Annotated in this window: 54 protein-coding genes, 1 tRNA gene and 1 pseudogene (2 of these 56 cut by a window edge); 34 read left to right on the plus strand and 22 right to left on the minus strand. The window is 63.9% G+C overall.

Annotation, left to right across the window (positions count from 1 at the left end; translation table 11 throughout):
* On the minus strand, positions 1-360 hold the beginning of the coding sequence (gene cyoB / locus SPHV1_RS14460; protein WP_054946742.1) for a cytochrome o ubiquinol oxidase subunit I. The gene continues 1,647 nt to the left of window position 1, outside the view; the window shows 360 of its 2,007 coding nt (coding positions 1-360); it begins with the start codon at positions 358-360; the stop codon falls past the left edge of the window.
* Positions 361-364: 4 nt separating this feature from the next.
* Positions 365-1,618: a ubiquinol oxidase subunit II gene (gene cyoA, locus SPHV1_RS14465; protein WP_054946743.1), complete on the minus strand. Its 1,254-nt coding sequence runs from the start codon at positions 1,616-1,618 to the stop codon at positions 365-367.
* Between the two features lie 191 nt (positions 1,619-1,809).
* On the opposite strand from cyoA, the gene SPHV1_RS14470 reads away from it, so the two are divergent.
* Positions 1,810-3,135 carry an MFS transporter gene (locus tag SPHV1_RS14470; RefSeq protein WP_054946744.1) on the plus strand — a complete coding sequence of 442 codons (1,326 nt, stop codon included), beginning with the start codon at positions 1,810-1,812 and terminating at the stop codon, positions 3,133-3,135.
* Between the two features lie 84 nt (positions 3,136-3,219).
* On the opposite strand, the gene cueR is transcribed toward SPHV1_RS14470, so the two are convergent.
* The 3 genes from cueR to fahA form a co-directional block, all read right to left on the minus strand.
* Positions 3,220-3,624, minus strand: a complete 405-nt coding sequence (cueR, locus tag SPHV1_RS14475; RefSeq protein WP_054946745.1) for a Cu(I)-responsive transcriptional regulator — start codon at positions 3,622-3,624, stop codon at positions 3,220-3,222.
* The gene (locus SPHV1_RS14480; protein WP_054946746.1) at positions 3,621-5,969 is read right to left on the minus strand and encodes a heavy metal translocating P-type ATPase; all 2,349 of its coding nucleotides are present in this window, start codon (positions 5,967-5,969) and stop codon (positions 3,621-3,623) included. The genes cueR and SPHV1_RS14480 overlap by 4 nt, the downstream gene beginning before the upstream one ends.
* Before the next feature lie 171 nt (positions 5,970-6,140).
* Positions 6,141-7,442 carry a fumarylacetoacetase gene (gene fahA, locus SPHV1_RS14485; RefSeq protein ID WP_054946747.1) on the minus strand — a complete coding sequence of 434 codons (1,302 nt, stop codon included), beginning with the start codon at positions 7,440-7,442 and terminating at the stop codon, positions 6,141-6,143.
* Between the two features lie 210 nt (positions 7,443-7,652).
* Here fahA and SPHV1_RS14490 point away from each other — a divergent pair, with 210 nt between their 5' ends.
* Positions 7,653-8,123 (plus strand): Lrp/AsnC family transcriptional regulator, encoded by a 471-nt coding sequence (locus SPHV1_RS14490; protein WP_197277730.1) that lies wholly within the window; start codon positions 7,653-7,655, stop codon positions 8,121-8,123.
* Positions 8,124-8,135: 12 nt separating this feature from the next.
* Here SPHV1_RS14490 and SPHV1_RS14495 read toward each other — a convergent pair whose 3' ends face one another.
* Positions 8,136-8,750 (minus strand): TetR/AcrR family transcriptional regulator, encoded by a 615-nt coding sequence (locus SPHV1_RS14495; protein WP_054946749.1) that lies wholly within the window; start codon positions 8,748-8,750, stop codon positions 8,136-8,138.
* A 66-nt stretch (positions 8,751-8,816) separates the two neighbouring features.
* Here SPHV1_RS14495 and SPHV1_RS14500 point away from each other — a divergent pair, with 66 nt between their 5' ends.
* The 3 genes from SPHV1_RS14500 to SPHV1_RS14510 are packed head-to-tail and all read left to right on the plus strand — an operon-like array spanning position 8,817 to position 12,992.
* Positions 8,817-10,277, plus strand: a complete 1,461-nt coding sequence (locus tag SPHV1_RS14500) for an efflux transporter outer membrane subunit (RefSeq protein WP_054946750.1) — start codon at positions 8,817-8,819, stop codon at positions 10,275-10,277.
* The gene (locus SPHV1_RS14505) at positions 10,270-11,430 is read left to right on the plus strand and encodes an HlyD family efflux transporter periplasmic adaptor subunit (protein WP_054946751.1); all 1,161 of its coding nucleotides are present in this window, start codon (positions 10,270-10,272) and stop codon (positions 11,428-11,430) included. The genes SPHV1_RS14500 and SPHV1_RS14505 overlap by 8 nt, the downstream gene beginning before the upstream one ends.
* Entirely contained in the window at positions 11,430-12,992 is a 1,563-nt protein-coding gene (locus SPHV1_RS14510; RefSeq protein ID WP_054946752.1) for a DHA2 family efflux MFS transporter permease subunit, read from the plus strand. Before SPHV1_RS14505 ends, SPHV1_RS14510 begins: the two co-directional genes overlap by 1 nt.
* A gap of 104 nt (positions 12,993-13,096) precedes the next feature.
* On the opposite strand, the gene cheB is transcribed toward SPHV1_RS14510, so the two are convergent.
* A complete protein-coding gene (gene cheB / locus SPHV1_RS14515; RefSeq protein ID WP_054946753.1) occupies positions 13,097-14,137 on the minus strand; it encodes a chemotaxis-specific protein-glutamate methyltransferase CheB in 1,041 nt (346 codons plus the stop codon).
* Positions 14,138-14,491: 354 nt separating this feature from the next.
* Between cheB and SPHV1_RS14520 the strand changes: the two genes are divergently transcribed.
* From SPHV1_RS14520 to SPHV1_RS14560, 9 genes are all read left to right on the plus strand, one after another.
* Positions 14,492-14,752 carry an STAS domain-containing protein gene (locus SPHV1_RS14520; protein WP_054946754.1) on the plus strand — a complete coding sequence of 87 codons (261 nt, stop codon included), beginning with the start codon at positions 14,492-14,494 and terminating at the stop codon, positions 14,750-14,752.
* Positions 14,749-16,965 carry a chemotaxis protein CheA gene (locus SPHV1_RS14525; RefSeq protein WP_054946755.1) on the plus strand — a complete coding sequence of 739 codons (2,217 nt, stop codon included), beginning with the start codon at positions 14,749-14,751 and terminating at the stop codon, positions 16,963-16,965. Before SPHV1_RS14520 ends, SPHV1_RS14525 begins: the two co-directional genes overlap by 4 nt.
* Positions 16,962-17,831 (plus strand): protein-glutamate O-methyltransferase CheR, encoded by an 870-nt coding sequence (locus SPHV1_RS14530; RefSeq protein WP_054946756.1) that lies wholly within the window; start codon positions 16,962-16,964, stop codon positions 17,829-17,831. Before SPHV1_RS14525 ends, SPHV1_RS14530 begins: the two co-directional genes overlap by 4 nt.
* A complete protein-coding gene (locus SPHV1_RS14535; RefSeq protein ID WP_054946757.1) occupies positions 17,828-18,853 on the plus strand; it encodes a chemotaxis response regulator protein-glutamate methylesterase in 1,026 nt (341 codons plus the stop codon). The genes SPHV1_RS14530 and SPHV1_RS14535 overlap by 4 nt, the downstream gene beginning before the upstream one ends.
* 5 nt (positions 18,854-18,858) lie before the next feature.
* A complete protein-coding gene (locus tag SPHV1_RS14540) occupies positions 18,859-19,410 on the plus strand; it encodes a chemotaxis protein CheD (RefSeq protein ID WP_054946758.1) in 552 nt (183 codons plus the stop codon).
* 16 nt (positions 19,411-19,426) lie between these two features.
* Positions 19,427-19,798 carry a response regulator gene (locus SPHV1_RS14545; protein ID WP_013833019.1) on the plus strand — a complete coding sequence of 124 codons (372 nt, stop codon included), beginning with the start codon at positions 19,427-19,429 and terminating at the stop codon, positions 19,796-19,798.
* A gap of 41 nt (positions 19,799-19,839) precedes the next feature.
* Entirely contained in the window at positions 19,840-20,280 is a 441-nt protein-coding gene (locus SPHV1_RS14550; RefSeq protein ID WP_054946759.1) for a chemotaxis protein CheW, read from the plus strand.
* 8 nt (positions 20,281-20,288) lie between these two features.
* Positions 20,289-20,612, plus strand: a complete 324-nt coding sequence (locus SPHV1_RS14555; RefSeq protein ID WP_054946760.1) for a hypothetical protein — start codon at positions 20,289-20,291, stop codon at positions 20,610-20,612.
* Between the two features lie 79 nt (positions 20,613-20,691).
* The gene (locus tag SPHV1_RS14560) at positions 20,692-21,294 is read left to right on the plus strand and encodes a DUF938 domain-containing protein (RefSeq protein ID WP_054946761.1); all 603 of its coding nucleotides are present in this window, start codon (positions 20,692-20,694) and stop codon (positions 21,292-21,294) included.
* Here SPHV1_RS14560 and SPHV1_RS14565 read toward each other — a convergent pair.
* The 6 genes from SPHV1_RS14565 to SPHV1_RS14585 all read right to left on the minus strand — a co-directional run bounded on the left by SPHV1_RS14565 (position 21,275) and on the right by SPHV1_RS14585 (position 28,853).
* On the minus strand, positions 21,275-22,633 hold the full coding sequence (locus SPHV1_RS14565) for an MATE family efflux transporter (RefSeq protein WP_082431019.1): 1,359 nt from the start codon (positions 22,631-22,633) through the stop codon (positions 21,275-21,277). The two genes, SPHV1_RS14560 and SPHV1_RS14565, sit on opposite strands and share 20 nt — an antisense overlap.
* Before the next feature lie 73 nt (positions 22,634-22,706).
* On the minus strand, positions 22,707-23,378 hold the full coding sequence (locus SPHV1_RS25030) for a hypothetical protein (protein ID WP_156367356.1): 672 nt from the start codon (positions 23,376-23,378) through the stop codon (positions 22,707-22,709).
* Between the two features lie 153 nt (positions 23,379-23,531).
* Positions 23,532-24,461: a 1-phosphofructokinase family hexose kinase gene (locus tag SPHV1_RS14575; RefSeq protein WP_054946763.1), complete on the minus strand. Its 930-nt coding sequence runs from the start codon at positions 24,459-24,461 to the stop codon at positions 23,532-23,534.
* Between the two features lie 125 nt (positions 24,462-24,586).
* Complete coding sequence (locus SPHV1_RS14580; protein ID WP_054946764.1) at positions 24,587-26,659, minus strand: bifunctional diguanylate cyclase/phosphodiesterase; 2,073 nt, start codon at positions 26,657-26,659, stop codon at positions 24,587-24,589.
* Positions 26,660-26,947: 288 nt separating this feature from the next.
* On the minus strand, positions 26,948-27,121 hold the full coding sequence (locus SPHV1_RS25490) for a hypothetical protein (protein WP_173364728.1): 174 nt from the start codon (positions 27,119-27,121) through the stop codon (positions 26,948-26,950).
* 139 nt (positions 27,122-27,260) lie between these two features.
* Positions 27,261-28,853: an isocitrate lyase gene (locus SPHV1_RS14585; RefSeq protein WP_054946765.1), complete on the minus strand. Its 1,593-nt coding sequence runs from the start codon at positions 28,851-28,853 to the stop codon at positions 27,261-27,263.
* A gap of 150 nt (positions 28,854-29,003) precedes the next feature.
* Here SPHV1_RS14585 and SPHV1_RS14590 point away from each other — a divergent pair, with 150 nt between their 5' ends.
* The 7 genes from SPHV1_RS14590 (at position 29,004) to SPHV1_RS25495 (ending at position 37,141) form a co-directional block, all read left to right on the plus strand.
* The gene (locus SPHV1_RS14590) at positions 29,004-30,401 is read left to right on the plus strand and encodes a short-chain fatty acyl-CoA regulator family protein (protein ID WP_054946766.1); all 1,398 of its coding nucleotides are present in this window, start codon (positions 29,004-29,006) and stop codon (positions 30,399-30,401) included.
* A gap of 16 nt (positions 30,402-30,417) precedes the next feature.
* Positions 30,418-31,185 carry a TonB family protein gene (locus tag SPHV1_RS14595; RefSeq protein WP_054946767.1) on the plus strand — a complete coding sequence of 256 codons (768 nt, stop codon included), beginning with the start codon at positions 30,418-30,420 and terminating at the stop codon, positions 31,183-31,185.
* A 129-nt stretch (positions 31,186-31,314) separates the two neighbouring features.
* On the plus strand, positions 31,315-32,127 hold the full coding sequence (locus tag SPHV1_RS14600) for a class I mannose-6-phosphate isomerase (RefSeq protein WP_054946768.1): 813 nt from the start codon (positions 31,315-31,317) through the stop codon (positions 32,125-32,127).
* A gap of 24 nt (positions 32,128-32,151) precedes the next feature.
* Entirely contained in the window at positions 32,152-32,592 is a 441-nt protein-coding gene (locus SPHV1_RS14605) for a DUF2721 domain-containing protein (protein WP_054946769.1), read from the plus strand.
* Between the two features lie 99 nt (positions 32,593-32,691).
* A complete protein-coding gene (gene asnB / locus SPHV1_RS14610; protein ID WP_054946770.1) occupies positions 32,692-34,611 on the plus strand; it encodes an asparagine synthase (glutamine-hydrolyzing) in 1,920 nt (639 codons plus the stop codon).
* A complete protein-coding gene (locus SPHV1_RS14615; RefSeq protein WP_054946771.1) occupies positions 34,601-36,205 on the plus strand; it encodes an FAD-dependent oxidoreductase in 1,605 nt (534 codons plus the stop codon). Before asnB ends, SPHV1_RS14615 begins: the two co-directional genes overlap by 11 nt.
* Before the next feature lie 255 nt (positions 36,206-36,460).
* Positions 36,461-37,141 carry a hypothetical protein gene (locus SPHV1_RS25495; protein ID WP_176167930.1) on the plus strand — a complete coding sequence of 227 codons (681 nt, stop codon included), beginning with the start codon at positions 36,461-36,463 and terminating at the stop codon, positions 37,139-37,141.
* Between the two features lie 96 nt (positions 37,142-37,237).
* On the opposite strand, the gene SPHV1_RS14625 is transcribed toward SPHV1_RS25495, so the two are convergent.
* Positions 37,238-38,998 (minus strand): fatty acyl-AMP ligase, encoded by a 1,761-nt coding sequence (locus SPHV1_RS14625; protein ID WP_054946773.1) that lies wholly within the window; start codon positions 38,996-38,998, stop codon positions 37,238-37,240.
* Positions 38,999-39,147: 149 nt separating this feature from the next.
* On the opposite strand from SPHV1_RS14625, the gene SPHV1_RS14630 reads away from it, so the two are divergent.
* From SPHV1_RS14630 to SPHV1_RS14640, 3 genes are all read left to right on the plus strand, one after another.
* A complete protein-coding gene (locus SPHV1_RS14630; protein ID WP_054946774.1) occupies positions 39,148-39,702 on the plus strand; it encodes a regulatory protein RecX in 555 nt (184 codons plus the stop codon).
* Positions 39,693-40,184: a DUF192 domain-containing protein gene (locus tag SPHV1_RS14635; protein WP_054946775.1), complete on the plus strand. Its 492-nt coding sequence runs from the start codon at positions 39,693-39,695 to the stop codon at positions 40,182-40,184. The genes SPHV1_RS14630 and SPHV1_RS14635 overlap by 10 nt, the downstream gene beginning before the upstream one ends.
* Positions 40,185-40,304: 120 nt before the next feature.
* The gene (locus tag SPHV1_RS14640; RefSeq protein WP_054946776.1) at positions 40,305-41,051 is read left to right on the plus strand and encodes an SDR family NAD(P)-dependent oxidoreductase; all 747 of its coding nucleotides are present in this window, start codon (positions 40,305-40,307) and stop codon (positions 41,049-41,051) included.
* 100 nt (positions 41,052-41,151) lie between these two features.
* On the opposite strand, the gene SPHV1_RS14645 is transcribed toward SPHV1_RS14640, so the two are convergent.
* On the minus strand, positions 41,152-41,481 hold the full coding sequence (locus SPHV1_RS14645) for a glycine zipper 2TM domain-containing protein (protein ID WP_054946777.1): 330 nt from the start codon (positions 41,479-41,481) through the stop codon (positions 41,152-41,154).
* Positions 41,482-41,759: 278 nt separating this feature from the next.
* Between SPHV1_RS14645 and SPHV1_RS14650 the strand changes: the two genes are divergently transcribed.
* Both SPHV1_RS14650 and SPHV1_RS25815 read left to right on the plus strand, forming a co-directional pair.
* Positions 41,760-42,167: an NADH:ubiquinone oxidoreductase subunit NDUFA12 gene (locus SPHV1_RS14650; RefSeq protein ID WP_054946778.1), complete on the plus strand. Its 408-nt coding sequence runs from the start codon at positions 41,760-41,762 to the stop codon at positions 42,165-42,167.
* Between the two features lie 252 nt (positions 42,168-42,419).
* Positions 42,420-42,602, plus strand: a pseudogene (locus SPHV1_RS25815) (DUF2155 domain-containing protein); the annotation flags it as partial.
* A gap of 35 nt (positions 42,603-42,637) precedes the next feature.
* Here SPHV1_RS25815 and aat read toward each other — a convergent pair.
* Positions 42,638-43,426: a leucyl/phenylalanyl-tRNA--protein transferase gene (gene aat, locus SPHV1_RS14660; RefSeq protein WP_054946805.1), complete on the minus strand. Its 789-nt coding sequence runs from the start codon at positions 43,424-43,426 to the stop codon at positions 42,638-42,640.
* 154 nt (positions 43,427-43,580) lie between these two features.
* Between aat and SPHV1_RS14665 the strand changes: the two genes are divergently transcribed.
* The 4 genes from SPHV1_RS14665 (at position 43,581) to nusG (ending at position 46,278) form a co-directional block, all read left to right on the plus strand.
* A tRNA-Trp gene (locus SPHV1_RS14665) sits at positions 43,581-43,656 on the plus strand.
* A 222-nt stretch (positions 43,657-43,878) separates the two neighbouring features.
* Positions 43,879-45,390, plus strand: a complete 1,512-nt coding sequence (locus SPHV1_RS14670) for a hypothetical protein (protein ID WP_054946780.1) — start codon at positions 43,879-43,881, stop codon at positions 45,388-45,390.
* Between the two features lie 127 nt (positions 45,391-45,517).
* A complete protein-coding gene (gene secE / locus SPHV1_RS14675) occupies positions 45,518-45,712 on the plus strand; it encodes a preprotein translocase subunit SecE (RefSeq protein ID WP_007011721.1) in 195 nt (64 codons plus the stop codon).
* A gap of 29 nt (positions 45,713-45,741) precedes the next feature.
* A complete protein-coding gene (gene nusG, locus SPHV1_RS14680) occupies positions 45,742-46,278 on the plus strand; it encodes a transcription termination/antitermination protein NusG (protein WP_054946781.1) in 537 nt (178 codons plus the stop codon).
* A 21-nt stretch (positions 46,279-46,299) separates the two neighbouring features.
* Here nusG and SPHV1_RS14685 read toward each other — a convergent pair whose 3' ends face one another.
* Complete coding sequence (locus tag SPHV1_RS14685) at positions 46,300-46,995, minus strand: GNAT family N-acetyltransferase (protein WP_054946782.1); 696 nt, start codon at positions 46,993-46,995, stop codon at positions 46,300-46,302.
* Positions 46,992-47,507, minus strand: a complete 516-nt coding sequence (locus tag SPHV1_RS14690; protein WP_054946783.1) for a MarR family winged helix-turn-helix transcriptional regulator — start codon at positions 47,505-47,507, stop codon at positions 46,992-46,994. Before SPHV1_RS14690 ends, SPHV1_RS14685 begins: the two co-directional genes overlap by 4 nt.
* Before the next feature lie 167 nt (positions 47,508-47,674).
* On the opposite strand from SPHV1_RS14690, the gene SPHV1_RS14695 reads away from it, so the two are divergent.
* The 3 genes from SPHV1_RS14695 (at position 47,675) to rplA (ending at position 50,600) form a co-directional block, all read left to right on the plus strand.
* Positions 47,675-48,751 carry an acyltransferase gene (locus SPHV1_RS14695; protein WP_054946784.1) on the plus strand — a complete coding sequence of 359 codons (1,077 nt, stop codon included), beginning with the start codon at positions 47,675-47,677 and terminating at the stop codon, positions 48,749-48,751.
* Positions 48,752-49,462: 711 nt separating this feature from the next.
* Positions 49,463-49,894 carry a 50S ribosomal protein L11 gene (gene rplK / locus SPHV1_RS14705; RefSeq protein ID WP_054946786.1) on the plus strand — a complete coding sequence of 144 codons (432 nt, stop codon included), beginning with the start codon at positions 49,463-49,465 and terminating at the stop codon, positions 49,892-49,894.
* A gap of 4 nt (positions 49,895-49,898) precedes the next feature.
* Positions 49,899-50,600, plus strand: a complete 702-nt coding sequence (gene rplA / locus SPHV1_RS14710) for a 50S ribosomal protein L1 (protein ID WP_054946787.1) — start codon at positions 49,899-49,901, stop codon at positions 50,598-50,600.
* Positions 50,601-50,684: 84 nt separating this feature from the next.
* On the opposite strand, the gene SPHV1_RS14715 is transcribed toward rplA, so the two are convergent.
* From SPHV1_RS14715 to rimO, 4 genes are all read right to left on the minus strand, one after another.
* On the minus strand, positions 50,685-51,281 hold the full coding sequence (locus SPHV1_RS14715; protein WP_054946788.1) for a hypothetical protein: 597 nt from the start codon (positions 51,279-51,281) through the stop codon (positions 50,685-50,687).
* The gene (locus SPHV1_RS14720; RefSeq protein ID WP_054946789.1) at positions 51,271-52,032 is read right to left on the minus strand and encodes a molybdopterin-binding protein; all 762 of its coding nucleotides are present in this window, start codon (positions 52,030-52,032) and stop codon (positions 51,271-51,273) included. The genes SPHV1_RS14715 and SPHV1_RS14720 overlap by 11 nt, the downstream gene beginning before the upstream one ends.
* A gap of 47 nt (positions 52,033-52,079) precedes the next feature.
* Complete coding sequence (locus SPHV1_RS14725) at positions 52,080-53,552, minus strand: NAD(P)/FAD-dependent oxidoreductase (RefSeq protein WP_082431021.1); 1,473 nt, start codon at positions 53,550-53,552, stop codon at positions 52,080-52,082.
* A 215-nt stretch (positions 53,553-53,767) separates the two neighbouring features.
* Positions 53,768-55,150 carry a 30S ribosomal protein S12 methylthiotransferase RimO gene (gene rimO, locus SPHV1_RS14730; RefSeq protein ID WP_054946790.1) on the minus strand — a complete coding sequence of 461 codons (1,383 nt, stop codon included), beginning with the start codon at positions 55,148-55,150 and terminating at the stop codon, positions 53,768-53,770.
* Between the two features lie 171 nt (positions 55,151-55,321).
* On the opposite strand from rimO, the gene SPHV1_RS14735 reads away from it, so the two are divergent.
* Positions 55,322-55,582: the 5' portion of a DUF1761 domain-containing protein gene (locus SPHV1_RS14735; protein WP_054946791.1), read on the plus strand. Its footprint extends 132 nt past the window's final position; the window shows 261 of its 393 coding nt (coding positions 1-261); it begins with the start codon at positions 55,322-55,324; its stop codon lies beyond the right edge, outside the window.

Consider the following 55,582-nt stretch of genomic DNA (forward strand, 5'->3'; position numbering starts at 1 on the left):
CATGATCACGCCGTGGGCGGTAAAGATCTGGTCGTAGTGATGGGCGTTGAGGTAGCCCTCGTTGCCGTTGAAGGCGATCGACTGCTGAATGCGCATCATGACCGCGTCGGCAAAGCCGCGCAGGAACATGACGAGTCCCAGCACCATGTACATGATGCCGATCTTCTTGTGGTCCACGCTGGTGAACCACTCCTTCCAGAGATAGCCCCAGAGCTTGAAATAGGTCAGCCCGGCGAGCAGCGCCGCGCCGCCCAGGGCGACGACGACGAAAGTCGCCAGGACGATCGGTTCGGTGGGAATGGCATCCCACCACAGGCGGCCCAGCAACAGGCTCCAGTGCGAATGATCTACGGCTTCCATGTCGTCAGTTCCGGGAAATCAGGAGGGGGCGCGCCGGCGCGTCGTCGTTCTGGTCGAAAGCGACGGACTGCGGGGCGGAAAGGCCGGCGCCGGTCAGCGAACGCAAGCTGGCGGGGGCCTTCACGGTATTCTCAGGGGCCTTGCCGGGCTCCTGCTTGCACAGGGCGCGGACCCAGGCCAGTTCGCGCCTGGCGGCGGCGTCGGGATTGGCGTTCGCTTCTGCGGAGGCCCGGCGACCATACTTGTCGTAGGCGAGCATCTCGACATTGCGGATGCCGGCTTTGCCAAGGCCGCCGCGCGCGTCAATCGCCATCATCTCGCTCATGCACATCTTGCCCGGCTCCACGCACATGTCGAGGATGGCGCCATAGAGGTCTGCATCGACCGAGGCATAGCGGGCGACCGGGTTCTTCTCGCTCGGCTTTTCGAGCTGGAGGTAAGTCGCGCGGTCGAGTGTGCCGGCACTGTCCTTGCCCCCGGCCTTGACGCCGTCGGCCCACCTGGTGAAGTCCGCGCCGGTAACCGAGTGCGTGGCGAAGCGCATGTTCGAAAAGCCCGCGCCCGAGTAGTTGGCCGAGAGGCCGACGAAGTCGCCAGTCTCGTTCATCACCGCGTGCAGGCGCGTTTCCATACCCGGCATCGCGTAGATCTGGCCGGCCATGGCCGGAACGTAGAACGAGTTCATCACGCTCGACGAGGTGATCTTGAACTGTAGCGGGCGGTTGGTCGGCACGACCAGTTCGTTGACGGTTGCGATGCCCTGCTGGGGGTAGATGAACAGCCATTTCCAGTCGAGCGCGACGACTTCGACTTCGAGCGGCTCGGCATCGTGCGCAACAGCTGTCTGCGCGTCGATGCGGCCGATCGTGCGATAGGGGTCGAGCAGGTGGGTGGCCACCCAGGTCAGCGCGCCAAGGCAGATGATGATGAGCAGCGGCGCTGCCCAGATCACCAGCTCGAGCTGGGTAGAGTGATCCCAGTCCGGCTCGTAGGTCGCTTCCTTGTTCGACGCGCGGTACCGCCACGCGAAGAAGATCGTGAGCGCCATGACCGGAACGATGATCAGCAGCATCAGCACGGTCGAGATGACGACGAGGTCACCTTGCTGTTGCGCGACATCGCCGGCCGGGTCGAGCACGACCGAATTGCAGGCTGAAAGGGCGCCCGTCAGCGCCAGTGCGGCGGCGGTGCGGGCGACGGGGACTCGGGCCAGCGCGGACAGAAGGCGCGGCGATGGGGGAGACTCGGGAGAGCGCATGGCGCAGCGCCTAGGCCGATGCTGCGAATGCGAACATAGGACATTTTGTCCAATCCCCTTGATGGCGATCAATGACGATAGGGCGCAAATGTGACGTCGGGCGCTGCGTGCGTCCCGCAAGTGATTCGTCCGTGAAAGGCGCTGGAACGCGGCGCCGGGCACGGACCAGAAACAAAGGCCGCGAGATCCAGATGACCAGCACCCCCCAGACCGGCGAAGGAGTCCGCGAAGCCCTGGGCCTGCCTATCTTCAAGGAACATCACAAGCCCTCGCCGGGCGAAATCGCAATCGGCGTAATCATTGGCCGCACCTCGGAATTCTTCGACTTCTTTGTGTACGCCATCGCCTCGGTGCTGGTGTTTCCGCAGCTGTTCTTCCCCTTCGTCGATCCGCTGACCGGTACGCTCTATTCCTTCGCGATCTTCGCACTGGCCTTTATCGCGCGCCCGGTCGGTTCGCTCGTCTTCATGGCCATCGACCGAGCCTATGGCCGCGGCACCAAGCTGACGATCGCGCTGTTCATGCTCGGCGGATCGACGGCGGCCATCGCCTTCCTGCCTTCCTATGCCGATGCCGGCACCACCTCGATCTGGCTGCTGGCGCTGCTGCGCCTGGGGCAGGGCTTCGCGCTGGGCGGCACGTGGGACGGCCTCGCTTCGCTGCTCGCGCTCAATGCGCCGGAGAACCGCCGCGGCTGGTACGCGATGATCCCGCAGCTGGGGGCGCCGTTCGGCCTGATCGTGGCGAGCACGCTGTTTGCCTACATGATTGCCTCTTTGCCTGCCGCCGACTTCCTCGACTGGGGCTGGCGTTATCCGTTCTTCGTGGCTTTCGCCATCAACGTCGTCGCGCTCTTCGCGCGTCTGCGCATCGTGGTGACCGCCGAGTTCGAACACCTGTTCAACAGCCGCGACCTGCAGCCGGTCAGCGTGCTCGGCACGATCCGCAGCGAATGGCGTACCATCGTGATCGGTGCCTTCGCACCGCTCGCCAGCTTCGCGCTGTTCCACATGGTCTCGGTGTTCCCGCTGTCCTGGGTGTTCCTCTTTACCCGCGAAGCGCCGACGAGCTTCCTGCTCATCGAGGCGATGGCGGCAGCCTTCGGTGTCGTCGCGGTCATCGCTTCGGGCCGTCTGGCCGACAGGTTCGGTCGCCGCCGCCTTCTGGGCGCCTGCGCCGTGGGCATCGCTGTGTTCTCCGGTTTTGCGCCGCAGTTGCTCGATGCAGGCACGGCCGGTGAAATCGTGTTCATGGTGATCGGCTTCATCTTGCTGGGCCTTGCCTTCGGGCAGTCCTCAGGCGTCGTCGCCTCGGTCTTCGCAACCGAGCACCGCTATACCGGTTCGGCGCTGACCAGCGACCTTTCCTGGCTGTTCGGTGCAGGCTTCGCGCCGCTGGCCGCGCTGCTGCTGTCGGTCAACTTCGGCCTGATAGCCTCGGGCGGCTACCTGCTTTCGGGCGGGCTCGGCACGCTGCTGGCGCTCTGGTTCAACTCGGAGCTCGCAAGCCGCAATTGAGGCACCTGCGAGACGGATGTCTTGAGAAGGCCGGGATGTGCATTGCGCGTCCCGGCCTTTTTCCATCTTCGAGAGAGTAGGGGTTCAATCCCGGTTTCCGGCGTCTCCGGCAAGGCCGCGCAGGATCGGGCAGTCGGGCCGCTCGTCGCCGTGGCACTGCTCCGACAGGTCGCGCAGGGTTGCGCGCATGGCTTCGAGGGCCGCGATCTTCTCGCCCAGTTCATCGATGTGGCGCAGGGCCATTTCCTTGACTTCGCTGCTGGCCCGCTCACGGTTGTCCCACAGGTCCAGCAGGGCCTCGATTTCGCTGAGCGAGAAGCCGAGGTCGCGCGCATTGGCGATGAAATGCAGGCGGTGGACGTCCTGCGCGTCGTAGTCGCGATAGCCGCTGTCGCGCCGCAAGGGCGGCGGGACAAGGCCGATCTTTTCGTAATGGCGGATCATGCGCTGTGACACGCCGCTCCTGCGCGATGCCTCGCCGATGTTCACAGCGAGACCCGATTGAGGCGCAGGGCATTGCTGATGACGCTCACCGAGGAGAGCGACATCGCCGCGGCGGCGATGATCGGAGAGAGCAGGATGCCGAAGAAGGGATAGAGCAGCCCCGCGGCAATCGGTACACCGGCGGCATTGTAGAAGAAGGCGAAGAACAGGTTCTGGCGAATGTTCGCCATCGTCGCGCGGCTCAGGTGCCGGGCATGGACGATGCCTTTCAGGTCTCCCCGCAGGAGCGTAACCCCGGCGCTCTCGATGGCAACATCGGTGCCCGATCCCATCGCGATCCCTACGTCTGCCGCAGCGAGGGCAGGGGCATCGTTCACCCCGTCGCCCGCCATCGCAACGATCTGCCCTTCGGCCTTCAGCTTCGCGACGACCGCGCTCTTCTGGTCGGGCAGGACTTCCGCCTCCACGTCTTCGATCCCGAGTTTGCGCGCGACGGCCTGCGCCGTCGTGCGATTGTCGCCGGTGAGCATGACGACACGGATGCCGTCCGCACGCAGCGACTTGAGCGCCTCGGGCGTGGTGGCCTTCACCGCATCGGCAATCGCGACGATTCCGGCGGCCTTGCCGTCGATGCCGACGAAAATCGCCGTCGCACCATCGCGGCGCAGGTCATCGGCCTCGACGTGCATCGGCCCGGTGGCAATTCCGTGTTCTTCCATGAATCGGGCGTTTCCAAGCACGACCTTGCGGCCTTCCACGGTGCCGAGCGCTCCCTTGCCGGTAGGCGAATCGAACTCGCTAACGTCAGGAAGGGTGATCGACCGTTCCTCCGCGGCGCGGACGATCGCCGCGGCCAGGGGGTGTTCCGAAGCGCGCTCGACCGCGGCGGAGAGACGCAGCAGTTCGTTCTCGCTGCCGCCCTCGGCGGTGACGACCTTCACGACCGAGGGCTTGCCTTCTGTAAGCGTGCCGGTCTTGTCGACGACAAGCGTATCGACCTTCTCGAACTGTTCGAGAGCTTCGGCATTGCGGATCAGCACACCCATCCCGGCGCCGCGACCCACGCCGACCATTATCGACATCGGCGTTGCCAGACCCAGTGCGCAGGGGCAAGCGATGATCAGCACCGACACGGCGGCGATCAGAGCATGGGAAAAGCGCGGTTCCGGGCCCCAGATCGCCCAGATCGCAAAGGCGGCCACGGCGACGGCGAGAACGGTGGGCACGAAGAGGCCGGCGACCCGGTCTGCCAGCCCCTGAATCGGCGCGCGCGAACGCTGCGCTTCGGCGACCATCTGGACGATGCGCGCCAGCATCGTGTCTCGCCCGACTTTTTCAGCACGCACGATCAACGCACCGCTCTGGTTGATGGTGCCGCCGATGACGGTATCGCCAACGGTCTTCGTGACCGGCATGGATTCCCCGGTGATCATTGCTTCGTCGAGCGCCGAACGGCCGTCCTCGACCAGGGCGTCGACCGGAACCTTCTCGCCCGGACGCACGCGCAGCCTGTCGCCCGTGGCGATGTCCTCGATCGCGACTTCCGCCTCGCTGCCATCGTCCGCAATCCGGCGCGCGGTCCGCGGCGCCAATTCGAGCAGTGCCTTGATCGCGCCGGATGTGCGCTCACGTGCGCGCAGTTCGAGGACCTGTCCCAGCAGGACGAGGACGGTGATGACCGCCGCAGCCTCGAAATAGACCGGGACGGTGCCGTCGGCGTTGCGGAACGATGGCGGGAATGCGGAAGGGGCGAGCGCTGCGACCATGCTGTAGATCCACGCCACGCCGGTACCCATCGCGATCAGCGTGAACATGTTGAGGTTGCTTGATTTCACCGAGGCCCAACCCCGCTCGAAGAAGGGCGCACCGGCCCAGACGACGACTGGCGTCGCCAGCACCAGCTGGATCCAGATCGAGGTGCGCATCGGCACGAGGTGGTGGATCGCCGGAAACAGGTGTCCGCCCATCTCCAGTACGAAGACCGGCAGGGCGAGGGTGAGGCCGATCCAGAACCGCCGCGTCATGTCGATCAGTTCGTGGTTCGGACCGCTGTCGAGTGAAATCGTCTCGGGCTCCAGTGCCATGCCGCAGATCGGGCATGAGCCGGGATGGTTCTGCCGGATTTCCGGATGCATCGGGCACGTCCACACGGCGCCTTCGGGCACGTCCTCGGGCGGCGCGTCTGATGGGTTCAGGTAGCGCTCGGGATCGGCCTCGAACTTCTCCCGGCACCGCGCGCTGCAAAAGCAATGATCGCGCCCGTCATGCTCGCTGCGGTGCTTTGCCGTAGCGGGATCGACGGTCATGCCGCATACCGGATCGCGCACCGCTGCGTCGTCGTGCGCCGCGGCGTCGTGATGGTGATGGTGGCACTGCCCATGCTGCGTCATTGCTCGTCTCCAGAAGTGACGCAGCATGGAATGGACCCTGACACTATGTCAGAGTCAAGTGCAGTGAACTCGGTCGTTGCTCGGCCGCCCGATCTCGCGCGAAGGAACCTTACTAAGCGTCGCCGCAGCCGCTGTGCGACACGCTGGCAGCTGCCTCAAATCCTGCGGCGATCAGCGCGCCGGAAGCACCACGGCGCGGCATTCGCCAAAGCCGATCGGGACGTATCCCTTGGCATTCGCCGTTGCACGCAAGGTGACTTCGTCGCCATCTTCCAGGAAAGTGCGCGTCTCGCCGGTGGGCAGGGTGATCGGCTCCTTGCCGCCGCTGGTAAGCTCAAGCAGGCTGCCGAAGCCGTCGCGGGTCGGCGCGGAGATGGTGCCGGTTCCCAGCAGGTCGCCCGGTTGCAGGTTGCAGCCGTTCGATGCGTGGTGGGTGACGATCTGCTGCACGGTCCAATACATGTTGCTGGCCGGACCGCGGCTGAGACGGAAGGGCTCCATGCCGGCCTCGCGCATTTTTGCGCTGCACAGGAAAACCTCGAGCGTCACGGCAAGCGCGCCATGCGCGCGATCTTTGCTGTCCGTGAGATAGTCGAGCGGGGCAGGGTCGCCCTCGGGGCGCGGAGGCTGGGCCATGCGGAAGGGCGCCATGGCCTCGGGCGTCACGACCCACGGCGATATCGTCGAATGAAAGTTCTTCGCAAGAAAGGGGCCGAGCGGCTGGTATTCCCATGCCTGGAAATCGCGTGCCGACCAATCGTTCAGCAGGCAGAATCCCGCGATATGGTTCGCCGCTTCGGCCATCGCGATCGGCGTGCCCAGATCATTGCCCTGACCGATCCAGACGCCCAGTTCCAGTTCGTAGTCGAGCCGCACGCTGGGGCCGAAGACGGGTGTATCGGCCTCAGTTGGCTTGCGCTGGCCGCTGGGGCGCACGAGCGGCACACCCGACGCGCGGATCGAGGATGCGCGGCCATGGTAGCCGATGGGCACGTACTTGTAGTTGGGCAGCAGCGGATTGTCGGGGCGGAACTGGCGTCCGACGTTGTTGGCGTGGTGAATGCCGACATAGAAGTCGGTGTAGTCGCCGATCCGTGCGGGCAGGTGCAGCGTGCATGTATTGGCTGGATGAAGGTGCGGCTCGACGGCGCTGCGCTTGTCGCTCTCGGTGAGTAGCTGGCTCAGGCGAACGCGCAAGGCTCTCCGGTCGCTTTCGGGCAGGGCCATCAGCGCGTTCAGGCTGTCCGAGCCTGTGGTGCCCGAGGTTGCATCGGGGAGCAGCCCGGCCTTGGCGCAGGCTGACAGGTCGAGGATCATGTCGCCGATCGCCACGCCGATGCGCGCAGCCTTGCCCGCCGGAGAGAATACACCGAACGGGAGGTTCTGGACCGGGAAGTCGCGATGCCCCTTGGCGCTTTCAACCCAGCTTGCGAGGGCCGGATCGTGCGTCGCGTCGGTCTGCCAGAAAGTCATGTCTCGCTTATCCCTGTTTGCGGGCGAAAGCTGTGTGCCGCCCATGCCATTCGAACGCGGGCCCGGCTGCGTCGTTCCGACGCGCGAGGCAGCTATTTCCTACCATTCTTGCAGATAGGCTGCGAATTTGCCGTTCAAACTTGGCGTTGCGGTCATGCGATTTGACGCATAACTTCAGATTTATCCAATTATCTGAGAGAATACGTCAAAATGGATGCGCTAGACCGTAAGATTGTAGCGGAATTGCAGAAGGATGGCGCGCTCAGCCATCCCGAGCTGGCGCTAAGGGTCGGCAGTACGGCACCGTCCTGCTGGCGGCGGGTCAAACAACTTGAGGAGGTCGGCGTTCTTCGTGGTGTGGTAAGGCTCGCCGATCCCAAGCTGCTCGGGCAGACGGTCAAGGTGATCTGCCAGGTGCGCATGCATAGCCACACCAATGAAAACGTGGCCGAGTTCGAAGCGCTGATGCGCGGGCATCCGCAGGTCACGGAATGTTATTCTATGTCGGGGGATTGGGACTATCTGCTCCACGTCGTTGCCGAGGACGTGGAGGAATACGAGAAGTTTCTGGCGCACACGCTGCTCAAGCACCCTGCCGTGGGCGCGGCATCGTCCCATTTTGCGCTCCGCACGGTGAAGTACGAAACGGCGCTGCCGATCAAGGGTACCGGTAGGGGATAGGCAACTCGCGGCTCAGCTGTTGATCGGCGAAATTCCGTCCAGGCCAAGGCGGGACAGGAGTACGTCGACAAATCCCTGTATCTCCACTTTGGTCGGAGGATTGGGCCTGATGATCGCATCCGAACGGAAGCCGACGATGGCAGTGTGAACCAGTCGCGAAAGATCGCGCGCATCGTCTTCATCGAAGCGGGTGGCGAAGTATTCCTTCATGTGTGCTAGCAGACGCGCTGGGCCGCGCGCATAGAATGCCTCGACGATTTCGGGAAAGCGCCCGCCTTCGGTCAGGATCAGGCCGAAGAGGCGACGCGAATTCTCGTCCATGAGCTTTTCGAGCAGCGTGACGCAGAGCTTGCTCAAGTTGGCAGTGCTGAAGCGGTTGTCCTTCAGGGCTTCTTCCATTTCTCGGCCGAAGCAATCGACGCGATGGTCGATGACCGCGATGAAAAGGTCTTCTTTCGATGCGAAGTGAGACCACAGCGTCGTCTTAGATCCGCCAAGCTCATCGGCTACAGCTGACATGCTGGTTGCCGCGTAACCGTGCTCCAGGAAAGAATGCGTGGCGATCGCTACGATCTCCGCGCGCTTTCTCGCCTTGTTGAGTTCCCGTTTGCCAAGTTTCTCTGTCATGTCTGTACTGTGCAGTACACTTTCCAGTTGACACTGACAAGGAGGGGCACAATAAAAAGTGTACGCATGAGTACGACATTATCCTCTCGAGTCGCGGTGGCTTCCATGCTGGCTGTGACCCTTTCGCTTTCCGCCTGCGCTGCGCCCGATCTCGGGCCGCGGCCCCAGATGCGCGCACCCGCGCATCTCGACAGTGGGCGGTCCCTGCAGACTTCGGCGACCGATGCCGCTTGGCCGCGTGAGCAGTGGTGGAAAGCCTACGGCGATCCCCAACTCGACGCGCTGGTGGATGAGGCGCTGGCCAATTCGCCCAGTGTGGCCATGGCTGAAGCGCGCATTCGTCAGGCGCGCGGTGCTGCGCAGGTCTCTGGCGCGCAAACCCAGCCTCAGCTCGGCGGGCGTGGCTCGGCCGGGCTGACGAAGCAGAGCTACAACAACGGCGTGCCCATTTCCGTTGTGCCCAAGGGCTGGAACAGCACCGGCACGCTTGCGCTGACCGGCGATTTCGACCTCGACCTGTGGGGTAGGGCGCGCAAGGAACTTGCTGCTGCCACGTCGGAAGAAATGGCTGCGCAGGCGGACGCCCGGCAGGCGGAGCTGATGCTTTCGTCCAATGTCGTGTCGTCCTACTTCGACCTGGGGCGTCTCGTCGCACGGGGCAAGGCGCTCGCTGAAGCGGTCAAGGCGCGCCAGTCGATGGTGGACCTGACCGGCCAGCGCGTGGAGCAGGGTCTCGATAACGAGTCTCCGTTACGCCAGGCGCAGACCGCCGCGGCGCAGGCGCGCGTTGCGCTTTCGGCCAACCAGGAAGATGAACTGCTGCGCCGCCATGCGCTTGCGGCGTTGCTGGGTGCCGGGCCGGACCGCGGCCTTGCGATCCCCGCTCCCGCGATCGACAGTCTGCCCGAAACGCCCGTTCCTGCCGATGCCGGCATCGCACTTGCCGGCCGTCGTCCGGATATCGTGGCTGCGCGGTTGCGCGCCGAAGCGGCCGCATCGCGGATCGACGCTGCCAAGGCTGCCTACATGCCAGACATTTCGATCAGCGGTTTGATCGGCCTGACATCGCTCGGCCTGTCGAACCTGATCGACAGCGGATCGACTTACGGCAATGTGGGCGGTGCGCTCAGTCTGCCGATCTTCCAGGGCGGACGCCTCAAGGGCCAGTTCACCCAGGCCCGCGGCGGCTACGACGCGGCAGTCGCCAATTATAACGACACGGTCGTCGGCGCGCTCCGCGACGTCGCCGACACGCTGGCAAGCCGCAATGCGGCGGCCCAGCAGGAGAAGGATGCCTTTCAGGCACGAGAGCAGTCAGCTGCAGCTTACGATATTGCGCTCAAACGCTATCGTGGCGGCCTGTCGAACTATCTCGAAACCCTGACCACCGAGACCGCGGCATTGCAGGCGCGTACCTCGGCGATCGATGCCCATTTCCGGACCCTTGCCCTCGAAGTCGCGCTCAAGCGCGCTCTGGGCGGCGGGTTCGACGACAATTCCAGCGAGAAGGCTCCCGACAATGAGTAACGAGGTGCAGGACCTGCCTGCGGATGACGCAAACGGAGCCGGCGAGGCCAGTGTTATCGATCAGAAGCGGCGCAAGCCGTTGCTGATCGGTCTGGCCGTGGCCGTGCTTGCGGTCGGCGCGCTGTACTTCCTTTATGATGTGTTCATCGGCAGCCGTTCGGTCTCGACCGACAATGCCTATGTCGTTGGGGACACCGCGCAAGTGACCCCGCTGACCAGCGGGCAGGTGGCCGAAGTGCTGGTGACCGACACGCAGCCGGTGAAGAAGGGTCAGCTTCTTTTCCGTCTCGACGATACCGACCAGAAGATCGCGTTCGCCCAGGCCGAGGCCGGGCTGGCCTATGCGCAGCGGCGCTATGCTCAGTCGATCGCCAACAACAGTGCCCTTGGCGCTGCAGCCGATGCCAGTGCGCAACAGATCGCGTCTGCCAAGGCCCGCCTCGCATCGGCCAACGCCTCTCTTGCCAAGGCCCAGGCCGACTACAAGCGCCGCGCAGCCCTGGCGAACAGCGGTGCGGTGTCCGCGGAAGAGCTGGCCGCTGCGCGTGAGGCGCTCACTTCGGCGCAGGCGGCGGCAAGCCAGGCCAAGGCGGCTCTGGATGAAGCGCAATCGAACGCGGTCAGCGCGCGCAAGAAGGAGCAGGCCTCAGTGGCCCTTACTTCGGGCACCACGAATGAAACCGCGCCCGAGATCCGTCTGGCCAAGGCTCGGCTGGCGCAGGCAAAGCTCGACCTCCAGCGTACCGTGGTGCGCGCGCCGGTCGATGGCGTGATCGCGAAGCGTTCGATCCAGGTTGGCCAGAAGGTTGAGACCGGCTCGGTCGCGATGATCGTGGTCCCGGTCAACCGCCTCTACGTCAACGCAAACTTCAAGGAAGACCAGCTCGGCAAGGTCCGCTCGGGCCAGAAGGCGACCGTGCTTTCCGACTTCTACGGCAGCGATGTCACCTATCATGGCAAGGTCGTGGGCTTCTCCGGCGGTACCGGCGCAGCATTCTCGCTGATTCCGGCGCAGAACGCGACGGGGAACTGGATCAAGGTCGTGCAGCGACTGCCGGTGCGTATCGAACTCGATCCCAAGGAACTGGAGGAGCACCCGCTGCGCATCGGTCTGTCGATGGAAGCTGAAATCGATCTGACGGATCCGAAGTAATGGCGGGCGCGGCAACAGCACCTGCCGGGACGGGCCCGGGCGAGGCAGCGCCTCGCCCCCTGACCGGAATACGGCTGATCGTGGCCGGCTTCGTGCTGGCCATGGCGAACTTCATCGTCGTGCTCGATTTGACGATCGCCAACGTTTCGGTGCCGCATATCGCAGGCGGCCTGGCCGTCTCGGTTTCGAGCGGTACCTGGGTGATTACCTCCTACGCCGTCGCCGAAGCGATCTGCGTGCCGTTGACGGGCTGGCTGGCGGGGCGCTTCGGCACCCTACGCGTCTTCCTGTATTCGCTAGTAGGCTTCGCGGTCTTCTCCGCGCTTTGCGGCCTGTCCAGCACGCTGGGCATGCTGGTTCTGTTCCGCATCGGACAAGGCTTCTGCGGCGGTCCGCTGATGCCGCTGACCCAGACGCTGCTTTTGCGAATCTTCCCCAAGGAAATGCATTCACGCGCCATGGCGATGTGGGCGATGACCGTCGTCACCGCGCCGATTGCCGGCCCGATCCTCGGTGGCTGGATCAGTGACAACTGGTCGTGGGAATGGATCTTCTTCATCAACGTGCCGCTCGCCGTTCCGATCTTCTTCGGCATCGCGACTTTGCTGCGCGGGGCTGAGACGCCGACCAGGAAGCTGCCTATCGACAGGATCGGACTGGTGCTGCTGGTGATCTGGGTCGGCGCCTTCCAGATGATGCTCGACCTTGGTCGTGAAGAGGACTGGTTCAGCTCCACCAAGATCGTGATCATGGCCTGCGTGGCTGCCGTGTTCTTCGCAGCATTCGTGATCTGGGAACTGACCGAGAAACATCCCATCGTCGACTTGAAGGTCTTCCGCCACTCAGGCTTCACGGCGGCGACGATATCCTTGATGATTGCCTTCGGGACCTACTTCTCGTCGGTCGTGGTCATTCCGCAATGGCTGCAGACGTCGATGGGATACACGGCCACCGATGCCGGCTTTGCCATGGCGTTCAGCGGCATCCTGGCCGTGGCCGTGTCTCCCGTTGTGCCCCGGCTGATGCAGAAGTTCGACCCGCGCCTGCTGGTGTTCGTCGGCATTTCCTGGATCGGCTTCTGTTCGATGCTGCGATCGTACTGGTCGACGGATTCGACGTTCTGGATGATATCGATGCCCCAGCTTCTGCAGGGGGCAGGGGTCTCGCTGTTTATCGTGCCGCTCACCACGATCAGCCTCAGCTCGGTCAACCTTGAGGAGACCGCGACGGCATCGGGCATCGCCAACTTCGCGCGAACGCTGGCGGGTGCCGTGGCGACGGCTCTGGTCACTACGTACTGGAACGATGCCTCGCGCATGGATACGGCCGAGATGGTCGGGACCCTCAATGGCGTCGAGCAGGTGTCCAGTACACTGCAGCATCAGGGCTTCAGCGCCGAGCAGGCTGCAGCCTCAATTTCCCAGATCGTGGAATTGCAGGGCACGGCGCTTGGGACCACGCACCTCTTCGCCATCTCTGCGGTTGTTCTGGTGATTGCCGCCTCGACGATCTGGGTCGCCCCGCGTCCGCCAAAGGATATGAAGCCGCAGGCGGCACACTGACCCTCCGAGCGTCCGGCCCCCCTCCACTGGACGTTCAAAAAAGAAGCGAGCGGACGACACCTTGCCCGGTGTCGCCCGCTCGCTTTGCTTTCAGGGTGAGTGGATCAGCCTTCCGAGCCGCAGTTCGCGAGGATGTCGGCGGCCAGTTCCTCGAGACGCAGTTCGCTGTCGACCGCACCGGCTTCGACCGCCGCTGCCGGAGCCTGCGGGACGGTGGCGGTGTTGCGGTCCTGGGCAAGGGTGCGGCAGCCCGCGGCCTGAAGCAGCTTGAGACCCTTCGCGCCGTCTTCGCCCATGCCGGTCAGCACGGCGCCGATGGCAGGCATCGAAGCGCGCGCGATCGAGCCGAACAGCAGCGTTGCCGAAGGACGGAAACCTTCGACCGGATCGCGCTCGACAAGGCGCAGCCTGGCCGGAGCGCCGGGTTCGACGATCACGTGCTTGCCCGGATCGGAAGCGATGTAGACCGTGCCCGAGCTCAGTTCCGCGCCATCGGCAGCCGCTTTGACCGCACAGGGGAAGTCCTTGTTGGCACGGTCGATGAACATCTGCGCCAGTGCCGGTTCGGTCTGCAGGATGATCACGGTCGGGGGACAGTTCTTGGGATAGCGCGAGAGCACTTCGGTCAGTGCATCGACGCCGCCCATCGACGCGCTGAAGGCCGCGATCTTGCCGTTGCTGACGTAGCCGCCGCCGGCTTCGGCCTCGGCCTTGGGGCCGCGATTGCGCGGCTTGTCGCGCACGTTCGAATTCGCCGCGGCAAGCACGATCTTGCCAAGTTTGCCCACCGTCTTGGCGAACTGCTCCGGCGTCGCCTTGAGCGGCTTGGGGAAGCATTCCACCGCGCCCAGTTCGAAAGCCTTGAGCGAGGTTTCGGTACCGCTCTGGGTAAGGCTGGACAGCATGACAACCGGCAGCGGGTTGGTGGTCATGATCTCTTCGAGGAATTCGATGCCGCTCATCCCGGGCATCTCGACGTCGAGCGTTACCACGTTCGGCATCAGTTCTGCGATCTGGTCGCGGGCCTCGGCGGCATTGGCGGCCGTGCCGACGACGCGAATGTTCTTCGTCTGCTCGAGAACATCGCAAAACAGGGCGCGCATAGCCGCTGAATCGTCGACTACCAGTACGCGGGCGTCATGCATGAGGGAGAAACCTTCTCGCTGAATAGTGAATATCGATTGCCTGTGCTGGATACCACTAATTCAGCGATCAAAATCCTTAACCAATCTACGGACATCGCCTGAGTTGGTAGCAAACGAGGTTTTGGCAAGGCGCCGTGTAGCGTGGCCTTCGTCAGTGGTTCGCAGACGATTTTTCGGCTCGATCGGAAGGTCATCGCGTTGCCTTATGTTAACGATCCGGACGCGCGGAACTGGGCAGGTTGAGTGCCCGAATGACCGTCTCCTGACCGTTTCCCTAAGGATAACTGCGTAGGACTAGTGACATAGTGACGGAAAGGCTGTGGTCGTATTCAGCGACCAACTGTTGGGGGCACAATGAACAGCATTATCTTGCCGGCGCGCTGTGACCGCGCCGCTGCCGAAGCGATATGGCCGGAACTGGTTGCGGCAATGGGCGATGGCCCGACCGCGATCGACGGTTCGGGTGTGGAGCACGTCGGCCAGGCGGTGCTCCAGCTCCTCGTGTCCGCGCGCCGCAGCGATGGCGGTGCGACAATCACGCCGTCCCCGGCACTTCTCGATGCGGCCCAGCTGACCGGCCTGACCTCGGAACTCTTCGAAGAGAGCAAATTATGAGCCCTGAAGAAATCCAACAGATCTTCTTTGCCGAGTGCGAGGAATCGCTGGCGGCCGCGGAAAGTGGCCTCGCGGCCTGTCAGGCTGGAACGCAGGATGCCGATACCGTCAATGCCGTCTTCCGCGCGGTTCACTCGATCAAGGGCGGTGCGGGGGCTTTCGGCTACGTTGCGCTTCAGGCCTATACCCATACGTTCGAGACACTGCTGTCCGATGTCCGCGAAGGGCTGGTGGCGATCGAAAGCAAGCTCGTCGACCTGCTGCTCCGTGCGCTCGATACGCTCTCTGACCACGTAGAGGCGGCGCGTGAAGGCGGCGATGCGCCTGCCGACGCGGCGCTGATCAGCGAAATGGAAGCGTCCATGGCAGCCAATGCCGGCGGTGCTTCCGAAGCGGTCGAGCAAGCCCCGGCCGAGCCGGAAGTGAGCGAACCGGCTTCGTATGATTCGGACGCCGAAAGCAGCTCCGACTACGAACTCGATCTCGATGCGCTGCTCGACGATCTAACCGCAGGCTTTGACCCGGCTCCGGCCAAGGCAGCCGAAGCGGCGCCGGAAAAGCGTTGGAAGGTCCACCTTCGTCCGCACTCGGGCGCCATGCGCAATGGCAGCGAGCCGCTGCTGATGGTGCGCGAGATCGCCAGCCTCGGCGGCGAATGCGTGCATTGCGACATCTCGCAGGTTCCGCCGCTCGATGCTTTCGATCCGGCGCAGGGTTATCTGGGCTGGACGTTCTCGATGCCCGAGGCGGCCAGCGAGGATTCGGTTCGCGAGATATTCGATTTCATCGGTGACGACTGCGCGCTCGCATTCGGCGATGATGCAGAAATTCCCGAGGTGATCATCGTAGCCGCGGCCCCCAAGCCCGTGCCTGCACCGGTTGCGCCTGTGCCCGTGAGTGAGCCGAAGGCCGCGACCCCGCAAGCTTCAGCGCCCGTCGCTGCCGCTCCGCAGCCCGCACCGTCTCCGGTTCAGGAACCGCCTGCCGATGCCGCCGCGAAGGCTGCACCGGGTGCTCCCCCGGCACCCCCGGCAGGTGGGCAATCGATTCGCATCGATCTGTTCAAGCTCGACCGCCTGATCGACCTCGTCGGCGAACTCGTGATTGCGCAGGCCATGCTCGTTCAGCGCCTTGGCGCCAACGGTATCACCGCGAACGAGGAGCTTTCGCTGCTCGAGACGCTGACCCGCGACATCCAGGAAAGCGCGATGTCGATTCGCGCGCAGCCGATCTCGAGCGTCTTCAGCCGGGTGCCGCGCATCCTGCGCGAACTGGCGTCCTCGACCGGTAAACACGTCAAGCTCGACGTCATCGGTGAGACGACCGAACTCGACAAGACGGTGATCGAACGCCTCGGTGAACCGCTCACACACCTCATCCGCAATGCCGTCGACCATGGCATCGAGAGCGCCGAGGATCGTATCGCCGCAGGCAAGGCGCCGGAAGGTACCCTTACGCTTTCGGCCGAGCACCGCTCGGGCCGCATCCTCATTTCGATCGCAGACGACGGCGCGGGCATCAACCGCGAACGCGTGCTGGCCAAGGCCGTGGAGAAGGGCATCGTCAGCGCGGATGCGCAGCTGACTGCCGAGGAAATCGACAACCTCATCTTCGCGCCCGGCTTCTCGACCGCGCAGACCGTTTCCAACATTTCCGGCCGCGGTGTCGGCATGGACGTGGTGCGCCAGAACGTTAAGGATCTGGGCGGTCGCATCACCATCGACAGCACACCGGGCAAGGGCACGACCTTCATCCTGACCCTGCCGCTCACTCTGGCGATCTCGGACGGCATGATCGTCAACGTCGGCGACCAGACCCTCGTGGTTCCGCTTGCCAGTGTGGTCGAAAGCCTGCGTCCGGGCGATGGCGAAGTGCAGGGGCTGGGCTCCAACCGCAACATGCTCAACGTGCGCGGACGCTTCATTCCGATCGTGTCTCTGCGTTCGGCGCTGGGCGCTTCGAGCGGAGCGCTGACGCCGGATGAGGGCGTCCTGATCGTCGTCGATACCGAAAGCACCGGCCAGGCCGCGCTGCTGGTCGATGAAATTCAGGACCAGCGCCAGTTCGTCATCAAGAGCCTGGCCACCAACTTTCGCGCGGTCGATGGCGTTGCCGGCGCGACCATCCTCGGTGACGGGCGCGTGGCGCTCATCGTCGATGTGGATGGCCTCGTCTCAAATGCCGCTCCGGGCCAGGAGCGTCAGGCTGCATGAGCGCGTCGCCCGCCACGACCGAGCCGATTCCCGGCGTCAGCCCGGACATCTACAGTGCGGCCGATTTCCAGGCCGTATCCGAGATCGTCTACCGGGCCGTCGGCATCGTGCTTCAGCAGGGCAAGGCGATGCTCGTCTATTCGCGCCTCGCTCCGCTGGTGCGGCAGGCCGGTTGCGTCACGTTCTCCCGCTACATCGAACTGATGCGCTCGGATGCGGAGGAACTGAACCGGGCCGTGGCGTCGCTGACAACCAATCACACCTTCTTCTACCGCGAGGCGCATCACTTCGAGCACTTGCGGCGCGAGGCACGTCCTCACCTGCTGGCCAAGCTCGAGAATAAGCAGCCGGTGCGGCTGTGGTCGGCGGGATGTTCCAGCGGGGAGGAGACCTGGTCGATGGTCATGACCCTGCTCGGTCCAGAACGGCAGGTGGGCCTCAACATGATGCGCAGTGACCTTCGCATTCTTGCCAGCGATGTCGCGCCCCATGCGATCGCGAAGGCAGACGCAGGAATTTATAGCGACAAGGAAGTGCAGCCGGTGCCCGAGGACTTGCGCAAGGCGTGGGCCCGCAGCGAGGGCGGCAACGTGTCGATGTCGGACGCGATCCGCTCGATCGTGCGTTTCCGCCTGCTCAATCTGCTGGGCGACTGGCCGATGAAGGGCCGGTTCGACGTCATTTTCTGCCGGAACGTCATGATCTATTTCGACAATCCAACCAAGGAGCGCCTGGTGCAGCGTTTCGTTGATGCCCTCGTCCCTGGCGGTTTCCTCTACATCGGTCATTCCGAACGCGTGACGGGGCCGGCTCAGCGCCAGCTCGATCTGGTTGGGCCGACGATCTACCAGAGGAGCGCCGCATGACGATCCGGGTTCTCATCGTCGACGATTCCGCGACCATGCGCGCGATCCTGATGTCGCGCCTGCGCCAGCAGCCGGACATCGAAGTGGTCGGCGCGGCTTCGAATGCCGCCGAAGGGCGGGCCATGATCAAGAGTCTCGACCCCGACGTCGTGACGCTGGACATCGAGATGCCGGGCATGAACGGTCTCGACTTCCTGGAGAAGATCATGACCTTGCGTCCCACTCCTGTGATCATCGTCTCGGGCGCCACGCGCGAAGGCAATGAGGTCACGGCCCGCGCGCTCGCGCTGGGGGCTGTCGATTGCTACTCGAAGTACGATCCGAGCGGGAAACTGGCATTCGAGGACAGCGGTCGCCTGGCCGGTATGATCCGTCAGGCCGCACAGATATCCTACGAAAAGCCCGGCAAGCCCGCCTCGGTCACGCCGGCTGCAGGCAGCAAGGCGATCCGGCGCGATGCCCGGCTGATCGCGGTCGGCTCATCCACCGGCGGGGTCGAGGCGCTGCAGGTCCTTCTGCGCGACTTCCCGGAGGACTGCCCGCCCACAGTCATCGTCCAGCACGTCAATCCGCGCTTCGCCCCGGCGATCGCGCGCACGCTCGATCAGGTCTGCCCGGCGAAGGTCGGCGTGGCGGTGCACGACATGCCGCTGCGGCAGGGTCACGTCTATCTCGCGGCCGAAGGCGATCATCACCTTCTGGTGAAGGGCACCGACGTGCTCTACGCCAAGTTACGCAAGGGCGAGCCGATTTCCGGGCATGTGCCCAGCGTCGATGCCCTGTTTCACTCGGTCGCCCAGTATGTCGGCGCCGAAGCGGTGGGCATCCTGCTGACCGGGATGGGCCAGGACGGTGCGAAAGGCCTGCTCGCGATGAGCCAGGCGGGTGCACACACCGTCGTTCAGGACGAGAGCACCTGCATCGTCTTCGGCATGCCGCGCGCGGCCATTTCGCTGGGCGCGGCGCGTGTCGTCGCTCCGATCAACCGTATTGCGCATCACGCGCTCAGCATGGCGGCCTGACGATCATGAACACGATCATCACCAGTGGAGCCACTGTGCGACTCACCGTCCTGCAGGGCCAGTTCAAGATCAGTGCGGGACCGCGCGTCGAACTCAGCACGGTGCTGGGAAGCTGCGTGGCCACCTGCCTCTACGATCCCGAAATCGAACTGGGCGGCATGAATCATTTCCTCCTGCCCGAGCCGCCTTCCGGCCGAAGTCCGGGCGAGGTGGACGTCCATTACGGCGTTTACCTCATGGAAATGCTGATCAACGAAATGCTGTCCTACGGCGCACACAAGAACCGTTTGCGGGCGCATCTCTACGGCGGCGCGAACATTCGCGCCGGCATGCAGCAGATCGGTACCGCAAATGCCGAATTTGCCCGCAGTTTTCTCAGGAGCGAGCGCATCGAACTGGTGCGCGAGGACTTGGGCGGCGCCAATGCGCGCCGTGTCGATTTCCGCCCGGCATCCGGAAAGGTCCGCTGCCGTACCGTCGCCTCCTCGGATGCACCCGAGGTCCAGGCACCACCCATGATCCGCCAGGCACCGCGTGGCGAAGTCGAACTGTTCTGAAGAAGTGAGGCATTTGATGTCCAGGACAACCAGAGTTCTAACCGTTGATGACAGTGCCTCGATGCGCGCGCTGCTCAATCACGCCCTGTCCACCAACGGCTTCGAGGTTTCGCAGGCCGACGACGGCGTCTCCGCGCTGGAATGGCTGGCGGTGAATGAGGTCGATGTCGTGATTACCGACATCAACATGCCGCGCCTCGACGGCTTCGGCCTGATCGAGCAGGTACGCGGCGGCACCCGTCATCGCGATCGCCCGATCTTGGTGCTGACCACCGAAAGCTCCGACGAAAAGAAGGCGCGTGCCCGCGCCGCCGGTGCGACCGGCTGGATCGTCAAGCCTTTCGACACCGACAAGCTTGTCGCGGCCGTGCGCCGCGTCGCCCACTGATCCGGCCCGGCAGGGTCATCGTTCAAAGCGAGGATGAGTTCATGCAACGCGAACTGATCACTTTCCAAGTCTCCGGCCAGGTCTTTGCGCTGGATATCATGCAGATCCGCGAAATCCGCGCATGGAGCCCGGTTACGCCGATGCCCCGGGTGCCCAGCTACGTCGCGGGCGTCGTCAACCTGCGCGGCACCGTGCTGCCGGTCGTCGACCTGGCCGCGCGCCTGGGCTGGGCCGCCACGGAAGCGACGCCGCGCCACGCGATCATCGTGTGCCACGTCAATGGGCAGGCGCAGGGCCTTATCGTCGAGTCGGTCAGCGACATCGTTACCTTCGACAGCGAGACCCTGCAGGCGCCGCCATCTACCGGTAACGACAGCGTCGTGCCGTTCCTCGAGGGGCTCGCAGCCATCGACGACAACATGGTCATGGTTCTCGATCTCCAGGCGCTCAGCTCCGCCGAAGACGGCCTGATGGCAGCCTGAGAGGCACAATGCACCACGAACCCAAGTTCCTGGCGATGGCCGAGGTCCTCAACGAGCTCGGCAGTGAAGTGGAAGCGCTCGGTGAAGTCTTCTGCCGGGATGCGGCCTTTGCGGGCAGGCACATGCGCGAACTCCAGGCGATCGATCTGATTGCCCAGAAGCAGCGCGTGCTGGCCTCGATCCTGACGGCGGGGTTCAGCGAACAGGAGATGCGGCGCATCAGTCTCGATGCGCTGCGTTCCCGCTTCTGCGGCTTCCTCGAGGACGAGGACAGCACCCCTGGCACTGTTGCCGACAAGGGGCATTCCGGCGAGGCCAGCCTCTGGGACTGAGGCTAGGCCGCCCATAGGGGGCTGGCGCAATCGACTGGTCGGACTTGCGGGGGCCCGACGCGGGCCCTAGTCCGTGTCCATGACCGATGACCGTCGCCACGCGCCTGCCACCGCCCGCAATCGCGATCCGATCCTTGCTGTTCTGCGCGAAGCGTTGCCGGGCAGGGGACTGGTGCTCGAGATTGCGAGCGGGACGGGAGAGCACGCCGTGCACTTCGCCCGCGCACTTCCCGACATCACCTGGCAGCCGAGCGATCCGGATGCCGACGCACGGGCTTCGATTGCGTCATGGCGCGAGGCGGAAGGCGCCTTCAATCTGCGCGCGCCGCTGGAACTCGATGCCGCCGCCGTCTTTTGGCCGGTCGAGCGCGTCGATGCGATCGTGTGCATCAACATGATCCATATCAGTCCCTGGGAATCGACTCTGGGCCTGATGGCGGGAGCAGGGCGGACGCTGCCTGCCGGCGCTCCGCTCATTCTCTATGGACCGTTCCGACGTGAGGGCCATCCTCTCGAGCCCAGCAACGCCGAGTTCGATCTCAGCCTCAAGGACCGCGATCCGCGCTGGGGGCTGCGCCAGCTAGAGGAAGTGAGCGCAGTTGCCGATAGCGAGGGCCTGGCCTTCGAGCGCTATGTGGAAATGCCGGCCAACAATCTTTGTGTCATTTACCGTCGGCGCTGAAGCTGCGGCGCGTCAGGCGCGGCAGGACGATGAACTGGCCGATCGCGCGGACGACGAAGAACAGCGTGAAGGCCAGCCACAGGCCATGGTTGCCCAGAGGATGGAGCAGCCAGATCAGGATGCCGTAAACCGCCATGGCCACGGCCATCGTGCCCAGCATCGCGCGGGTCCATCCTGCGCCGACGAACACGCCGTCGAGCACGAATGAAGCGACGCCCAGTAACGGCAGCAGCGCCACCCAGAAGACATAGGTCCCGGTCTCGGCGATGACCGCACTGTCGGTGCTGAAGCGAGCCGCCAGCCATGCTCCCCCCAGCAGGTAGGCCAGGCTCAGGACAATTCCGGTCACGCCGCCCCAGATCAGGGCGTTGCGCACGGTGGCGGTGAAGCGATTGCGGTCGCGTGCCCCCAAAGCTTCGCCGCAGAGGACCTGCGAAGCATTCTCGAAGCCGTCGAGCAGCAGGGTGGAGAGCATGAAGAGCTGGAACAGGATGCCGTTGCCGGCCAGCGTGACGGCACCCTGCTGGGCACCGCTGCGCGCGAAGATGAGAATCGCTGCATTGAGGAGAAGGGTGCGCGCGAACAGGTCACGGTTGAGTGCGAAGAGGCGCACCAGCGCATGGCGCCGCCAGGTCATGCGGCGGGCGAAGGCGGCCCAGGCCTCGCGTGATGCGGGTTGGCGCAGGACGATGGCTGCCAGAAGCGCGAACTTGAGAGCTTCCGAACTCAACGTGGCAGTTGCGACACCGGCCACGCCCCACTTGGCGACGAGCACGAGCAGCAGATCGAGCGCGATGTGAACCGCATTGGCGATGATCTCGACGACGAGGATCTGCCGCACCAGTCGCTGCCCGATCAGCCATCCCACCAGCACGCAGTTGGCCAGCCAGATCGGCCCGGCCCAGTAGCGGATCGCAATATAGTCGCGGGCGCCTTCACGGACCTGTCCCGAGGCCTGGAGAAGATCCAGGCCGAGCGGGACCGTTACATGCATGGTAGCAAGGAGCAGGGCCCCGATGCCGAGCGAAACGGTGAGTGCGCGCACGAGCGTTTCGGCCTGCTCGCCGCTGTCGCGCCGTCCCGCGCTCTGCGCCGTCAGCGCGACGGTGCTGGTGCGCAGGAAATTGAAGATGTTGAGCAGCGCCATCATGTACTTCGCGCCGAGTTCGACAGCCCCTTGCGCCGGAGCGTCGCCAAGGCGCCCGATCGCCCACATGTCGGCAAGCCCGAAGAGCGCCGTCGCGATGTTGGTCAGCATCGCCGGCAGGGCGATCGTCCAGAGCAGACGCGTCGTGCTGGCTTCCGGTGCAACGGAGGGCGATGAAATTTTCGTCGTCACGCTAGACCCCCCAAGCCCTTCCACCCCTGCCGGCGCCATCGTGAGCTGAGCCTAGCATGCTATGCGAGCCGAATCAGACAACGGTGTCATAAATCGCGATACAATGTTCGCAAATGCAGAAGATTCTAGGAATTTTATGCTGCGGTTGCGCATCAAGCGATTCGTGGTCTGGGGTGGGACAAGAAAAATGCGCCCGAAGGCGCATGATTCTCTTGTACTTTTTAATGATCGGCGTTCTACTGCAACTGCGAGATATCGGCGCGCCGGAGAGTGACTTAACTCCCCCCGGCGCGCTCTCTCCCAACGCCGTTAAGGTCGAGTGCGACCTTTCCCGTTCATATTGCAGAAATTTATATGCCGCGCAAAGGTTGAATTGCACGAATTGCTGCGCAGCAACTTCGAACGGGCTGCGGTTTGGCCTCTTGAAGCGACCGCACACCATTTCGTTGGCTTCCGTCCGATACTGTCGGATCAAGTCCTTGCAACGTTTCGCGAGACCTTCTGGCGTTAACCAGATTGCTCGGGATCGGATGTCGATGCCCTTTCCGTTGCGCCGGTCGGGTGAAAAGGTTCTCAAGGCAAGAGCCACCGGAAAAAAGAAGGCGGAGAGGGTGATGGCGAAAAGGATCGGGCAAGGAATCGGCAATCGGAATTCGGCGGCAAGTGAAACGCGGCCCGGTGGCGATCTGCTCGGGGCTGGTGTGGTCAGGTTGTTGGCGATGCAGGTCAGGTTCGGGCACAGCATTTACCGGATTGAGGTGCATCCGGGCAGGCGGCGCGGACCGGTTTAGGCAAGCGCCTGTCGCTTCTTCGTGGATCGGTGCGGGCCTTGGCGCGGCGAGCCTTTCGGATCGCGTACCGGGCATGGCGCCGGAGCCTGACCGGTCCGCGAAGTTGTTCAGATGGCAGCGACCCGTTGAAGCAGGCACTCGATGTCCTCGGGATGGGCAAGACCAGCACCGGCCCGCAAAACGGCAGCCGAACCGGATGCTAGTCCGAGTCGGAACGCCTCGGTATCGCTCTGCCCACTCGCTAGGGCGAAGACCATTCCGGCGACGAAGCTGTCCCCGGCGCCTACGGCACTGGCCGCCTCGATGGGGATGGCAGGCAGGGTGACGGTCCCTTCCTTGCGCGCAAGGATGGCGCCTTCATGGCCCATCGTCACCGCGACGAGACGGGCCTTTCCGGCTTCGACGATGCCCATGGCGGCTTCCTCGATGGCCTTCACGCCTTCAAGGGAGCGTCCAAGGTAGGACTGCAATTCCCCGAGGCTGGGCTTGAGCAAAGTGAGGCCGCCTGCCTCGATCCCCGCGGCGAGCGCTCTGCCCGAACTGTCGAGGACAATCTCTATCCCACGGGAGCGCAGCAGGTCCGAGATCCTGGCGTAGTAATCGTCCGGTACGCCCGGAGGAAGCGATCCGCTCAAGACCATGTAATCGCATTGGGCTTCGCCTAACTGTTCGAGGCAGGCGCGCCATTCGCCCTCGGCGATCTGCGGGCCCTTGGGCACGAAGCGATATTCCTTGCCCGTCTCGTGCTCGAACACGGCGGAGGCGATCCGCGTCGGCCCGGCAATGGAAATCCGGGTGCGCACCAGTTGATGGCGGTCGATCAGGCCGTCGAGCGCCGGCCCGGTCGCGCCGCCCGACAGGTAGTAGCAGCGCGCATTCCCGCCGAGCCTGACGAAGACCCGCGCCACGTTGATGCCGCCGCCGCCCGGAGCGTACCACTCGTTGTCGGTGCGCATCTTGTGCGTGTGGCGCATCTGGCCGACGTCATAGGATACGTCGATGGTCGGATTCATCGTGAGCGTGGCGATGTTTTTCATCTCGCTGCCTCCTTGTCCTGCTGCTTGAGCAAACTCGCGCGGCTACCCTTCGGGGTCCATGCGTTCTGCCAAATTTGCAAGCCAATCAAGGGCGAAAGCCCCTGCGCCGGACTGGCGCAGGGAGTTCAGGCCGCGTCGCGTTGTCGGGTAACCGGTAGGGCGCAGGCGGGTTCGGCGCGGCCGAAGAGAAAGCCCTGTCCCTGCACGCAACCTTCGCTGCGCAAGTAGTCGCGTACGATTTCCCGCTCGATGCCTTCTGCGGCCACCGACAGCCCGAGGCTGCGGCCAAGCCCGATCACGGCGCGGATCACGGCGCGCGAATTGGTCTCCTCGTGCAGGCTGAGAACGAAGGATTTGTCGATCTTGATCTTGGTGAACGGGTAATTGAGCAGGTAGCTGAGAGAGGAATAGCCGGTTCCGAAATCGTCCAGCGAAATGCCGATGCCGAAGGCGCGCAGGTTGCGGATGATGGCAGCAGGGCGGGGCCCCTTTTCCATCAGCACAGCCTCAGTAATTTCCAGCTCGAGCCGTTCGGCGGGAAGGCCGGAGGCGGACAGGGCGTTGATGACCGTGCTCAGCAAGTTGCCGTTTCGGAACTGCAACGGCGAGACGTTGACCGACAGCTTCACGTGATCGGGCCATTGCATCGCCGTGGTGCAGGCGGTCTGCAGCACGAAGCGACCGACCTGGTCGATCAGGCCCATCTCCTCCGCCAGGGGGATGAAGACGTCGGGCGAGACGCTGCCCCGCTCGGCGTGGTCCCAGCGCGCCAGCGCCTCATAGCATTCGATCGCGCCGGTATCGAGATTGACCAGCGGCTGGTAATAGACATCGAGTTCGCCGTTGCGCACGGCCTTGCGGAAGTCCTTCTCCAGCCTGCTCTTTTCCTGCGCGGCATGGTCCATGCGCGCCTCGAAGCTGCGGCAGCTTCCGCGCCTTTCGCCTTTCGCTGCATAGAGCGCCAGGTCCGCGAACCGCAGCAGGGTTTCCGGATCGCTGCTGTCATACGGTGAACTGGCGAAGCCGATAGTGGCGCCGATGTGGATCATATTGCCCTTCACATAGAAGGGTTCCGACAACGTGGTAATGATGGAGCGGCCGACCAGTTCGGTCTGCGTCTGGCTGGAACGGCGGAAGATCACCGCGAACTCGTCTCCGCCGATTCGGCACAGCAGCGCATCGGGCGGGATCAGTTCGCGCATGCGCATGGCTGCCTCGGTGAGCAGCAGGTCACCGAACTGATGACCATATGTGTCGTTGACGGCCTTGAAGTGGTCGAGGTCGACAAGCGCGATGGATACCGTCTCGCCGCGCCGCGTACGGTTCAGGGCATCGCGCAAGTGCTCGCGGCAGTGCGCGCGGTTGGCAAGCCCGGTCAGTTCGTCGTGACGGGCCATGTGCGCCATGCGCTGCTCGATGCGGCGGCGTTCGGTGACGTCGAAGATCGAGACGATCGTGGCTGCATAGCCCTCCATCTGCGACAGGCGGGTGGAGATGACCGCTTCCGCGGCCTCGCCGTCGCGCCGGACCATCTGCCAGCAATCGTTGGTGTCCGGGCAGTCGGCCGCCAGCATCGCTTCCGCCTCTGCGCGGGTGGCGGGTGGGAAGAGGGCGGCAATCGGCATCCCTGCCATCTCGTGCGACTCATAGCCGAAGAAGGCGCAGGCCGTCTCGTTTGCCGAGCGGATCTGGCCGCTGTTCAGATCGCATACCAGCGTGGCGATGGGGTTGCGTTCGAAGAGCAGGCGGAAGGTCTCTTCCTTCTGCTTGAGTTCGGTGATGTCGACGCGGATGCCGATGGTCCCGCCATCGCCTGTCTTGCGCTCCTCGATCATGATGCAGCGACCGTTGGAGAGGCGTTGCTCGTGGCGGATGCCGGGCTTGTGCAGCAGGGACAGGCGGTGCGAGAGCCATTCCTCCTCGCGGCCGGTGGCCTCGGGATAATCGCCGCGCTCGACGCCGATGCGCAGGGTGTCCTCCAACCTCACGCCGGGTTCGAGCAGATCTGCGGAGCGCGAATAGATTTCCGCGTACTGGCGGTTCCACAGGACGTATCGGCCTTCCGCGTCGAGGAAGACGATCCCCTCCGGCAAGACCTCGATCGCTTCACGCAGGCGTCGTTCCGCAAGCGAAGCCGCCTGCAGCGCATGCTCCAGCGAAGACTGTACCTGCTCTTGGGCAGGTTCGCCGCTTTGCACTTGGTAAACCCCCACAGTCCCTTGCACGACCCCAGTGCCGGGAACGCTATCTTCCAGAGGTTAATTTTCTCATCATAACAACAAGAAGGCAGGAATTGGCAGGCCGGATCGGCGGTTTCGCATCGGAAGTGCGCCAGATCGGAGGAATTGCGGCACTTTTCCTGCACAAGTCATTCAACGCAAAAGAAATGGCCCGTCGCGCGGTGGGCGACGGGCCAAGCTTTCCTCCCCAGGAAAACAATTCGGTGATTCGGCCGGTGCTTCGGGGCGCCGTGCCTTTGCTGCATCTCAGCGGCGGGCTGCGCTGCTCAGACGGTGATAGAGGTTGGAGTACTTCGAGGAGATCGGATCGTCCTCGTGAGCCCGGAGATAGAACAGGACCGCTTCCTGCAGTAGCTGGAAGTCCTGGGTCGAAAGCACGGCGCGCGAGCGAGCCGGTTCGCAAGTGGTGGTAGTAGTCATCACTGTACTCCTTTCATGTCGCTCGTGGGTGCGGACGGGCCCGCGAACTCGTTGCTTCACTGCCCTGTGCAGCGAACCTGGGTCCCTTGTGGCCGGGGAGGAGGCTTCCCCGGCCACAAGGAAGATCGGGGTGATCGCCTCAGGCGGCGAACTGGTTCATCGTGTTGTGCTCGCCACCGGCCTTGAGGGCCGCTTCACCGGCGAAGTATTCCTTGTGGTCGTCGCCGATGTCAGAGCCGGCCATGTTCTGGTGCTTGACGCAGGCGATACCCTGGCGGATTTCCTGGCGCTGGACGCCCTTGACGTAGCCGAGCATGCCCGCCTCGCCGAAGTATTCCCTGGCCAGGTTGTCGGTCGACAGCGCCGCGGTGTGATACGTCGGCAGGGTGATCAGGTGGTGGAAGATGCCCGCCTCGCGCGCCGCGTCCTTCTGGAAGGTGCGGATGCGCTCATCGGCTTCTGCCGCCAGATCGGTGCCGTCGTAGTCGACACTCATCAGCTTCGCCCGGTTATAGGCCGAAACGTCGCGCCCTTCCGCGTTCCAGGCGTCGAAGACCTGCTGGCGGAAGTTGAGCGTCCAGTTGAAGCTCGGCGAGTTGTTATAGACCAGCTTGGCATTCGGCATGACTTCGCGGATGCGCGAAACCATGCCGCCGATCTGGCCGATGTGCGGCTTTTCGGTCTCGATCCAGAGCAGGTCGGCACCGTTCTGCAGCGACTGGATGCAGTCCAGGACGCAGCGGTCCTCGCCGGTTCCGGGACGGAACTGGTAGAGGTTGCTCGGCAGGCGCTTGGGGCGCATGAGCTTGCCGTCGCGGCTGATCAGGACGTCACCGTGGCCAAGCGTAGCTGCATCGACCTCCTCGCAATCGAGGAACGCATTGTACTGGTCGCCGATATCGCCGGCTTCGCGAACGAAGGCGATTTGCTTGGTCAGACCAGCGCCGAGCGAGTCGGTGCGGGCAACGATGACGCCTTCGTCAACGCCCAGTTCCATGAAGGCGTAGCGAACCGCGCGGATCTTCGCGATGAAGTCCTCGTGCGGAACGGTGACCTTGCCGTCCTGGTGGCCGCACTGCTTTTCGTCCGAGACCTGGTTTTCGATCTGGATGCAGCAGGCGCCTGCCTCGATGAACTTCTTGGCGAGGAGGTAGGTGGCCTCCGCGTTGCCGAAGCCGGCATCGATGTCGGCGATGATCGGAACGACGTGCGTTTCGTAGTTGTCGATCGCGGTTTCAAGACGCCTGGCCTCCATCTCGTCTCCGGTGTTGCGGGCCTTGTCGAGTTCGCGGAACATCATGCCCAGTTCACGCGCATCGGCCTGCTTGAGGAAGGTGTAGAGTTCCTCGATGAGGGCCGGGACCGAAGTCTTCTCGTGCATCGACTGGTCGGGCAGCGGGCCGAACTCGCTGCGCAGCGCGGCAACCATCCAGCCCGAGAGGTAAAGGTAGCGGCGCTTGGTCGAACCGAAGTGCTTCTTGATGGAAATCATCTTCTGCTGACCGATGAAGCCGTGCCAGCAGCCCAGCGACTGGGTGTAGTTCGCGGGATCGGCGTCATAGGCGGCCATGTCCTCGCGCATGATGCGCGCGGTGTAGCGGGCGATGTCGAGGCCGGTGTTGAAGCGGTTCTGCAGACGCATGCGAGCAACCGATTCGGGTTCGATACCGTTCCAGGTGGGCTCTGTGCCGATGGTGCGGCCCGCCTCGATGATCTTCTGCTGGTAGGTCATGATTCGCTGTTCCCGTGAGCAATGGTGTTGCCGTTCGATGGGTCTGAGCTAGGCAAGAATTGCGCGGCGGAAAACGGTCCGCGAAGTGTCGTTGTAAAACTTTACAGATTTTCATTGTAAAGTTGTACAGACCTGACAATAATTGAACTTATGGCTGAAAATCGTCCCTTATACCTTGGTCCAAGGCTGCGCCGCCTGCGACGCGAACTGGGTCTGACACAGCAGGCGATGGCCGACGATCTGGAAATCTCGCCCAGCTACATCGCGCTGCTCGAACGTAACCAGCGGCCGGTCACGGCAGACATGTTGTTGCGTCTGGCGCGGACCTACCGTCTCGAAATCGGCGATCTCGCGAGCGAGGACGGCGCGGACTATGCGCGGCGGTTGGGCGATGTGCTGCGCGATCCGGTGTTCGACGACATAGATCTGCCGTCGCTCGAGGTGTCTGACCTGGCGATGAGCTTCCCGGGCGTGGCCGAGGCGCTTCTGCGGCTTCACGGGGCCTATACGCGCGAGCAGCAGGCCTTGGCCGAGCAGCGCGACGCAGGGCCGGGTCGACAGGACAGCGATCCGGTGCGTGAAGCGCAGCGCTTCTTTGCCAATTCGCGCAACTACTACCACGCGCTCGATACGCAGGCCGAAGAATTGGCCGGAGAGATCGACAAGGCTGGTGGGATGGAAAAGTGGCTCGGCACAAAGGGCGTGCGCGTGCGTTTCCTGCCTTCCGATGTGCTGATGGATGCGATGCGCCGCTTCGACCGCCACAACCAGCAACTGCTGATCGACGATTCGCTCGATGGGGCGAGCCGGACGTTCCAGCTGGCCACGCACATCGCGCATACGGCCATGCGCAGTACGATCATGCAGATCGTGCGCGAGCAGGAATTTGCCAGCAACACGACCGCGACGCTCGTGCGTCGGGCGCTGGCGGGATACGGCGCGGCGGCGATCGTCATGCCCTACCGCAAGTTTGCGCGGGCGGTAGAGGCGCGCAAGTACGACATCGCGGCGCTGGGCGGTCTGTTCGGTGCGAGTTTCGAGCAGGTGGCGCACCGCCTCACCACCATGCACCGGCCCGGAGAGGAACGGGTGCCGTTCTTCTTTATTCGCGTCGACGAAGCGGGCAATGTCTCCAAGCGGCTCGATGGCGCGGGATTTCCCTTCGCGGCACACGGGGGCGGATGCCCCTTGTGGAACGTGCACCAGGTCTTCCGGCGCCCCGGCGAGATCCAGACGCAGTGGCTCGAACTGCCGGACGGCCAGCGCTTCTTTTCGATCGCGCGCACCGTTACATCGGGCAGGGGGCGCTACGGTCGCCCGCAGGTTATGCGCGCGGTGGCGCTGGCCTGTGCAGCGGAAGAGGCCGGGCGCCTCGTCTATGCTGCCGGCGTGGCACCGAACGAGGCTCCCAGTACGCCGATCGGGGTGACCTGTCGGCTGTGCCACCGCGCCGAATGCGTGGCGCGAGCGGTTCCGCCAATCGGCCGGGACATCCTTGCCGACGATTACCGCCGCGCGGCCCAGCCCTATTCCTTCGCGGAAAGCTGAGTCTAAAAGGGCGAGGATGAGCAAGGCCGATCTCAAGCCGGAGCGAAAGACGCGGCTGGGCGTCGTGGCAATCGTCGCCGTCCTGCACCTCGCAGCGATTGCCGCGCTGGTTCGGGCCTTCACGCCGCAGTTCGCCGCGACTGTGCTGGATGGCGTGACCCAGGCGTTCACGGTGTCGGTCGAGGCGCCGCTGCCCAGGCCGACGGAGACGCCGCCGGTCGCATCCTCGCCATCTGAGGAGGAAGGCGCAGCCGCGCCGCCGGGCAAGAAGGCCAAGCCGCGCGAGACGGCCGCTCCGAAAGCGCCCATCGCGATCAAGCCGACACAGGCGCCGCCCGTGGCGGGCAAGGGTGACGAGAACGCTTCGGGCGCGCGCGACGAAGGCGAGGCGACGGGTGCGTCGGGCGAAGGTCGCGGGACCGGATCGGGTAACGGTGGATCGGGGCAGGGCGGCGGCGCCGTCACCCCGCCGGTCAAGATCAGGGGCGATATCAACTCGGCGAAGGACTACCCGCGCGACAGTCGCGATCTTCGCATCGGCAGCGAAGTCATCGTCGCACTGACAGTCGGCGCCGATGGCCGGGTGAAGGGCTGCCGTGTCGTCCAGCAGAGCCCGGACCCGAGCGCCGGTCAGATCACCTGCAGCCTTGCGACCGAGCGCTTTCGCTTTCGTCCGGCACAGGATGCGTCCGGACATCCGGTCGAGGCTGTTTATGGATGGAGGCAGCGTTGGTTTTATCGCGACTCTCGTGTAATCCGGTGGGAATTCGGGCGTACCTCCTGAAATTCCACGTTCTTTTCTGCAAAAATGGCTTAGGTTCAATCTCATGTCCGCTGGACTCACCTCGATCCCGAATGGCGCTGGCGGCGCTCGCAGCGCTGGTCTTGGCACGCCGAAGCGCGGAGCACTGACGTGAGCGCGGTTTTGCCGATCCGTCAGGTGGAAAAGCCTTGGGGGCGCGACGAACTTCCCGCGCCGTTCGTTGCGCCGCAAGGCAAGCGCATCGGCGAAATCTGGTTTGAACCGCCCGCCGAACTGCCCTCGCTCCTCGTGAAGTACATCTTTACCAGCGAAAAGCTCTCGGTGCAGGTCCACCCCAACGATGCGCAGACGCTGGCAAAGGGGATCGGCCGACAGGGCAAGGAAGAGTGCTGGCTGATTCTGGCAACGGAACCCGGCGCGACCCTTGGCATTGGCTTCCGCAAGGACCTGACCGAGGACGAACTGCGGGCTGCCGCACTGGACGGCTCGATCGAGGACCTGATGGTCTGGCACGAGGTTTCGCCGGGTGATTTCTTCTACATTCCCGCCAACACGGTCCACGCCATCGGCGCGGGCGTCAGCCTGATCGAGGTGCAGCAGAACAGCGATATCACCTACCGCCTGTTCGACTATGGGCGTCCGCGCGAACTCCATCTCGAAGAAGGCATGGCCGTCGCGCGGGGCGAACCCTACGCGATGAGGTGGAGCAGCAAGGTCGCTTCCGACAGGTCGCAGGTGCTGGTCGACGGGCCGTTGTTCCTGCTGGATCAGGTTGCAGGCTTGCCCGATGACGCCGCGGCGGATCGCTATCCTGGCGCCTTGCTGGTCATTCCGCGCGAAGGCTCGGTCACGGTCTCTGGCCAGTCGGTATCGCCCGGGGAATGTGCACTGGCACCCGCATTCGAAGCTATCGGATTTGCACAAGATTGCGTTTGTCTTCTCGCGCGCGGCTGTGCAGACTGACGCCTCGATGCAATAAGGACGGGCATGATCGTCCAGACCATCCAGTTGGCATTGACGCCGGTCTTCGTACTTGTCGCCATCGGCAATATCCTCAACATTCTCTCGACCCGGCTGGGCCGGGTAGTCGACCGCGCGCGCATCCTGCAGACGATGCACATGGAGACCGAGGGGCCCGAGCACGACATGGTCGTCCGGGAAATCCGGATCATCGACAAGCGCATCACGATCATCACGCAGGCCATTCGCATCATGGTGCTCTCGGGTCTTGCCATTGGCTCGACGGTTGCGGTGCTTTTCCTTGAAGGGCTTGCGAGCTTCGACCTGCATGTCCTTGCCGCAGCGACATTTCTGGTCTCGGTCGTGCTCCTGCTCTACGCGTTGATCCTGTTCCTGCGCGAGACGCAAGTCGCTGCCGAAGCGCTGCGCATCCCGCGCGATTATCTGGAACTCGATCGCGAGATCTGAACCGGTCCCCTTTGGTCGCGGAGTGGGCAGGGCCTTCCTCTCGGATGCCTCCTGCTGTAACCCGGCAGGCACAAGCTTGGCGGCATAGGCGGGGCGAGAATGTGCGGGATTACCGGCTGGTACAGGCGCGGCGGTAAGTCGGTGCCGCGCGATGCAATCGTGCGGGCCTGCAACACGATCGTCCATCGCGGGCCTGACGACTGGGGCATTCACCTCGACGGCGACATCGGTCTTGGCCATCGCCGCCTTTCCATTGTCGACCTCGAAGGCGGGCATCAGCCGATTTACTCGGCAGATGGACGCTGGGCGATCGTCTTCAATGGTGAAGTCTACAACTTCCCGGACTTGCGCGAGGAACTTGAGGCCTGGGGTTGGATCTTCTCGACGCACAGCGACACAGAGACGGTACTGGCCGCCTACGTGCGTTGGGGCGACGATGTCTGGCCGATGCTCGAAGGCATGTACGGTCTGGCCATCTGGGATGTCAGGGAACGCCGCCTCGTCCTTGCCCGCGATCCCCTTGGCATCAAGCCGGTCTACTACACGCTGCAGCAGGGGGGCATCGCCTTCGGCTCGGAGATCCGCACGCTGCGGGCGATGACGTCGCCTGACGGCGGCTCGCTCGATTTCTCCATCGACGAACGCGGCGTCCATGACTTCTTCATGTTCGGGCACGTCCAGAAGCCGCGTTCGATCTGGCGCGAGGTGAGGACTTTGCCGCCCGGTCATGTCCTGCACATCGGGCCCGAAGGCGATCCCGAGATTCGCCAGTTCTGGCGCCCGCAGTTCAAGGAGCGCGCAGGCCTTTCCGAGGCGGAGTGGATCGAGGAGACGCAGCGTTGGGTCTCCGAGACCACGAAGCGGCACGTGCTGGCCGACGTCACGGTCGGTGCGTTCCTGTCCGGCGGCGTCGATTCCAGCGCGATCGTTGCGGCGATGGCTCGCCATGCGACGGCTCCGGTCAAGGCCTTCACCATGGGCTTTCCCGGCACTTCCATCGACGAGACCGAGGCGGCTACCCGAATTGCGAAGCACTTGGGCTGCGAGCACATCACCTTGCCGCTCGAACCGCAGGACGCCGGCGTCATGTTGCCGGAAGTGCAGCGCAGCCATGACGAACCCTGCGCGGCGACGGCGGCGGTTCCGGTCTGGCATCTTTCGAAACTGGCGGCCGAACATGTGAAGGTCGTGCTCTGCGGTGAGGGATCGGACGAGATCTTCGCAGGCTACAAGCGCCAGCGCACCGCGCTTGCCGCGGCGCGGACCGGGCCTTTCCTGCGCATGCTCGAACCGGTTCTGGGCGCGGTGGACCGCATGCCCGGCATGGGAGGCAAGCGGCTCAACTACCTGCGGCAGAATGTGCGCCGGTTCCGGCAGTCGGCGATGCTGGAAAGCAATTACCAGCGCTTCTTTCAAGGCACGCAGATCTCGACGCCGTGGGTGCGCGAGGAACTGTACGAACAGGGTTTTCATGCGCGGCAGGAAGGCGATCATCCTTTCGCCGATCTTGAGAGGGAGTATTTCGGCTGGCCGGGCGCACGCGATCTCGATCCGCTGGCGCAGTTCATGCTGGCGGACCTGACGGTCCACATGCCGTCTTCCTTGCTTAACCGCACGGACCGTGGATCGATGGCTCATTCGCTGGAGGCGCGCGTGCCGTTCCTCAGCCACAAGCTGGTCGACTGGGCGCTGACGATGCCGCGCAACATGAAGTTGCGCGGCAAGGTCGGCAAGTATGCCCTTAGAAAGGCTGTCGAACCCTGGCTGTTCCCCGGCGCGCTCGATGAGCGAAAGCTGGGTTTCCAGTTGCCCTTCGCCGAGTGGTTCAGCGGCGGCTTCGCCAGCTTCGCGCAGGAAGCCTGGATATCAAGCGGCGCCTCGCGGAGCGGTTACCTGCGGCAGGACGCGGTTGAGAAGCTGTTTGCCGAGCATGCCGCGGGCCTCGCCAATCACGGTCGCATCCTCCACGCGATCGCCATGTTCTCCTGCTGGTGGGACCAGACTTTCGATGCTCGTTGACCTTGTCAGGAACCTCGAAGCCGCCGACCGCCAGTTCGACGTCTGCGTGATCGGAGCCGGCGCCGCCGGCGTCACCATCGCGCGCGAACTGATGCGGGCAGGGCACCGGGTGTGCCTGGCCGAGAGCGGCGGCATGGACTTCGAGGAGAAGACTCAGGCCCTCTACAAGGGCGAAAACATCGGCCACGAGTACTATGACCTCGAAGAATCGCGCCTGCGCTTCTTCGGCGGCACGGTGTCGATCTGGGGCGGCCGCTGCGCGCTGCTCGACGAGATCGACTTTGCCAAACGCTCATGGGTGCCACACTCGGGCTGGCCGATCACCCGCGATGACGTCATGCCGTACTACCGCCGCGCGCAGGACATCTTCGAGATCGGACCGTTCGAATGGGGCGACGCCTACCGGCTTTGCGGCATTGCCGACCAGGGGTTCAGTCCGGATAAGCTGGCGACCGACCTGTGGCGCTTCGACGAGGCGACTGAGCGCTTTGCGCAGGGCCGGGCGCGGGACCTGATCGACGCGCCCAACCTGATGATCCTGCTTCACGCCAATGCGGTGAAACTGCAGGCGAGCGCCAATGGTGCCGAGATCGAGCATGTCGAGGTGCGCACGCTGGGCGGGCAGTCGGCAAGGATCAAGGCGAAGCACTATGTCCTCGCCTGCGGCGCGATCGAGAACGTGCGGCTCATGTTGGCTTCGGACGATGTCTGCGCTGGCGGTATCGGCAATGGCCGCGACCGGCTCGGCCGCTTCTTCATGGAGCATCCCACCGGCCGTATCGGCAAGGTGGAGACGGACAGGCCCTTCGACCTCTGGGCCGCCTACCAGAAGCGCTTCATGAAGTCCGGCCCGCCTTTGGCGCCGGTACTGCGTCTGGCCGATAGCCTGCAGGAATCGGAGGGCGCGATGAACTCGATCGTCACCTTCAAGCTGCAGCGCCCGCCGGAAAAGGGCGTGGCGCTGGGCAACAAGCTCTACGGTACGATCAAGCATTCGCTCAATCCGGACCGCACCGGCCGAAAGCTGGACCATATCTACCGGGGACTACGTGCATGGTTCCACCGGGTGGTGCGCGAGCGGGTGGAGGCGGCGATGGCCAATACCGGCATGACCGGCCTCTACATGATCATTCGCGGCGAGCAGGCGCCCAATCCGGACAGCCGCATCGTCCTGTCGCAGACCCGCAATGCGCTGGGGGAACGGCAGGCCGATCTCAACTGGCAACTCGATCCGCTCGACAAGCACACGGCGCGCGTCTTCGCCCGCGTCTTTGGTGAGGAGCTTCGGCGGATGGGGCGGGGGTCGGTGACGCCGAGCGAGTGGATCAGCGATGCGGCCAATGACTGGCCGGTCGATCCTACTGTCGGCAACCACCCGATCGCCGGATATCACCACATGGGCGGCACCCGCATGAGCGACGATCCGGCGACGGGCGTCGTCGATGCCGATTGCAAGGTTCATAGCGTCGCGAATCTGCACCTTGCGGGCAGCTCGGTCTTTGCAACGGCGGGTTGGGCCAATCCGACGTTCACGCTGGTGGCGCTCGCGCTCAGGTTGGCTGAGCGGCTCGACGGGCAGCTTCAGGCGAAGTGATCGCTTGGGCCGGGAAGGGCCTACCCTTCTGAGCTACCGGCCAGATTGTGGTGTGCAGCCGCGATGAATCGGTTTATTCGGGGCGCAGGGCCTGAACGATGACTGCCGGATAGGGCAGCACAGGCCGGAGGATGCGATGTAACAAGGCGGGAACACTCCCCCGCAGATATGCCTGATACCGAATGAACGTGTTCCGGGTCGCTATGGTCAATGAGGATCTGATCCTCTGATTTGCGGTGCAAGGAGGAACGCAAGATGGCGAAGTTCGCGACTCGAATTGTTACGGGGGCGGCGCTTGCGCTGGCCTTGCCTCTGGCCGGTACGGCCCTGGCGCAGATAACCACGACGACTATCAGCTTTCCCAAGGGCGGGACCTCGGCAACGGTAGCCGGTACCATCGTCGGCGGGGCGATCCGAGATTACGAGGTTCGCGCAGGCGAAGGGCAGACCATGCGGGTCAACATGTCCGGCTCCTCGATCGTCTACTTCAACGTTCTTCCTCCAGGCAGTGACAACGAGGCGATTTTTACCGGCTCGACCGAAGGCAATTCCTTCTCTGGCACGCTCTCTGCCTCGGGGGCCTACAAGATCAGGGTCTACCAGATGCGCGCGTCGGCGCGGCGGGGAGAGAAAGGGGCGTTCAGGCTTAATGTCTCGGTGACCGGCATGCCGAACCATGGGATGGGGCACGGCTCCGGACATGGACCGGGAATGGGCCACATGGACGGCCTTGGAGGCATTGCCGGCATGGACTCGATCAATGCCATCGACGTCATGATGAACCGGGGTTTCACCAACGTGGATTCGTTCGATTCGGGCAATACCCAGTACGGCATCTTCTATAAGCGCTCGACCGGGGTCTGCGCGCAGCTGACCATGGCCGACGGAAAGGTCGTCGACGCCCGCGACATCAAGACGCATCCCAAGTGCAAGTGATGCGCGCGCTTGCGTCCTGAATCGAAAAACAGCCCGGAGCGGCGCGGTGCTGCTCCGGGCTGCCGGATCTTGGTCAGCCGGGGTAGGGCGGTCTGATCAGGCCGCCAACCTGAACGGCTCGATTTCACCCGAGAGGTAGAGCTTCTTCGCCTTGGCGCGGCTGAGCTTGCCCGAGCTGGTGCGCGGCAGGCTCTTGGGCGGAACCAGTTCGACCACGCAGTTCATGCCGGTGATCGAGCGCACCTTGTCGCGGATCATCTCGTGCAGCTCGAGGCGCTTGACCGGATCGGACACGCGGCAGTGAACCAGGACGGCCGGGGCTTCCTCGCCGTTTTCCATCTCGACGGAGAAGGCGGCGATGTCGCCGTGGTTGAAGCCGGGCAGCTGCTCGACGGCCCACTCGATGTCCTGCGGCCAGTGGTTCTTGCCGTTGATGATGATCATGTCCTTGGCGCGGCCTACGATGAAGAGGTAGCCCTCGGTCATGTAGCCCATGTCGCCGGTGTCCAGCCATCCGTCGACGAGGCATGCCTCGGTCGCTTCGGGATCGCGGAAGTAGGAATGCATCACGCTGGTGCCGCGGCACCAGACCTTGCCGATCTGGTGATCGCTCAGAGACTGGCCGTTTTCGCCGCGGATCACGACTTCCATGTCCAGCACGGGCTTGCCGCAATTGACGATGGCGCGATAGCGGGCCGGGCGGCTGAGATCGCGCGGAGAGCCCGAGAGGCGCTCCTCCTCGACCAGTTCCACGCGGATGCCTTCACCGGGGGGCATGATGGTGACGGCCAGCGTCGCTTCGGCGAGGCCATAGCTGGGCAGGAAGGCCGAAGCCTTGAAGCCCGCATCGGCGAAGGCGTTGACGAAGTTCTGCATGACGTCGGGACGGATCATGTCCGCGCCGTTGCCGGCAAGGCGCCAGCGCGACAGGTCGAAGCGGTCCGACACAGGGCTCTGGCTGGAAATGCGGCGGGCGCAGATGTCGTAGCCGAAAGTCGGCGAGTACGAGATCGAGGTGCCTTCGTTGCGGGTGATGAGGTCCAGCCATGCCAGCGGACGGCGGGCGAAGTCCTCGGTCTTGAGGTAGTCGCCCGAGACCTGGTTCGCGATCAGCGAGAGGAAGCAGCCGACGAGGCCCATGTCATGGTACCAGGGAAGCCAGGAAATGCAGCGGTCGGTTTCGATCAACTGCATGCCGTGGCTGTGCGCGGCCAGGTTCGACATAAGCGAACGGTGAGTGACGGCAACGCCGTGCGGGAAACGCGTCGAGCCGCTGGAGTATTGCAGGTAGCAGATGTCGTCCGGCTGCGCCTTGGGCAGTTCGACTTCGGGCGCGTCCTTCGCTGCAAACTCGGACCACGTCGCATGGCCGCAGCCCTGTCGCTCTGCCGCGGCAGAGGTGAGGTGGGCGATTTCGTCCGGACCGATGAGCATGGTCGGGTCCGAGCTCTGGAGCTGGACGGCGAGTTGCTCGATATAGTTGTCCTTGCCGCCGAAGCTGGTCGGCAGGGGCAGCGGCACCGGCCACGCACCGGCGTAGACCGTGGCGCAGAACAGGGCCGCGAAGTCGATGCCGGTTTCGGCGATCAGGGCGATGCGGTCGCCCGGCTTTACACCGCGCGCCACCAGCGCATGGGCCACCGCCCGTGCATCTTCGCGCAGTTCGCTGAAGGGATAGACGCGCGTCAGCGTGCCGCGCGGATCGTGAAAATTGAAGCCGCGCGAACCTTGCGCGGCATAATCCAAGGCATCGCAAAAGGTGTCGAAGTCGGCAAATCGACGGGGAAGCGCGTCCTCATTGGGAGTGCGGACAAGGTCCTTAGCCGCATTCGGCACCACGGAGATGGTGTCGCTCATATCTTCATAACCCGTTGTTGTTATACCGTTTTCCTTGCGGAACTGGGAGCTTCTAGCCGGTTTAACCTGAACCTTAGATAGCTGCCTTCAACGACCAAATTCCGCGCGCTCTCCCCATTCTGAGCCGACTGTGGCACGAATAGGGCAACATGTCTTCCAAGCGTCGCAATCCACAACCGTTGACGAAAGCCCGCCTCGAGGAATTGGCGCTGGCCTATGTCGCGCGCTTCGCAACGACGCAAGCAAAACTGCGCAGTTATCTTCAACGCAAGCTGCGCGAGCGCGGGTGGGCGGACGATGGTACTCCCGAACTCGACGACCTTGTCGCCCGCTACGCGCAGCGCGGTTATGTCGACGATGCGAGCTGGGCGCGGATGAAGGCCGGCAGCCTGCTGCGCCGGGGCTATGGTGCCCGCCGCGTCGGCGAGGTGCTGCAGGTGGCCGGTGTCGATCACGATATCGCAGGGGATTTCCGGCCCGACGAACTGGAGCAGCGCCGCGCCGCGCTGGTCCTGGCCCGTCGCAGGCGCTTCGGGCCGTTCTCGGTTCAGGTTCCGGACATGGCGAAGCGGGAAAAGCAGATTGCCGCGATGATGCGGGCCGGACACAGGCTCGACATCGCCCGGCAGATCGTTGATGCCGACGATCCCGACGCGGTCGAGGACTGGGTCGAGTCGGTTTCCGGAGAAGATTCTTGCGCCTGAACAAAGCACTTACTGCCGCCGCCGCCACGTTCCTGATGATCGTTGGGGGGTGCTCGCAGGGCGGGCAGGAGGCCGTCGCCAAGCCGACCGCGCCCCTCGTCCATCCGGTATCGGGGCTGGAAGTCGTGCCGCTGATCATCAAGTCGCACGGCAAGGTCCACAAGTTCAGTGTCGAAGTGGCGAAGACCGAGGAAGAGCAGGCCAAAGGCCTGATGTTCCGCACCGAGATGGGACCGGATGAAGGGATGATCTTCCCTGAAGACCCGCCGCGCCGCCCAGCTTTCTGGATGCGCAACACGGTGATCCCGCTCGACATCATCTTCATCGGGACCGATCGCCGCATTCTCAATATAGCGGCCAATGCCGTGCCATATGACGAAACACCGCTGCCTGCTGTCGGGAAGGCGAGCGGCGTGCTTGAGCTGAACGGCGGCCGCGCGGCCGAACTCGGCATCGAGCCGGGCGACAAGGTCGAGTGGTAACCGGCCGCGGCCTCGCGCCTTCTGCGCAATAGGCGAGGTGCCAGGCTCCTGCCTGCGACATAGCATGCGATCCCGAAAGCGCGCCGATCCCTGGCGCGCGAATGCTGTCGGGAGAGTTGAATGGGCAAGCTGGTGGGTAAGGTCGCCCTGGTTACGGGCGGATCGCGCGGCATCGGTCGGGAAGTCGCGCTCGCCCTGGCGGCTGAGGGCGCCAAGGTCTGCATCAATTTTCGCAACAACGCCGCGGCCGCCGATGAAGTTGTCTCCATGATCGCGGAGAAGGGCGGGGAGGCGTTTGCCATCCAGGGCGATGTTGGATCGCTGGATGCGATCCATGCGATGTTCGCAGAATTCGACGGAAGGGCAGATGGCCTCGACATTCTCGTCAACAATGCCGGGATCGGGAAAATGGCCTCGATCGAGGAGACCGGAGAATCGCTGTTCGACCTCACCATGCAGGTCAACGCCAAGGGACCGTTTTTCGTGACGCAGGAAGCGCTCGGGCGCATGCGAGACGGCGGGCGGATCGTGAACCTGTCATCGATGGTGGCCCGCACGGCCTATGCCTCGTGCATTGCCTACGCGATGAGCAAGGCGGCGGTGGATCACTTCACCCGCTCGCTGGCACAGGAGGTGGGCGCGCGTGGCATTACCGTAAATGCCATGGCCCCGGGCGCGACGATGACCGACTTCGCACCGGGCCTGTTCAACGATCCGGAAACCGTCCAAGTGCTTGCCGAAGCTGCAGCGCTCAAGCGCGTGGGGCAGCCCGAGGACGTTGCCCGCGTCATTGCTTTCCTGTGCGGGCCGGACGGGGGCTGGGTCAGCGGTCAGGTCATCGAAGCAAGCGGCGGGATGCACCTTTAGTCTCGGCAAAAAGCGACTGGGCAAGCAAAAAAGGCGCCCCGGCCTGACGGTCGGAGCGCCTATTGTGTGCCTGTCGGATGTGCTCCGACAGGTCAAAACATTAGCGGCAACGGGCCGGGCGGCTCGAATTGCGGTCGATCTCGCGGCCGAGGAGGGCACCGGCACCTGCGCCGATGATCGTGCCGACCGTCTTGTCGCGACCGCCATCGACGGCGCGGCCGATCAGGGCACCGGCGACGCCGCCGATCAGCAGACCGGTCGTTCCGTCCGACTTCTTGCAGTAGTAGCGGCCATTGTCGCCGCGCCAGTAGCGGATGCCGTTGTCGGTCCTGTGATAATGCCGCTCCTTCGCGATGGCAGGGGTCGCGGTCACCATTGCGGTAGGAACGGTGAGGGCCGCCATGGTGGCGGCGATGATGGCATTACGCATGGGGGATCACCTCTGTTGCTATGCGTTGTTCATGAATAGAACGCGCTCCATCGTGTCCTGATCCACAACGCCAGATGAACGATGGTGAATGCGCGAAAATCAGCGTCGAATGGTGTTCCCGATGCGGTGAATCGGGGTTGAGCCGACCCGAAGACTGGGCGCGGCGCGGCAATTGCACCTGCCATGTCCCCGCATTGTCGTGAATTTTGTCGCAGCCAAGTGGGCAAAGCGCTTCAACGCGCTTGGCATCGCGAGCGAAGGGCGCTAACGCGCGGCTCATGGGAATCCTGTCGAAGATCTTCACCTGGTGGGATGGTGCGACCATCGGAACCTCGCTCTGGAGCTCGCGTCATGGCGAGCACGTCGGAACTGACGCGCAGGGCAACAAGTACTATCGCTCGAAGGGCGACAAGACGAAGACCACCGAAGGCTATGAGCGCCGTTGGGTAATTTACGCCGGCGCCAACGATGCAAGCCGCGTTCCGGCCGAATGGCACGGCTGGCTGCATCATTCCTATGACGGTGTCCCCGAAAGTCACCTGCCGCCGCCGCGGATCTGGGAAGTCGACTATACGCCGAACGCCACCGGCACTGCGCAGGCCTACCTGCCGCAGGGCGCGCTGGAGCGTGGCGGCAAGCGTGCGGCTGCCACCGGCGACTACGAAGCCTGGTCGCCGGACGCCTGAAGTCTAGTGATGCGGGCCCGCGGCTCACGAATCCCCGCGCTGGCGTTGACTGCCTGTCTTCTGGCTCTTGCCGGTTGCGGTGGCGAACCTGAACCCGAGGCCGAAGACACCAGCGTTCCGGAGGCGCTTGCAGGGATGCAGGCCGGGCCGGCGCAGGCGGTGCAGGGGCAGCGGATCGGCACACCCAACAAGGACCGGGTCGTCACGCTCGGCGTCCTCAACAAGCGCAACAACCTGACCCAGGATCTCGAGATGAAGCCGGGCGAGACCCGGCGCATCGGCAACCTGGTGGTCAAGGTCGCGACTTGTGAAAAGACGCTCCCTTGGGAAAGGCCGCAGGAAGAGGGCGCCTTCGTTCAGGTCTTCGTCGAGGACCGCAGTTCGTCGAAGGAAAAGCTCGCCTGGCACAAGGTGTTCTCAGGCTGGCTGTTCAAGAATTCGCCCGGCCTCAACGTGGTCGAGCACCCGGTTTACGATGTCTGGGTCAAGTCCTGCGCGATGAGCTTCCCGGGGCAGGACGCGAGCCCGGCTTCGGCTGCATCTGCCAGCAGTGCGGCGAAGCCTTCTGGCAGCGATAGCACGCCTGCTCCGAGCCCCGCGCCCAGTCCGGCGCCTGTACCGGCTCCGAGCCCGAGCGCCTCTGCATCGGATTCCAGCGCGAACTGAGCGGCCTTCAGCAGCGTCAGGTAGCGCTTCTGCGGCATTTCCACTGCGCCAAGCGAGGCGAGGTGTGGAGTGATGAACTGGCAGTCGAGCAGGATCGCGCCTGCGCGTCGTAAGGCCGCGACGAGCCAGGCGAGGGCGACCTTCGACGAATCGGGCACGCGCGAAAACATCGATTCGCCGCAGAACACCCTGTCGAACCCGACGCCATAGAGACCCCCGACCAGCTGCCGCCCGCTGCCGTCTAGCGCCTCCTGCCAGCATTCGATCGAGTGCGCATGGCCCAGGAAGTGCAGGTTTTCGTAGCTGTCCTGGATGCGGTGGCTGATCCAGCTTCCGCCTTCGTCGTCATCCTCGCGCACCGCGCGCGGAGCGGCGCAGGCTTCCATGACATCCGAGAACGCCACGTTGCAGGTTACGGTGAAGCGGCCGCGCCGCAGCGTGCGCGCCAGCGACTTGGACAGGTGAAAGCCATCGAGCGGGAGAATCGCCCTCTGGCGTGGCTCGATCCAGAAGATTTCCGGATCGTCGCGACTGTCCGCCATCGGGAAAATCCCGCTGCGGTAGGCGAGCATGAGCAGTTCGGGCTCGATCATGTTCGCGGTTCGCGGTGCGTGCACGGTGGTTTCCGGGACCTTGTTCACGGCGGTATTGCCTTGCAGGAGCTTAGCAAATCGTTGTGCCGTCGAATATCTTGTAAGGACACTCTTGTAATCCATCGCGGCTCCATCTAGAGGCCACGGCGCCCGCAGGAGTGTAGCTCAGTTGGTAGAGCATCGGTCTCCAAAACCGAGGGCCCACGGTTCGAGTCCGTGCACTCCTGCCAATTTTCCGAAAATCGTTGAGTTCGAAGCTTTCCCCTCAAGGGGTGACGATTCGTCACGCGATCATGCGATGGGAATTTGCGGCGAGCGGAAATCGGCTGTATCGCTGGCAGGCTTGCCAATCGCCTTGTGACGATTAGGAGGGCCGCGTCCTGCGACTCGGACCGTATGGTCCGTCCGGGGCTCACGTTCTTAGTGGCGTATCGGGGAAGATTCAGTCGCAAATGCACGGAACCGCGCGGCACAATACGGTTGAGACAAGCGCGTCAGGCAGACTGAAACGCGACGAAGCGCTTTGGCTTGGCATTTTCCTGTCATTCCTCGCGGCCCTGCCAGCCCTGCTGGCGTGGACGCCGCAGATGACGGACTATCCCTCGCACCTCGCCGGCTATCAGATCATGGTCGATCACGGGCGGGATCCGTTCCTGACCAAGTACTTCCAGTTCAAGTGGGAATGGACCGGCAACCTCGGCGTGGAACTGCTGATGGTGCCGATGGCGCCGCTGTTCGGGATCGAGCTGGCCGGCCGCATCATCGTGGCGCTGATCCCCATTCTTACCGGCCTTTCGATCATTTCGGTCAGTTGGACGCTGCGCCGCCGCGTCGGCGTCGGGGCGATCCTGGCTTTCGCGACGATCTGGTCGCCCTCGTTGCTGATGGGCTTCCTCAACTATTCGCTCTCGGTCGCGCTGGCGCTGTTCGCCTTTGCGGTCTGGGTCCAGCTCGATGAGCGTCACTGGACGCGGCGCCTGCTGTTCATCCCTGCGGGCTTCGTCGTGTGGCTTTGCCACGTATCGGGATGGGGCGTGCTGGGCGTCCTGGTGTTCGGCTACGAATGGACCAAGCGGCGCAACTGGCTGGACTGGCGCCCGTTCCTCAAGCCCTGGCCGCTGATCTTCCCGCTGGTGCCGATGCTGCTGGGCATGGGCGCCAATTCGAAGGTCTCGTACGGCGGCGGCGTGCTCGATTACAAATGGGGCATCCTCTACAAGGCGATGCGCAGCTACGACTACCTGCTGGACGTGACCAGCGTGGCGGTGTTGGCGCTGGTCCTGTTCGTGGCTTTCGTCACGCGCCGCATAGACGGGCGCATGGGCTGGGCAGCCCTGATCCTCTTCGGCCTGACCCTGGCGGTACCGCGGCAGATCTTCGGCGGCGACTATGCCGACTATCGCCTCAGCACGACGGCGCTGCTTGTCGCGTGCCTCGCCATCAACTGGCCCGCGCCGCGCTGGGGCCTTGCGCTTTCCGGCCTGCTGTTCACGAGCCGCCTCGCGATCACTTCGGTGGCTTGGTACCAGGACGCGCAGACGGCCCGTCAGATGATTGCCGCGCTCGACTACATGCCCGAAGGCGCGAAAGTGGCGACGGCGGTGGCCATCCCGCGCAGCCAGTGGCTATTCGGCCCCTTCGAGCATTTCGGCAGTTATGCCGTCGTCCGGCGCAGCGCGATGGAGAACTCCAACTTCGCCTTGCCCGACGTGCACATGCTCACGATGCGCGAAACCGCCTTCCGCTTCGCCGATCCGACGCAGCGCATTCTCTACTCATCGAACCAGCGGATAGACTTGCGCAAGTTCCGTCCCGCGGTCCATGCCGAGTACCTGTGGTACATCGGCAAGGCGAAGCCGGTGGCACTGCCGAACGGCGCCCGGATCCTCTACAGCACGTCCAACTCGTTCCTTGCACGACTTGCCATACCGGCAGACCTTGCAAATCCGGTGGACGGAAGCTAAGTCGCATCTTCCTTCCGACAAGCGGATAACCCCCCCCCCGGCCCCGGCGGGGGCGGCGATTTCCCCTAGCCGGAAGATATGAGAGTTTTTTCTCAGGCATCAGGCAAGAGACACGAGAGCAACTGACATGGCCAAGACCACTCCCGGCGAATTCATCCGGCAGGTGCGCGCAGAAGCCTCCAAGATTCACTGGCCCTCGCGCCAGGAAACTGTGACGACGGCGATCTTTGTCGGCATCATGACGGTGCTGCTCGCCACGTTCTTCCTTGGAATCGACGCGCTGTTCGGCTGGGTCGTCAGCTCGCTCCTGTCGCTGCTGTGATCGTCTGAAAACCGGAAGAAGAGAGAACCATGGCCCGTTGGTACATCATCCACGCCTACTCCGGCTTCGAGAACAAGGTTAAGGAAGCGATCCTGGCCGAGGCGGAGCGGATGGGGCTGTCGCAGCTCGTCGAAGAAGTGCAGGTCCCGCACGAAAACGTCACCGAAGTGAAGCGTGGCAAGAAGGTGCAGGTCGAGCGCAAGACCATGCCCGGCTACGTTCTTGCCAAGCTGACGCTGAACGACGACGTCTACCACCTCGTCAAGAACACCCCGAAGGTCACCGGCTTCCTGGGTGCCAGCGGCAAGCCGCAGGCCATCAGCGAGAGCGAGGCCGCACGCTACTTCGGCGCTGCCGAAGCCGCTGCTGCAGAGCCGCGCAAGCAGATCAACATCGATTACGAGATCGGCGATTCGGTGAAGGTCCTCGACGGACCGTTCGCCAGCTTCAACGGCATCGTCGAAGAACTCGATTTCGACAAGAACCGCGTCAAGGTTTCGGTGTCGATCTTCGGTCGCGCAACGCCGGTCGAGCTCGACTTCGAGCACGTCGAACTCAGCAAGTAATCCGGTACGACGCCGCGCCTGTCAGGGTGCGGCGTCGTACAGCGTCATCCAGACGCGGGCGCGCTCGGCAAAGCCGAGGTGTCCATAAAGCGCCAGCGCGCTTTCATTGTCCGCATAGCTATGCAGGAACGGCACGCGGCCTTCATCCAGGATATCGGCGATAACCTTGCGCATCAGCCGCGAGGCCAGGCCCCGCCCGCGCACTTGCGGAAGCGTGCAGACGCCGCTGACTTCGACATAGCCCGGGACCCGCATGCGTTGCCCGGCCATGGCGACGAGCCTTCCCTCTTCGAACATTCCCCAGAACTGGCCCAAGTCGGCAGTGCTGTCCGCGAACGGGCCGGGTTCGGTCAGTCGCGCCAGTTCCAGCATCTGCGGGTAGTGGTCGCGGTCAAGCCTCACCAATGCAGCATCGTCGAGGGCAGGGCGTTCACCTGAGAAAACGAGCTGGATTCCCTGACGGCGCTTGGCAACGCGCGTTCCATCGGGCTCCATCGCTTGCCTCGCCTCTTGCTCCAGTTCAACGATGAACAGGGAGCCGTGCTGGCGAACGAGGGCGGCAAGATCTGCCTGGCTTTCCCGCGAGCGGTCCTGCGTTGCTGCGAGCGGACCGATGTCCGACCGATAGCGCCGGGCCTTGCCCGATCCGATGGCGAACCCGGCCTGCTCGCCGGTCAGGGCATTCCAGATCAGACGGTCGAGGACATGTTCGCTCATGATCCGCTCCCTTCACTAAGCATGGCGCGCAGGCGCTGTTCGAACGGGGTCATTGCCAGGGCATGATCGAGGCGGGTGAGATGGCCCAGCAGGTCGTCGGCGGGCCCTTCGCACAAGTCGGCCACGGCGCGCTGGACTAGCGGAAACACGCGTTCCTGAACGCGCGCCAGAAGCGCGCGGCCGGCATCGCTGAGGGTGAAGGCGCGCAGGCGTTGGTCACCATCGTTCTCGACTTGCTCGATCAGGCCCTCGACCAGCAGCTTGCCGATGCCGCGGGTGATGCCGGGCTGGCTCAGGTCAAGCCGCCGGGCCAGCGCACCGACAGTCAGAGGACCATGTTCCAGCGCGACAATGATCGGAAACTGGGCAGGTTGCAGGGTAATGCCTTCCAACCCGGCGAGTTCGGAAACGCCCGCCTGCAAACGTTCGCCCAGACGGCGAAAACGGCTTCCCAGGCACAGGAACCCGAGTTCGGCGATCAGATCGGTGGCTTTCGCGTTACCATTTTCCATATCGTGCTATATACCTTGGTATGCAGTGCGCGGCAATCACCTGTTTCGTGTTGCATAACAGGCGTGATCATACCGAATTCCGTCGTGTATCAGGGTGTTGGATTGGACTTAGCGTGATATTAACTAATCGGTCGCTACCCTGTGCATAAGATTTGGGGGAATTGAAGATGCGACAAACGCACGACGCGTTTGGAGGGGGCGTGGTCCGGTTGGGGCAACTCGACGGCCTTCGCGGCATTGCCGTTCTGGTCATTGTCCTTGGCTACCAGGCGCAGGCTCTCTTCACGGCAGGTTCGTTCGACCATGCAGGACCGGTGATCGACTGGCTCCATACCTGGGGCTGGAGCATCGTCGACCTGTTCTTCGTCATCTCCGGCTTCATCTTTGCGCACATCTATATCGGTGGGCGAGGGCTCGGCAGCCGCGATGAGTTGGCGTCCTTCACATTCGGGCGCCTGGCGCGCCTCTATCCGCTCCATTTGTTGCTGCTGGTCCTGTGCGCCGCGCTCTACTGGGGGCTTCCGCAAAACGGCGAGGCCGCGCTGCTGACCCACCTGCTCATGTTGCAGGGGCTGGTGCAGCCAGCGGTGCAGTCCTTCAATCCGTCTGCCTGGCTCGTCTCGGTCGAAGCGATCTGCTGCGGCTTCTTCGGGCTGGCGCTTCACGCCGGACGGCCGACACTCCTCAAGGTTTCGATCGCCGCCATTTTCGTGAGTACGGTGTTCATCCTCGTTTTCGGTCTGCCGGGCGGGCCGTGGAATCAGGACCTGCTGATGCGCGGCATACTCGGCTTCTTTATCGGACAGATCCTGTGGCGGCGGCGGGTCGAGCTCCGCAAGTCGTCCCCGCTCGTGCTCTCGGTCATCTTCGCGCTCGCCATTGCGCTCGACATGGGCAATGTCAGCCCGCTGCTGCCGCTCAGCCTCCTGGCCTGGCCGTCCCTGCTGCTGCTGGCCCTGCGAGTGCCGCTTTTGGAAAGCCGCGTCCTGCTCTGGCTGGGCGATCGCAGCTACGCGATTTTCCTGGTCCATGTGCCGATGCTGGACCTGATCGTGCGGATCATGGGCAGGCAGGAAGGCAGCGGCTGGTTCATGCTCGGCGCGACCCTGCTTTACGGGCTGGCCGTCCTGATCGCGTCCGAACTGCTCTATCTGCTGGCCGAAGTGCCGACCCGGCGCCTCGTGCGCGGCCGCATCGACATGCGCGATGTCAGCTTAACCCGGGCGTTACCGAGCAGGGGCTAAGAGCCGCCAGCGAATCAGGAGTTGGCATGAATCGGGCGGCGGATGAGCCAGGGCGCGATGTCGGGAGGCTGACACGTCTCGACGGATTGCGCGGGCTGGCCGCCTGCGGTGTCGCTTTCCTCTATCATACGCAGCAGTTGTTCCCCGCAGGCATGCATGGGGACGAGCCGCGCCTCTATCACTGGATTTACGACTGGGGCTGGACCCTGGTCGACCTCTTCTTGCTCATCTCCGGCTATATTTTCGCGCACGTCTGTCTGGGGCAGAACGCAGGTGAGGGCAGTGAGCCCCTGACTCGCGGCCGGTTGGCCGACTTCGCCGTCGCGCGGTTTGCCCGGGAAGGGCACGGCGCAAGTGGTCGTGATTGCCGCGTTTGCCGGTACGGTCCTGATCCTGGCAGACTCGTGCTATCGCATGGCAGAGCAGCCGAGCCGCCGGGCGATCCGGCGGGCATGGCCGCGGCGCAAGCGACATATCGGCGCAGGAAGGACCAGTCCGGTGTGATCTCACGGGTCGGCGGGTGCCTGCGCCGTGCAACTGTCTCTTCCCTTTTCTCCGGATATCGTTTAGGGGCGCGCCCTTCGGACCGGCCCTGCCGGTGCGATTCCCGGCGGGAGGATGCCCGGTGCATCCGTCATACCGCTAAACATGAGCGCCCGATTTCGCCAATTTGCGCGGGGTCCGGCGCGAAAGTGTGAAAGGAGCGGCCTCATGGCCAAGAAGATCGAAGGTTACATCAAGCTGCAGGTGCCCGCGGGCGCCGCCAACCCCTCTCCGCCGATCGGCCCTGCTCTGGGTCAGCGCGGCGTGAACATCATGGAATTCTGCAAGGCGTTCAATGCCGCCACGCAGGAGCTCGAAAAGAGCATGCCGATCCCGACCATCATCACGGTCTATGCGGATCGCAGCTTCACTTTCGTCACCAAGACCCCGCCTGCCACCTTCCTCATCAAGAAGGCTGCCAACCTCAAGTCCGGCTCGAAGGAGCCCGGCAAGGTTTCGGCCGGAAAGATCGCGCGCTCGAAGCTGTCCGAGATTGCCGAGATCAAGATGAAGGATCTCAACGCCAACGATATCGAAGCGGCTACCCGCATCATCGAAGGCTCGGCCCGCGCGATGGGTCTCGAAGTGGTGGAGGGCTGATTCCATGGCAAAGCTGAACAAGAAGCAGAAGGCACTCACCGAGAAGCTGGGCGACAACCAGAAGCACTACCCCGTCGGTGAGGCTCTGACCCTGCTGCGCGAACTCAAGACCACCAAGTTCGACGAGACCGTTGAAGTCGCGATGAACCTGGGCGTCGACCCGCGTCACGCTGACCAGATGGTCCGTGGCATGGTCTCGCTCCCGGCCGGCACCGGCAAGACCGTCAAGGTCGCCGTGTTCGCCAAGGGTGACAAGGCCGAGGCCGCTCTCGCTGCTGGCGCCGACAAGGTGGGCGCCGAGGACCTCATGGAAGACATGCAGGCCGGCAACCTCGACTACGACCGCGTCATTGCCACCCCGGACATGATGGGCGTCGTCGGCCGTCTCGGTAAGCTGCTGGGCCCCAAGGGCCTGATGCCGAACCCGAAGCTGGGCACCGTCACCCCGAACGTCGAGCAGGCCGTGAAGGACGCCAAGGGCGGCCAGATCGAGTTCCGCGTCGAGAAGCAGGGCATCATCCACGCCGGTATCGGCAAGATGTCGTTCTCGGACGAAGATCTGAAGACCAACTTCAACGCATTCGTCGACGCGATCGTGAAGGCCAAGCCTTCGGGCGCCAAGGGCAAGTACGTTCGCAAGATCTCGCTGTCTTCGTCGATGGGCCCCGGCCTCAAGATCGACACGACCGAGGTCGCCGGCGCCTGATTCTTTCAGGACCGGGCAAACGGTTAGGAATGGGCCGGCGGGGGAAACCTTGCCGGCCCTTTTCTTTGCCCGGATGGTCCGGGCTCAGTCCGCTTCGATTGGCAAGGTGTCCGCGGTGAACGCGCCATCCGGTAAGTGCAGCGCAGCGGCCTGATAACATTCGACGACGAGGCTGATCGGCCGCCCATCGGGTAGCTGAAGCACGGCGCGGTGGGAGAGGATCGTCCCTTGGGGGCAGCCCTCCGCCCGGCCACGGAATGCGGCGAGGCGTTGGCGGGTAAAGCGAAGCGGGGCGACGACCGTGCCGAAGGGCGTATCGGTTTCGCGCAGCGCGGCATTCATTTCCGGCGTCAGGCGCGATGGCACGAACCAGTTATGTGCCTGCGACAGCGTCACCCCGCCGCAGTCGAGCTTGACATGGCGATACCCCAGGTTCGCCTTGTCATCCACGCGCAGCAGGTCGAGCGCGTCCGAAGGCAGGGGCGCATCGTCGTTGCGGACGGCATTGGCGGAAACCCGAGGAGGATTGCCGATCCCCCTTGCCATGCACCAGTCCTGCAGTGCCAGCGTCGCGCTGTCCTGCGCGGCAAGGGCCCGTTCGAACCGAACCAGCGTGGCGCTGGCGCAGCCGTTGAGCGCAAGCGAAAGCAGCAGGGGCGCTATGGTGGCCTTAGATGCCACCGGCAACGGCCGGCCGGTCCATGGCTTCAAGGCCCCGAACCAGTGCGCGGGTGCAGGCGGCAAGGTCATCGGCGCTGGTCGAACGGATAACGAAATTGGCGCCGGTACGGCCTTCGCGCCAGAACGGGTAGGAGCCGATCTGGCAGGTCGCGAATGCCTTTTCCGTCTCGCGCAGGAGGTCCGCCACTTCGCTCTCGCCGACCCAGCAGCCGATGGTCTCGGACAGCAGCGGCGCGCCGCCTTCAAGCTGGCCTGAAAGAGCATCGAGCATGCCGGCGGTGATGCTTGGCACGCCCGCCATGATGAAGATGTTGCCGTGCCGAATGCCGGGGGCGCCGGTGTAACGGTTGGGGATCAGGTCGGCCCCGTCCGGCGTGCGGGCCATGCGCAGGCGGGCATCGGTCAGCCCGCCGCGTGTCTCGTAGTACTGCTCGAGGATGGCGCGGGCCTCGGGGTGGACGATGACCTCGACGCCAAGCGCCTCGGAGATTGCATCGACAGTGATGTCGTCATGCGTCGGCCCGATGCCGCCGGTAGTGAACAGGTAGTCGTTGCGGGCCCGCAGGGTGTTGACCGCCTCGACGATGGCCGGCGTGTTATCCGCCACCACGCGCACTTCGGCGAGGCGGATCCCCTGGATCTGCAGCCAGCTCGCCACTTGGGCGATGTTCTTGTCGTGGGTGCGTCCGGACAGAATCTCGTCGCCGATGACGACGAGGGCGGCGGTGTAGATTCGCGTGGATTCGGCCATGGCCGCATGGCTAGGACAAATGCGCACGGATCGCTAGCCGCGGCGGGCTATAATTGCCGACCTCCGCGACTGAACCGCAAATGCCCGTCATCGATCGGCAATTCCCGGAATTCGCGGCGGTCGCGCATGAGGTCGTGGCTGAGCCGCCAGGGAGAACGGCTTGCACTTTTCGGGATGAGGTGGCGGCCTCGCTGGAGATAACCCGAAGAATAGCCGGCAAGGGGATCATCTGCCTCAAGGTCATGGTCGGGGGGCAGGAACGGCACAGCCGTATCGGCACCCCACGCATCCATCTGGCCGAGTAGGCGGCAGAGCCATTCGCTCACCATGTCGACCCGGCCGGTCCATGCCGCGTTGAGATAGCCGAATACGGCGGCGAGATTGGGTACGTTCGAAAACATGCAATTGCGATAGTACCAGTGCTCGCCGAAGTTCACGGGGCTGCCGTCGAGTGAAATTGCGATCTTGCCCAGGGTCGCCAGGCGCAGGCCGGTTGCCGTGACGATGGCATCGGCGTCGACACGCTCACCGCTTTCCAGTTCTATGGCATCGGCGGTGACGCGCCCGATGGCGCCAGTGGCGAGAGCAGCCCGGCCCTCGCGGATCGCCTTGAAGAAATCCCCGTCAGGTACGAAACACATGCGCTGGACCCAGGGGCCGTAAGGCGGGGTGAAGGCCTTTTCATCGTAGTGTTCGCCGAGTTGATCGCGAATGCGTTGCTTGAGCCAGGCGCCCATCTGCTCGGGCTCGCGGCGCGACTTGTTGAAGAACCAGTACTGCAGCGCGTTGCTGCGCAGGCGGGTAAGGCTGTAAGCCCAGCGGCGCGGCAGGACTTTCGCGGCGGAGGTCGCAAACAGGTCGCGGGCAGGCTGGGCGAGGAACCAGCTTGGCGTGCGCTGGACCATCGTCACGCGGGCGCCGGCATCGGCAAGGGCGGGAACCAGCGTCACCGCAGTCGCGCCCGAACCGATCACGGCAATGCGCCTACCGGCAGGATCGAAATCCTGCGGCCAGAACTGCGGATGCAGCACCGGGCCTGCAAAGTCGTTGAGTCCGGCGATCTGCGGATCGTGGGGCACGTCGTAGTCGTAATAGCCCGAGCCGAGGAACAGGAACCGGGTCAGGAATTCGGCGGAGCCCTTTGCGGTCTTCGCGGTCACGCGCCAGAACGATTGGCTGCTGTCCCAATCGGCGTGGGTAACTTCGTGCGAGAAATGCATGTGGCGGTCGAGGTCGTACCGGGCTGCCACCTGCCCCAGATAGGACAGGATTTCCTCGCCGCGCGCCACCGACCTTTCGCCCGACCATGGCGCGAAAGCGAAGCCCAGTGTGTACATGTCGCTGTCCGATCGCACGCCGGGATAGCGGAACAGGTCCCAGGTTCCCCCGAGATTTTCGCGCCTGTCGAGGATGGCCATGCGCTTTCCGGGCAGATTGCGCTGCAGGTGAGCAGCCATGCCGATCCCGGAAATGCCGGCGCCGACGATCAGGATGTCGAGGGGGGCGCTGTCGATGCTCACTGCATCCTCTTACCGCCGCCGCGTTTCAAATCACGGGAAAAGCCCGAAGCGGACAAAAAAAGGGCCGATCCGAAGACCGGCCCATGGAAGTTTATTTGGGAGAGGATGCCTGAAAGGCCCGCTCCATATGCTCGTGATCGGGTCATTCCGCAAATGCGAAAAATTTTCCTGAAGTTGCATGTTTTGCAACTGGAATGTCCTGAGGGCGATCCGGGTCAGGTATCGCTGCGTGCTCCGAACAGGTCGTGTTCGTCCGCATCTTCGACAAGAACGTCAACGATATCACCGACTTGCAGGTCTTTTCCGACATCGCGGAGGAAGACGTTACCGTCGATCTCCGGTGCATCGGCTTGCGAACGTCCCGTTGCGCCGATGTCGCCATCCTCATCCGGTTCGCCCACCTCGTCGATGATGACGGGCAGGATTCGGCCGATTTTGGACTGAAGCTTGGCGGCGCTTATCGCGGCGGTCTTTTCCATGATCCGGGCGTACCGCTCTTCCTTGACCTCTTCCGGCACGGCGCCCGGCAGGTCGTTGGCTGCAGCGCCTGCAACCGGCTCGAAGCGGAATGCGCCGACGCGGTCGAGCTGCGCTTCCTCGAGCCAGTCGAGCAGGTACTCGAAATCGGCTTCGGTCTCGCCGGGGAAGCCGACGACGAAGCTGGAGCGAATCGCGATGTCCGGGCAGATCTCGCGCCAGGAGCGCAGGCGTTCGAGCACCTTGGCTTCGTTGGCGGGGCGCTTCATCGCCTTGAGGACAGAGGGCGCGGCGTGCTGGAACGGAATGTCGAGGTAGGGCGTCAGCAGCCCCTCGGCCATCAGCGGGATGACCGCATCGACGTGTGGATAGGGATAGACGTAGTGCAGGCGCACCCAAGGGGCGCGGCCCTGTGCGTCCCTGAGCTGGCCCAGTTCGCGGGCGAGGTCGGTCATGTGGGTGCGGACCGCGTGGTCCTTCCACGAACGTTCCTCGTGCCGCACGTCAACGCCATAGGCCGACGTGTCCTGGCTGATCACCAGCAGTTCGCGGGTTCCGGCCTGCACCAGCTTTTCCGCTTCACGCAGCACCGCGTCGATGCGGCGGCTGGCGAGTTTCCCGCGCAGCTGTGGGATGATGCAGAACGCGCAAGCGTGGTTGCAGCCCTCTGAAATCTTCAGGTAGCTGTAGTGACGCGGCGTCAGCTTGACCCCTGCCTCGTCGTAAGCCTGCGGGATCAGGTCGAGGTAGGGGCTGAGATCCGGCGGCGCGGCTTCGTGAACGGCTTCGACGACGGCTTCGTACTGGTGCGCACCGGTCACGGCGAGCACGTCCGGGAAGCGGGCGCGGATCGTCTCGGCTTCATTGCCCATGCAGCCTGTCACGATGACACGGCCGTTCTCGGCAATGGCTTCACCGATCGCTGCCAGGCTCTCTTCCTTAGCGGAATCGAGGAAGCCGCAGGTGTTGACCAGCACGACGTCGGCACCGGCATAGTCCGGGCTCATCGTGTAGCCGTCTGCACGCAGTCGGGTGAGGATACGTTCGGAGTCGACAAGGGCCTTGGGGCAGCCAAGGCTGACCATGCCGACCTTCGGCGGGGAGGGGAGTTCTATGGCCATGGGATGGCGCGCCCGATACGCCGATTGAGGCGATGAGTCACGAATTGAATGAAACGCAGCTTTTCCAAGCATGCGCAATCGCACGCTTGCGCCTGATGCCGAAGGCTGCGAGACTGTGGCTAACAAGGCTTTTTCAATGGGATATGGCCTGAATCGGGAAGGAGTTTCTGCATGGGTCCGGTAAACTGGGTGGCGGTAGTTATCGCCGCGGCAGTGGCCCTTGGCATCAGCATTGCGTGGTTCGGCACCTTTACCCGCAAGAGCGGCCAGCTGATTCCCGGCAAGGCGGAAACGCGAGGGAACTATATCCTCGTGGCTGTGCTGATGTTCGTGAGCTCGGCGATGTTCGGGCACAGTTTCGCCCGGATCGGCGTTGAGACGCTGCAGGCCAAGCCATGGCTTTACTTCATGCAGACCGGGGGCATCGCCATT

Source organism: Novosphingobium sp. KN65.2, from assembly GCF_001368935.1.
Taxonomy (GTDB): Bacteria; Pseudomonadota; Alphaproteobacteria; order Sphingomonadales; family Sphingomonadaceae; genus Novosphingobium; species Novosphingobium mathurense.

Coding starts and splice junctions, on each gene's coding strand:
- rplK (WP_054946786.1), top strand. CDS start 49,463: ATGGCCAAGAAGATCGAAGGTTACATCAAGCTGCAGGTGCCCGCGGGC.
- SPHV1_RS14685 (WP_054946782.1), bottom strand. CDS start 46,995: ATGAGCGAACATGTCCTCGACCGTCTGATCTGGAATGCCCTGACCGGC.
- SPHV1_RS14545 (WP_013833019.1), top strand. CDS start 19,427: ATGTCCAGGACAACCAGAGTTCTAACCGTTGATGACAGTGCCTCGATG.
- SPHV1_RS14630 (WP_054946774.1), top strand. CDS start 39,148: ATGTCTTCCAAGCGTCGCAATCCACAACCGTTGACGAAAGCCCGCCTC.
- SPHV1_RS25490 (WP_173364728.1), bottom strand. CDS start 27,121: ATGACTACTACCACCACTTGCGAACCGGCTCGCTCGCGCGCCGTGCTT.
- SPHV1_RS14645 (WP_054946777.1), bottom strand. CDS start 41,481: ATGCGTAATGCCATCATCGCCGCCACCATGGCGGCCCTCACCGTTCCT.
- rplA (WP_054946787.1), top strand. CDS start 49,899: ATGGCAAAGCTGAACAAGAAGCAGAAGGCACTCACCGAGAAGCTGGGC.
- SPHV1_RS14530 (WP_054946756.1), top strand. CDS start 16,962: ATGAGCGCGTCGCCCGCCACGACCGAGCCGATTCCCGGCGTCAGCCCG.
- SPHV1_RS14560 (WP_054946761.1), top strand. CDS start 20,692: ATGACCGATGACCGTCGCCACGCGCCTGCCACCGCCCGCAATCGCGAT.
- SPHV1_RS14540 (WP_054946758.1), top strand. CDS start 18,859: ATGAACACGATCATCACCAGTGGAGCCACTGTGCGACTCACCGTCCTG.
- asnB (WP_054946770.1), top strand. CDS start 32,692: ATGTGCGGGATTACCGGCTGGTACAGGCGCGGCGGTAAGTCGGTGCCG.
- SPHV1_RS14505 (WP_054946751.1), top strand. CDS start 10,270: ATGAGTAACGAGGTGCAGGACCTGCCTGCGGATGACGCAAACGGAGCC.
- SPHV1_RS14595 (WP_054946767.1), top strand. CDS start 30,418: ATGAGCAAGGCCGATCTCAAGCCGGAGCGAAAGACGCGGCTGGGCGTC.
- SPHV1_RS14490 (WP_197277730.1), top strand. CDS start 7,653: ATGGATGCGCTAGACCGTAAGATTGTAGCGGAATTGCAGAAGGATGGC.
- SPHV1_RS14670 (WP_054946780.1), top strand. CDS start 43,879: ATGCACGGAACCGCGCGGCACAATACGGTTGAGACAAGCGCGTCAGGC.
- SPHV1_RS14590 (WP_054946766.1), top strand. CDS start 29,004: ATGGCTGAAAATCGTCCCTTATACCTTGGTCCAAGGCTGCGCCGCCTG.
- SPHV1_RS14605 (WP_054946769.1), top strand. CDS start 32,152: ATGATCGTCCAGACCATCCAGTTGGCATTGACGCCGGTCTTCGTACTT.
- aat (WP_054946805.1), bottom strand. CDS start 43,426: ATGATCGAGCCCGAACTGCTCATGCTCGCCTACCGCAGCGGGATTTTC.
- SPHV1_RS14555 (WP_054946760.1), top strand. CDS start 20,289: ATGCACCACGAACCCAAGTTCCTGGCGATGGCCGAGGTCCTCAACGAG.
- SPHV1_RS25495 (WP_176167930.1), top strand. CDS start 36,461: ATGGCGAAGTTCGCGACTCGAATTGTTACGGGGGCGGCGCTTGCGCTG.
- SPHV1_RS14525 (WP_054946755.1), top strand. CDS start 14,749: ATGAGCCCTGAAGAAATCCAACAGATCTTCTTTGCCGAGTGCGAGGAA.
- nusG (WP_054946781.1), top strand. CDS start 45,742: ATGGCCCGTTGGTACATCATCCACGCCTACTCCGGCTTCGAGAACAAG.
- SPHV1_RS14535 (WP_054946757.1), top strand. CDS start 17,828: ATGACGATCCGGGTTCTCATCGTCGACGATTCCGCGACCATGCGCGCG.
- SPHV1_RS14500 (WP_054946750.1), top strand. CDS start 8,817: ATGAGTACGACATTATCCTCTCGAGTCGCGGTGGCTTCCATGCTGGCT.
- SPHV1_RS14550 (WP_054946759.1), top strand. CDS start 19,840: ATGCAACGCGAACTGATCACTTTCCAAGTCTCCGGCCAGGTCTTTGCG.
- SPHV1_RS14495 (WP_054946749.1), bottom strand. CDS start 8,750: ATGACAGAGAAACTTGGCAAACGGGAACTCAACAAGGCGAGAAAGCGC.
- SPHV1_RS14615 (WP_054946771.1), top strand. CDS start 34,601: ATGCTCGTTGACCTTGTCAGGAACCTCGAAGCCGCCGACCGCCAGTTC.
- SPHV1_RS14510 (WP_054946752.1), top strand. CDS start 11,430: ATGGCGGGCGCGGCAACAGCACCTGCCGGGACGGGCCCGGGCGAGGCA.
- cheB (WP_054946753.1), bottom strand. CDS start 14,137: ATGCATGACGCCCGCGTACTGGTAGTCGACGATTCAGCGGCTATGCGC.
- rimO (WP_054946790.1), bottom strand. CDS start 55,150: ATGGCCATAGAACTCCCCTCCCCGCCGAAGGTCGGCATGGTCAGCCTT.
- cyoA (WP_054946743.1), bottom strand. CDS start 1,618: ATGCGCTCTCCCGAGTCTCCCCCATCGCCGCGCCTTCTGTCCGCGCTG.
- SPHV1_RS14650 (WP_054946778.1), top strand. CDS start 41,760: ATGGGAATCCTGTCGAAGATCTTCACCTGGTGGGATGGTGCGACCATC.
- SPHV1_RS14640 (WP_054946776.1), top strand. CDS start 40,305: ATGGGCAAGCTGGTGGGTAAGGTCGCCCTGGTTACGGGCGGATCGCGC.
- SPHV1_RS14585 (WP_054946765.1), bottom strand. CDS start 28,853: ATGACCTACCAGCAGAAGATCATCGAGGCGGGCCGCACCATCGGCACA.
- secE (WP_007011721.1), top strand. CDS start 45,518: ATGGCCAAGACCACTCCCGGCGAATTCATCCGGCAGGTGCGCGCAGAA.
- SPHV1_RS14690 (WP_054946783.1), bottom strand. CDS start 47,507: ATGGAAAATGGTAACGCGAAAGCCACCGATCTGATCGCCGAACTCGGG.
- SPHV1_RS14695 (WP_054946784.1), top strand. CDS start 47,675: ATGCGACAAACGCACGACGCGTTTGGAGGGGGCGTGGTCCGGTTGGGG.
- SPHV1_RS14720 (WP_054946789.1), bottom strand. CDS start 52,032: ATGGCCGAATCCACGCGAATCTACACCGCCGCCCTCGTCGTCATCGGC.
- fahA (WP_054946747.1), bottom strand. CDS start 7,442: ATGACTTTCTGGCAGACCGACGCGACGCACGATCCGGCCCTCGCAAGC.
- SPHV1_RS14520 (WP_054946754.1), top strand. CDS start 14,492: ATGAACAGCATTATCTTGCCGGCGCGCTGTGACCGCGCCGCTGCCGAA.
- SPHV1_RS14575 (WP_054946763.1), bottom strand. CDS start 24,461: ATGAAAAACATCGCCACGCTCACGATGAATCCGACCATCGACGTATCC.
- SPHV1_RS14480 (WP_054946746.1), bottom strand. CDS start 5,969: ATGACGCAGCATGGGCAGTGCCACCATCACCATCACGACGCCGCGGCG.
- SPHV1_RS25030 (WP_156367356.1), bottom strand. CDS start 23,378: ATGCTGTGCCCGAACCTGACCTGCATCGCCAACAACCTGACCACACCA.
- SPHV1_RS14625 (WP_054946773.1), bottom strand. CDS start 38,998: ATGAGCGACACCATCTCCGTGGTGCCGAATGCGGCTAAGGACCTTGTC.
- SPHV1_RS14470 (WP_054946744.1), top strand. CDS start 1,810: ATGACCAGCACCCCCCAGACCGGCGAAGGAGTCCGCGAAGCCCTGGGC.